Origin of the sequence: Ardenticatena maritima, assembly GCF_001306175.1 — a bacterium.
GTDB lineage: Bacteria > Chloroflexota > Anaerolineae > Ardenticatenales > Ardenticatenaceae > Ardenticatena > Ardenticatena maritima.
Genome location: NZ_LGKN01000006.1, coordinates 57,672 through 115,342 on the forward strand (window position 1 = coordinate 57,672; position 57,671 = coordinate 115,342).

General features: G+C 60.2%; 52 protein-coding genes and 1 tRNA gene (1 of these 53 only partly in view). 24 read left to right on the forward strand and 29 right to left on the reverse strand.

The window, feature by feature from the left end:
* Positions 1–38: 38 nt before the first annotated feature.
* A tRNA-Asn gene (locus SE16_RS11135) sits at positions 39–114 on the forward strand.
* Positions 115–188: 74 nt separating this feature from the next.
* Here SE16_RS11135 and SE16_RS11140 read toward each other — a convergent pair.
* Genes SE16_RS11140 through SE16_RS15830 form a run of 4 tightly spaced genes read right to left on the reverse strand, consistent with a single transcriptional unit; the run spans position 189 to position 3,927 of the window.
* Positions 189–1,259, reverse strand: coding sequence for an AIR synthase family protein (locus SE16_RS11140; protein ID WP_060687607.1), 1,071 nt, complete (start codon positions 1,257–1,259; stop codon positions 189–191).
* 24 nt (positions 1,260–1,283) lie between these two features.
* Complete coding sequence (locus SE16_RS11145) at positions 1,284–1,958, reverse strand: Maf family protein (protein ID WP_082374299.1); 675 nt, start codon at positions 1,956–1,958, stop codon at positions 1,284–1,286.
* Positions 1,955–3,112: a M48 family metallopeptidase gene (locus SE16_RS11150; protein ID WP_054493350.1), complete on the reverse strand. Its 1,158-nt coding sequence runs from the start codon at positions 3,110–3,112 to the stop codon at positions 1,955–1,957. Before SE16_RS11150 ends, SE16_RS11145 begins: the two co-directional genes overlap by 4 nt.
* Positions 3,113–3,129: 17 nt before the next feature.
* The gene (locus SE16_RS15830; RefSeq protein ID WP_054493349.1) at positions 3,130–3,927 is read right to left on the reverse strand and encodes a hypothetical protein; all 798 of its coding nucleotides are present in this window, start codon (positions 3,925–3,927) and stop codon (positions 3,130–3,132) included.
* Positions 3,928–4,098: 171 nt separating this feature from the next.
* On the opposite strand from SE16_RS15830, the gene tdh reads away from it, so the two are divergent.
* Positions 4,099–5,142: an L-threonine 3-dehydrogenase gene (tdh, locus tag SE16_RS11160; RefSeq protein ID WP_054493353.1), complete on the forward strand. Its 1,044-nt coding sequence runs from the start codon at positions 4,099–4,101 to the stop codon at positions 5,140–5,142.
* Between the two features lie 31 nt (positions 5,143–5,173).
* Positions 5,174–6,367, forward strand: a complete 1,194-nt coding sequence (locus SE16_RS11165; RefSeq protein ID WP_060687609.1) for a glycine C-acetyltransferase — start codon at positions 5,174–5,176, stop codon at positions 6,365–6,367.
* 76 nt (positions 6,368–6,443) lie between these two features.
* Here SE16_RS11165 and SE16_RS11170 read toward each other — a convergent pair whose 3' ends face one another.
* From SE16_RS11170 to gatC, 7 genes are all read right to left on the reverse strand, one after another.
* Positions 6,444–7,736, reverse strand: coding sequence for a Glu/Leu/Phe/Val family dehydrogenase (locus SE16_RS11170; RefSeq protein WP_060687681.1), 1,293 nt, complete (start codon positions 7,734–7,736; stop codon positions 6,444–6,446).
* 79 nt (positions 7,737–7,815) lie between these two features.
* Positions 7,816–9,051 (reverse strand): Glu/Leu/Phe/Val family dehydrogenase, encoded by a 1,236-nt coding sequence (locus SE16_RS11175; RefSeq protein ID WP_054493352.1) that lies wholly within the window; start codon positions 9,049–9,051, stop codon positions 7,816–7,818.
* Between the two features lie 95 nt (positions 9,052–9,146).
* Positions 9,147–10,604, reverse strand: coding sequence for an Asp-tRNA(Asn)/Glu-tRNA(Gln) amidotransferase subunit GatB (gene gatB, locus SE16_RS11180; protein WP_054493346.1), 1,458 nt, complete (start codon positions 10,602–10,604; stop codon positions 9,147–9,149).
* A gap of 23 nt (positions 10,605–10,627) precedes the next feature.
* Positions 10,628–11,827 carry a pyridoxal phosphate-dependent aminotransferase gene (locus SE16_RS11185; protein ID WP_054493345.1) on the reverse strand — a complete coding sequence of 400 codons (1,200 nt, stop codon included), beginning with the start codon at positions 11,825–11,827 and terminating at the stop codon, positions 10,628–10,630.
* A gap of 33 nt (positions 11,828–11,860) precedes the next feature.
* Positions 11,861–12,853: a sugar phosphate nucleotidyltransferase gene (locus SE16_RS11190; RefSeq protein WP_054493344.1), complete on the reverse strand. Its 993-nt coding sequence runs from the start codon at positions 12,851–12,853 to the stop codon at positions 11,861–11,863.
* A gap of 17 nt (positions 12,854–12,870) precedes the next feature.
* Positions 12,871–14,340: an Asp-tRNA(Asn)/Glu-tRNA(Gln) amidotransferase subunit GatA gene (gatA, locus tag SE16_RS11195; RefSeq protein WP_054493343.1), complete on the reverse strand. Its 1,470-nt coding sequence runs from the start codon at positions 14,338–14,340 to the stop codon at positions 12,871–12,873.
* 40 nt (positions 14,341–14,380) lie between these two features.
* Positions 14,381–14,677: an Asp-tRNA(Asn)/Glu-tRNA(Gln) amidotransferase subunit GatC gene (gene gatC / locus SE16_RS11200; protein ID WP_054493342.1), complete on the reverse strand. Its 297-nt coding sequence runs from the start codon at positions 14,675–14,677 to the stop codon at positions 14,381–14,383.
* A 533-nt stretch (positions 14,678–15,210) separates the two neighbouring features.
* Between gatC and SE16_RS16035 the strand changes: the two genes are divergently transcribed.
* A complete protein-coding gene (locus SE16_RS16035) occupies positions 15,211–15,429 on the forward strand; it encodes a hypothetical protein (RefSeq protein WP_161804538.1) in 219 nt (72 codons plus the stop codon).
* A gap of 99 nt (positions 15,430–15,528) precedes the next feature.
* On the opposite strand, the gene SE16_RS11210 is transcribed toward SE16_RS16035, so the two are convergent.
* From SE16_RS11210 to SE16_RS11220, 3 genes are all read right to left on the reverse strand, one after another.
* Positions 15,529–16,452 (reverse strand): TolB family protein, encoded by a 924-nt coding sequence (locus SE16_RS11210; RefSeq protein ID WP_152918146.1) that lies wholly within the window; start codon positions 16,450–16,452, stop codon positions 15,529–15,531.
* 22 nt (positions 16,453–16,474) lie between these two features.
* On the reverse strand, positions 16,475–16,987 hold the full coding sequence (locus SE16_RS11215; RefSeq protein ID WP_054493339.1) for a hypothetical protein: 513 nt from the start codon (positions 16,985–16,987) through the stop codon (positions 16,475–16,477).
* Positions 16,988–17,061: 74 nt separating this feature from the next.
* Positions 17,062–17,943: a carbonic anhydrase gene (locus SE16_RS11220; RefSeq protein ID WP_082374201.1), complete on the reverse strand. Its 882-nt coding sequence runs from the start codon at positions 17,941–17,943 to the stop codon at positions 17,062–17,064.
* 430 nt (positions 17,944–18,373) lie between these two features.
* On the opposite strand from SE16_RS11220, the gene SE16_RS11225 reads away from it, so the two are divergent.
* A complete protein-coding gene (locus SE16_RS11225; RefSeq protein WP_054492820.1) occupies positions 18,374–19,477 on the forward strand; it encodes an iron ABC transporter substrate-binding protein in 1,104 nt (367 codons plus the stop codon).
* 68 nt (positions 19,478–19,545) lie between these two features.
* Entirely contained in the window at positions 19,546–21,117 is a 1,572-nt protein-coding gene (locus SE16_RS11230) for an ABC transporter permease (RefSeq protein ID WP_201782270.1), read from the forward strand.
* Positions 21,118–21,176: 59 nt separating this feature from the next.
* Here SE16_RS11230 and SE16_RS11235 read toward each other — a convergent pair whose 3' ends face one another.
* The gene (locus tag SE16_RS11235) at positions 21,177–21,986 is read right to left on the reverse strand and encodes a YceI family protein (protein ID WP_054492819.1); all 810 of its coding nucleotides are present in this window, start codon (positions 21,984–21,986) and stop codon (positions 21,177–21,179) included.
* Positions 21,987–22,063: 77 nt separating this feature from the next.
* Entirely contained in the window at positions 22,064–22,438 is a 375-nt protein-coding gene (locus SE16_RS11240; protein WP_054492818.1) for a hypothetical protein, read from the reverse strand.
* Between the two features lie 145 nt (positions 22,439–22,583).
* On the opposite strand from SE16_RS11240, the gene dnaG reads away from it, so the two are divergent.
* Positions 22,584–24,575, forward strand: a complete 1,992-nt coding sequence (gene dnaG, locus SE16_RS11245) for a DNA primase (RefSeq protein WP_054492817.1) — start codon at positions 22,584–22,586, stop codon at positions 24,573–24,575.
* On the opposite strand, the gene SE16_RS11250 is transcribed toward dnaG, so the two are convergent.
* Positions 24,572–25,192, reverse strand: coding sequence for a LysE family translocator (locus SE16_RS11250; protein ID WP_060687613.1), 621 nt, complete (start codon positions 25,190–25,192; stop codon positions 24,572–24,574). The two genes, dnaG and SE16_RS11250, sit on opposite strands and share 4 nt — an antisense overlap.
* Before the next feature lie 135 nt (positions 25,193–25,327).
* Between SE16_RS11250 and pabB the strand changes: the two genes are divergently transcribed.
* A complete protein-coding gene (gene pabB, locus SE16_RS11255) occupies positions 25,328–27,109 on the forward strand; it encodes an aminodeoxychorismate synthase component I (protein WP_082373704.1) in 1,782 nt (593 codons plus the stop codon).
* Here the strand turns inward: pabB and SE16_RS11260 are convergent.
* Both SE16_RS11260 and guaB read right to left on the reverse strand, forming a co-directional pair.
* The gene (locus SE16_RS11260) at positions 27,061–27,777 is read right to left on the reverse strand and encodes an SDR family NAD(P)-dependent oxidoreductase (protein ID WP_054491547.1); all 717 of its coding nucleotides are present in this window, start codon (positions 27,775–27,777) and stop codon (positions 27,061–27,063) included. The genes pabB and SE16_RS11260 overlap by 49 nt on opposite strands.
* A gap of 95 nt (positions 27,778–27,872) precedes the next feature.
* A complete protein-coding gene (gene guaB / locus SE16_RS11265) occupies positions 27,873–29,369 on the reverse strand; it encodes an IMP dehydrogenase (RefSeq protein ID WP_054491546.1) in 1,497 nt (498 codons plus the stop codon).
* A gap of 211 nt (positions 29,370–29,580) precedes the next feature.
* Between guaB and SE16_RS11270 the strand changes: the two genes are divergently transcribed.
* The 5 genes from SE16_RS11270 to SE16_RS11290 all read left to right on the forward strand — a co-directional run bounded on the left by SE16_RS11270 (position 29,581) and on the right by SE16_RS11290 (position 34,442).
* Complete coding sequence (locus SE16_RS11270) at positions 29,581–30,189, forward strand: TetR/AcrR family transcriptional regulator (RefSeq protein WP_054491545.1); 609 nt, start codon at positions 29,581–29,583, stop codon at positions 30,187–30,189.
* Entirely contained in the window at positions 30,186–30,914 is a 729-nt protein-coding gene (locus SE16_RS11275) for an ABC transporter ATP-binding protein (protein ID WP_235472280.1), read from the forward strand. The genes SE16_RS11270 and SE16_RS11275 overlap by 4 nt, the downstream gene beginning before the upstream one ends.
* A 10-nt stretch (positions 30,915–30,924) precedes the next feature.
* On the forward strand, positions 30,925–33,279 hold the full coding sequence (locus SE16_RS11280) for an ABC transporter permease (protein ID WP_054491544.1): 2,355 nt from the start codon (positions 30,925–30,927) through the stop codon (positions 33,277–33,279).
* Between the two features lie 22 nt (positions 33,280–33,301).
* Positions 33,302–33,949, forward strand: coding sequence for a class I SAM-dependent methyltransferase (locus SE16_RS11285; RefSeq protein WP_054491543.1), 648 nt, complete (start codon positions 33,302–33,304; stop codon positions 33,947–33,949).
* An 85-nt stretch (positions 33,950–34,034) separates the two neighbouring features.
* Positions 34,035–34,442 (forward strand): DUF302 domain-containing protein, encoded by a 408-nt coding sequence (locus SE16_RS11290; RefSeq protein ID WP_082373697.1) that lies wholly within the window; start codon positions 34,035–34,037, stop codon positions 34,440–34,442.
* Between the two features lie 75 nt (positions 34,443–34,517).
* On the opposite strand, the gene SE16_RS11295 is transcribed toward SE16_RS11290, so the two are convergent.
* The 8 genes from SE16_RS11295 to SE16_RS11330 all read right to left on the reverse strand — a co-directional run bounded on the left by SE16_RS11295 (position 34,518) and on the right by SE16_RS11330 (position 43,455).
* Positions 34,518–35,666, reverse strand: a complete 1,149-nt coding sequence (locus SE16_RS11295; protein WP_054491542.1) for an aminotransferase class V-fold PLP-dependent enzyme — start codon at positions 35,664–35,666, stop codon at positions 34,518–34,520.
* Positions 35,667–35,853: 187 nt separating this feature from the next.
* A complete protein-coding gene (locus SE16_RS11300; protein WP_054491541.1) occupies positions 35,854–36,537 on the reverse strand; it encodes a hypothetical protein in 684 nt (227 codons plus the stop codon).
* Positions 36,538–36,910: 373 nt separating this feature from the next.
* On the reverse strand, positions 36,911–37,804 hold the full coding sequence (locus tag SE16_RS11305; RefSeq protein ID WP_054491540.1) for an MBL fold metallo-hydrolase: 894 nt from the start codon (positions 37,802–37,804) through the stop codon (positions 36,911–36,913).
* Between the two features lie 129 nt (positions 37,805–37,933).
* Positions 37,934–39,949 (reverse strand): transketolase, encoded by a 2,016-nt coding sequence (tkt, locus tag SE16_RS11310; protein WP_054491539.1) that lies wholly within the window; start codon positions 39,947–39,949, stop codon positions 37,934–37,936.
* A gap of 32 nt (positions 39,950–39,981) precedes the next feature.
* The gene (locus tag SE16_RS11315; protein ID WP_054491538.1) at positions 39,982–40,935 is read right to left on the reverse strand and encodes a thermonuclease family protein; all 954 of its coding nucleotides are present in this window, start codon (positions 40,933–40,935) and stop codon (positions 39,982–39,984) included.
* A 2-nt stretch (positions 40,936–40,937) separates the two neighbouring features.
* A complete protein-coding gene (locus tag SE16_RS11320; protein ID WP_060687615.1) occupies positions 40,938–41,600 on the reverse strand; it encodes a lysophospholipid acyltransferase family protein in 663 nt (220 codons plus the stop codon).
* Positions 41,597–42,310, reverse strand: coding sequence for a (d)CMP kinase (gene cmk / locus SE16_RS11325; RefSeq protein WP_054491704.1), 714 nt, complete (start codon positions 42,308–42,310; stop codon positions 41,597–41,599). The genes SE16_RS11320 and cmk overlap by 4 nt, the downstream gene beginning before the upstream one ends.
* A 137-nt stretch (positions 42,311–42,447) precedes the next feature.
* On the reverse strand, positions 42,448–43,455 hold the full coding sequence (locus tag SE16_RS11330; protein WP_054491705.1) for a hypothetical protein: 1,008 nt from the start codon (positions 43,453–43,455) through the stop codon (positions 42,448–42,450).
* A 203-nt stretch (positions 43,456–43,658) separates the two neighbouring features.
* On the opposite strand from SE16_RS11330, the gene SE16_RS11335 reads away from it, so the two are divergent.
* The 11 genes from SE16_RS11335 to SE16_RS11385 all read left to right on the forward strand — a co-directional run bounded on the left by SE16_RS11335 (position 43,659) and on the right by SE16_RS11385 (position 54,404).
* Positions 43,659–44,636 (forward strand): ornithine carbamoyltransferase, encoded by a 978-nt coding sequence (locus tag SE16_RS11335; RefSeq protein WP_054491706.1) that lies wholly within the window; start codon positions 43,659–43,661, stop codon positions 44,634–44,636.
* 49 nt (positions 44,637–44,685) lie between these two features.
* Positions 44,686–45,639 (forward strand): carbamate kinase, encoded by a 954-nt coding sequence (arcC, locus tag SE16_RS11340; protein WP_054491707.1) that lies wholly within the window; start codon positions 44,686–44,688, stop codon positions 45,637–45,639.
* Between the two features lie 135 nt (positions 45,640–45,774).
* Positions 45,775–46,734, forward strand: a complete 960-nt coding sequence (locus SE16_RS11345; RefSeq protein WP_054491708.1) for an NAD-dependent epimerase/dehydratase family protein — start codon at positions 45,775–45,777, stop codon at positions 46,732–46,734.
* Entirely contained in the window at positions 46,731–48,005 is a 1,275-nt protein-coding gene (locus tag SE16_RS11350; protein WP_060687617.1) for a glycosyltransferase 87 family protein, read from the forward strand. Before SE16_RS11345 ends, SE16_RS11350 begins: the two co-directional genes overlap by 4 nt.
* Positions 48,002–49,579, forward strand: coding sequence for a hypothetical protein (locus SE16_RS11355; protein WP_054493041.1), 1,578 nt, complete (start codon positions 48,002–48,004; stop codon positions 49,577–49,579). The genes SE16_RS11350 and SE16_RS11355 overlap by 4 nt, the downstream gene beginning before the upstream one ends.
* Positions 49,519–50,229: a hypothetical protein gene (locus tag SE16_RS11360; protein WP_054493042.1), complete on the forward strand. Its 711-nt coding sequence runs from the start codon at positions 49,519–49,521 to the stop codon at positions 50,227–50,229. The genes SE16_RS11355 and SE16_RS11360 overlap by 61 nt, the downstream gene beginning before the upstream one ends.
* Before the next feature lie 33 nt (positions 50,230–50,262).
* Positions 50,263–50,640 carry a nucleotidyltransferase family protein gene (locus SE16_RS11365; protein ID WP_054493043.1) on the forward strand — a complete coding sequence of 126 codons (378 nt, stop codon included), beginning with the start codon at positions 50,263–50,265 and terminating at the stop codon, positions 50,638–50,640.
* A 91-nt stretch (positions 50,641–50,731) separates the two neighbouring features.
* Positions 50,732–51,112, forward strand: a complete 381-nt coding sequence (locus SE16_RS11370) for a nucleotidyltransferase family protein (protein WP_054493044.1) — start codon at positions 50,732–50,734, stop codon at positions 51,110–51,112.
* 49 nt (positions 51,113–51,161) lie between these two features.
* Entirely contained in the window at positions 51,162–52,451 is a 1,290-nt protein-coding gene (locus tag SE16_RS11375; protein ID WP_054493045.1) for a threonine synthase, read from the forward strand.
* A 12-nt stretch (positions 52,452–52,463) separates the two neighbouring features.
* Positions 52,464–52,958: a nucleotidyltransferase domain-containing protein gene (locus SE16_RS11380; protein ID WP_054493046.1), complete on the forward strand. Its 495-nt coding sequence runs from the start codon at positions 52,464–52,466 to the stop codon at positions 52,956–52,958.
* 66 nt (positions 52,959–53,024) lie between these two features.
* Positions 53,025–54,404 (forward strand): PLP-dependent cysteine synthase family protein, encoded by a 1,380-nt coding sequence (locus SE16_RS11385; RefSeq protein WP_054493047.1) that lies wholly within the window; start codon positions 53,025–53,027, stop codon positions 54,402–54,404.
* Between the two features lie 78 nt (positions 54,405–54,482).
* On the opposite strand, the gene SE16_RS11390 is transcribed toward SE16_RS11385, so the two are convergent.
* Together SE16_RS11390 and SE16_RS11395 are read right to left on the reverse strand one after the other, a co-directional pair.
* A complete protein-coding gene (locus SE16_RS11390) occupies positions 54,483–54,944 on the reverse strand; it encodes an RpiB/LacA/LacB family sugar-phosphate isomerase (protein WP_054493048.1) in 462 nt (153 codons plus the stop codon).
* 103 nt (positions 54,945–55,047) lie between these two features.
* On the reverse strand, positions 55,048–57,671 hold the 3' portion of the coding sequence (locus tag SE16_RS11395; protein WP_152918108.1) for a hypothetical protein. Its footprint extends 796 nt past the window's final position; 2,624 of the gene's 3,420 nt are visible here — the last part of the coding sequence; its start codon lies beyond the right edge, outside the window; its stop codon occupies positions 55,048–55,050.

Below are 57,671 nucleotides of genomic sequence, written 5' to 3' on the forward strand. Positions count from 1 at the left end.
GACAACTTTCCACCTTCGACTATACTTGCGCGCGGTAATCCTCGGTAGCTCAATTGGCAGAGCGCCCGGCTGTTAACCGGGTGGTTGCAGGTTCGAGTCCTGCCCGGGGAGCCACGAAAAACGCCCGACTGAGAGTCGGGCGTTTTTGCTTTGTCAGGCGCAACCAAACAAACAGATACCACTCCGCCTCATGTCAACTTCTGTTCAACCGCCCACGCATAAGCGCGCCAATAGGGGTCTTCCCGCGGCGGCGTGAATGGACGCTCCCCGTCTACATCCACAAGCATCAACCCTTCTTCACGCGGGCGCAATTCGCCAACGTCAAAGGCGGCTATGCCTTCATCAGCCAGCGCCTGTTGAACCGCCGCCACGCGGTGCGGGCGTACTGCCAGAATCAACGTGCCTTCGCTCAGCGTGATCAACGGGTCGAGATCGAACGCACGGCAAATACACGCCGCTTCCTCGCTCAGCGGCAAAGCGGCTTTGTCCACCCGCACACCTACCCCCACGCCCAACGCCAACTCAGCAATCCCGCCCAGCACACCCCCTTCGGTCGCGTCGTGCATGGCGCTCACCCCCGCATCGCCCACCCCGACACGCACCGCTGTCAACGCATCGCGCACGGTGCTCAACTGCCAGAGCATGGCTTGCGCACGTTGAAGCAACTCGGCATCGCACATGTGGCGCAGAAAATTGGGAAACAGATGGCTGAAATAGCCCACCGCCGACAACGCAATCCCCTTCGTCACGAGCAGGCGATCGCCCGGCTGCGCCATCTCGGTGGAGACCACCAGCCGGTCGCGTTCCCCCACCGCCAACATCGTCAGACTCCCCACGATGGGCCCCATGACGCCCTCATACCGCCCGGTGTGCCCCGTCACAACGGCAACCCCCAATTCGGCAAAAGCCGCGTGCATAGCGTCCCAATAGCGGCGCATCTGTGCATCGCTCATGTGCGGGGGAAAAGCCAACGTGGGGATAGCGTACATGGGCGGCAACCCACTTGTCGCCAAATCGGACGCGACCAGTTGGACCGACAACCAGGCGGAGGCTTCCATCCCCAGACGTTCAATAGCGGCGATGGGGTCAGTGGTGCTGACAAGCACACGCTGGGCGTCCAGTGCAATCACGCCCGTATCCACACCCACCCGCGGCGGCACCAGCACTTCGGGACGCGGCGCTCCCAAACGGGCGAGAATGGTGCTTTCCAGCAGATTGGGGGGCAGTTTGCCCAGGTGGTCGCTGGATGCGGCACTCACGCGCTGTTGCTCCCTTCCCGTTTTTCAGGTCTGCTGTTCGACATCGGGCATGACGTAGTTGGTGATGGCGCAGTGATAGCCGTAGCGAATATCGCAATGCGTTGGCGGCGTATCGGGCAGGTTGACACCCAAGCGGCGCAGGTTGCGCACTACGTGGCAAACCGGCAAGCCCATCACATTCGCCGGACACCCCACAACCTTTTGCACAGGCGCAAACTCGACGTTTTGCACGGCATAGGCGCCCGCTTTGTCCATGGGGTCGCCGGATGCGATATAGGCTTCGATCTCCTCGTCCGACATGGCGCGCATGAAGACGGTACTTTCGCAGGCTTCGGTAATGGTTTTGCCCGTTGCGACCTCAATCACCGTGATGCCGCTGATGACGCGGTGGCGCTCGCCGCGCAAGCGCTGAAGCATGGCGCGGGCTTCATCAGCATTGGCGGGCTTGCCCAAAATATCGCCACGGTGAATAACGGCGGTATCCGCCCCGATGACAATGCCTGCGGCAAGCGTTTCCGCCACGGCGCGGGCTTTGAGCAGGCTCAGGCGTTTGGGGTATTCCGCCGGCGGTTCGCCGGGCAAGGGGGTTTCATCAACATCGGCGGCGCGCACGTCAAAAGGTACGCCGAGCAACGCCAGCAATTCACGCCGACGCGGCGAAGCGCTTGCCAAGATAATGGGCGGTGGTGTGTTGATCATGTTGGTTCTCCCTGAACAGTTGATTCGGACTGCATGAAACGATGGGCGGCTTCAATCCGCTCGCGGATGGGTGGGTGCGAATAGAGCAACCAGACCACCCAACGCGGCGGGTCGGCTTCCGCCAGATTTTGGTTTGCCAGGCGGGTCATGGCGCGGGCAAAGGCTTCCGGTTTGCCGGTGGTGCGCAGGGCAAACGCATCCGCCAGTCGCTCGCGCCAACGTGAATAGGCATTGCCCAGCGGCATGGTGATGAGCGCGAAAAGGCTCATCGCCAGGACGAAAAGCGGCAAGCCGGCGATATCGGCAACGCCCTTCAGCCCAAACACGCCCACGCCCCACTGCAAAAAGCGGTGCGCCAGGTACAACCCGCCAAATGTGAGCAGGCTCTGCACGAGAATGCCCAATTCAAGGTCGTGGTGGACTTGGTGCCCCAATTCGTGCGCAAGGATGGTTTCGATTTCGTCGGCGTCATACTCGTTGTAGAGGGTGTCGCCCAGGGCGATGCGTTTCGTGCGCCCCAGCCCCATGACCATGGCATTCGCGGCGCGCGTGCGTGAACTGAGGTCGATGGTGTAGACGTCGGCAATGCGTACTCCCACGCGCTGCGCCAGACGTTCAATGCGGCGACGCAATTCTTCGTCATCGAGCGGTGTGAGGGTGTAGAACAAGGGAACGATGAGCACAGGCGCGAGTTGCCCCAGTACGATGGTGAGGAAGAGCAGGAACATACCGCCAAAAATCCACCAGGTGGTGGGGTAGGCGCGCAAAAGCCAGTAAAGCACTTCGGCGATGGGAATGCCCAGAAGCAGCGAGAGCGCAAACGATTTCAGTTGGTCAATCAACCAGCCACGCGGGGTTTGGGTACTCAATTCAAACCGGTGCGGCAGGACATAGCCTTCATACCAATCCAGCGGCAGAAGCGCCAAGGTGTAGGCTGTCATGCCAAGCGCAACATACGCCGCCACCAGCGCCCACGGTGAATGCAGACCATGCGCAACCAGCCAATCACGCAGCCACACGGAGAGCCCGCTGGCTTGCACGAAGACCAACCCGCCAAATGTCAAGCCGATGTTGAGCAGTAACAAGCGGCGGCGTATGCGTGCATATTCGCGCGCCCGTGCCTGTCGTTGTGGGTCAAGCCGCGGTTCGTTCATCGTGCTTTCTCCCTGCGTTATGGCACCGCCGGCACAATCACACGCACGGTGCAGGGCGGCGGGAAGTTGCCGGTGATATCCACCACAGTCAAACGCAGCCAGTAGGTGCCGGCTGGGAACGCCCCCGCCGGCCAAGTCGCGAGCAGGCCGTTTTCCACCGGCTGGCGCACCACATCGCCAATAACAGCCCACGCCGAATCGGCAGGCTGTTCACCAGGCGCGAATTCGACTTTGTAGAACTGAAAGTTGGGAATGTTGGCGGTCCCGATAATGGCGACGCTACCGCTCACGGTCTGGTTCATGCCGGGCGAGAGAATACGCACACCGGGGTTGGGGCAGTTGGGCGGGATGACCTGCGGCGTCGGCGTCGCCTGTGGCGTTGGAGTAGGCGTCGGTGTCGTCGCCGGCGTGGGCGACGCCAGCGGCTGCACGGGCACAAGCGGCGTGGGCGTGTTTTCAATGACAGGCGTGGGGGTGGCTGTTGGGATGGGCGTCAACGTCGGCCCGATGATGGGGGGCGTAGGTGTCGGCGAAGCCGCCAAGCCCAGCACCGGCATTTCATTGGACGGCGCCGCAGGGCGCAACACCACCATGTTGAGGTAGGCAGTCGTCAAGACCAGGGCGGCAAACATGCCCGCAAGAAGAAACGCGCGCTGTGCATCGCGGCGGCGCTCTTCGCGTTCCAGCGAAAAAATGGAGTAGCGCGCTTCTTGCCAGGCAATGCGCCCGATGTTGAGATAGAGGAGCACCCCCAGAAGCCCCACGATGTAAATCAGCCAATCGTATTGTTCGATGTAAGCCAAAATGGTTTCCATACGCTTTGTTCCCTCGCCCCCTCGTCCTCTTCTGAGCGTTCAGATTGTATGGTATGCCGAAGGCGTGTCAAAGCCTTTTGCGTCTGCCGAACAAAGGCGGCATTCGCATTTCATGTTAGCCATGCTATACTGCGCCCGACAAACCCTCGAAGAGGAGGCTTCTCAATGAAGATGAAGGCGCTTGCCAAAACCCGCCCCGCACCGGGGCTTGAACTCATCGAAATTGACGTTCCTACTCCGGGTCCTCATGACGTTCTCATCAAAGTGACTGCAGCCTCGATTTGCGGCACCGATGTTCACATTTACCGCTGGGATGAATGGAGCCAACACCGCATCAAACCCCCGCTCATTCTTGGGCATGAGTTTGCAGGTGAAATTGTCGCGCTGGGTGAAGCCGTCACAGGGCTGGAAGTAGGCATGCCTGTCTCGGCGGAAGGGCACATTGTGGACCACACCTGCGCCGCCTGCCGCGCCGGGCAAGCCCATCTCTGCCGCAACACGCAAGTGATTGGCATTGACCGCCACGGGGCGTTCGCCGAATATGTGCTGGTGCCCGCCGAAAATGTCTGGGTGAACGCGCCCGATACGCCGCCGGAAATCGCCTCGCTGCAAGACCCCTTCGGGAATGCCGTCCACACCGCTTTTGCGTTTGACCTGGCGGGACAGCATGTGCTGGTGAATGGGTGTGGTCCTATCGGGCTGATGGCGATTCCTGTGGCGCGCGCTATTGGCGCGAAAACCATTTTCGCGACCGATGTCAACGAGCAACGACTGGCGCTGGCGCGTCAAATGGGCGCCGACCACACACTCAACCCCCGCCATGATGATGTCGTCGGCGAGATTCTGGCGGCGACCGAGGGCGACGGGGTGGATGTGGTGTTGGAAATGAGCGGCGCCGCGCCAGCGATTCGCACCGCGCTGGAAGCCTTGCGCCCCGGCGGGAAAGTAGCCGCCCTGGGGCTTGTCGGTAATGCGCTGGAACTCGATTGGAGCGACCTGATTGTCATCAAAGGCGCCACCGTGCAAGGCATCTACGGGCGCAAAATCTGGGACACTTGGTACCGTATGCGGGCGCTCTTGCAGACAGGTGCGGTCAATTTGGCACCGCTGATTACGCACCGCATCGCGCTTGACGAGTTCGAGCGCGGGTTTGAGTTGCTGATGAACCCCGGCGACGAAGTAGTCGCCAAGGTGGTGATGTATCCCAACGCGTAGCCCAACAAATGCTGAACAAGGAGGATGGCGCATGAACACACAACATGACCCGTTAGCCTGGATTGACGATGAAATTGCCGCACTGAAAGAAGCCGGGTTGTACACGCATATTCGCGTGATTGATTCACCCCAAGGAGCGTGGCTGACGATTGACGGTCGCCGCGTGCTCAATCTCTGCTCGAACAACTACCTGGGGCTTGCCAACCATCCGCGCCTTGTCCAAGCCGCCAAAGAAGCCATGGACAAGTATGGCGTGGGACCGGCAGCGGTGCGCACCATTGCCGGCACGATGTCGCTCCACGTGGAATTGGAGCGGCGGTTGGCGGCATTCAAAGGCGTGGAAGCCGCCATCACCTTCCAAAGCGGTTTCACGGCGAACCTGGGCACGATTCCCGCCATTGTGGGGCGTGAGGATGTGATTTTCAGCGACCAACTCAACCACGCCAGCATCATTGACGGTTGCCGTCTGAGCCGCGCGAAAATCATCGCCTATCCGCACAATGATGTGGACGCGCTGGAAGACCTCATCAAGGAACACCGCGGCAACTACCGCCGCGCGCTCGTTGTCACCGATGGCGTATTCAGCATGGACGGCGATATCGCCCCCTTGCCGCAACTGGCGGAAGTCGCCAAGCGGCACAACTGCATTTTGATGGTGGATGACGCGCACGGCGAAGGCGTGTTGGGGCGTGGCGGCCGCGGGATTGTGGACCACTTCGGTTTGCACGGCATTGTGGATATTGAAGTAGGGACGCTGTCGAAAGCGTTTGGTGTGGTGGGCGGCGTCGTGGCGGGCAGCAAGCGGCTGGTGGAATGGCTCCGCCAGCGCGGGCGGCCGTTCCTCTTCTCCAGCGCGATGACCGTGCCCGATGTAGCGGCGTGCCTGGCGGCGCTTGATTTGCTGGAAGAAAGCACCGAACTGGTTGACCGCTTGTGGGAAAATGCGCGCTACTTCAAAGCCGAAATGCAGGCGCTGGGCTTCGACACGGGGCAAAGCGAAACGCCGATTACACCGGTGATGTTGGGTGAAGCGCCGCTGGCGCAAACCTTCAGCCGCCGCCTGTTTGAAGAAGGCGTCTTCGCCACCGCCATTGGCTACCCCACCGTCCCGCGCGGCGCGGCGCGTATTCGCGTCATGCCGAGTGCGGCGCACACCAAGGAAGACCTGGACTTTGCGCTGCAAGCCTTTGCCAAAGTGGGGCGCGAATTGGGCGTGATTGGCTGAGCGCACACCTTGCCGACAACAAAACGCGGGGCGCACATGTGCCCCGCGTTTTTCGTGCTCGCTGCCCAATGCGTGTTCAGGGCCAAATGCCCCGGTCGAGCGTGGCTTGCGCCACACGTTCAATCGCGCAGACGTAAGCCGCCGTGCGCAGGGGAACGTCCAGCCGCTCGGCCGTCGCCCAGGTTTTATCCAACGCCCGCAACATGACTTTGCGCAACTGCTTTTCAATTTCCTCTTGCGACCAGAAGAAACTTTGCAAATCCTGCACCCACTCGAAATAACTGACCACCAACCCGCCGGACGCCGCCAAAATGTCGGGAATGAGCACCACGTCGGGCTTTTCAGCCGCCAAAATGCGGTCGGCGCGGGGCGTGACCACGCCAGGCCCCCCTTCGACGATGACGCGGGCTTGCACCAGGTGGGCGTTGTCAGCGCGAATCTGGTTGCCCAGCGCCGCCAGCACCAGGATGTCAACCGGCATCGTGAGCAAATCTTCGTCGCCAATGGCTTCGGCGCGCGGGAACCCCGCCACCGAGCCATGCTCGCGGGCGTACCGCTGGACTTCTTCCACATCGAACCCGGTGGGGGCGTAAATGCCGCCGCCCATGTCGGTAATCGCGACAACACGCGCCCCCCGCGACCACAAGTAGCGGGCGGCGTGTGAACCCACACGCCCAAAGCCCTGGACGGCAACGGTGGCGCCTTCCAGGGGCATGTTCAGGCGCGCCAAAATCTCTTCGGTCACATACGTCAAGCCCAACCCAATCGAGCCACGCCACCCCACTGTACCGCCCAACGGTTCCGGCTTGCCGGTCGCAATCGCCGCCACGGAGTAGCCCTTTGCCATGGAAACCGTGTCCATAACCCATGCCATAATCTGCTCGTCCGTATTGAAGTCGGGCGAGAGGATATCTTCCTCAGGACCGATGTTGGGCAAAATATCCATGACATAGCGGCGGGTCAGTCGTTCCAATTCCTTCTCGCTCAGTTCAAAGGGATTGACGGCAACGCCGCCCGCCGCACCGCCAAAGGGAACGTCAACCAGCGCCGCCTTCCACGTGTTCCACATGGCAAACGCCGTCACTTCCGAAAGGGTCAAACCGGCATGGTAGCGGATACCACCATGCGACGGACCAAGCGTCACGTCGTGCTGAACGCGGAAGCCGTCAAAGACGCGCACACTGCCGTCATCCATGATGACGGGAAAATTGACAATCACCGCGCGGTCGGCATGGCGCAAAAATTCAATCAACCCGGCTTTGAGTTTGAGGTACGGCAAAGCACTTTCAAACTGCTCAATGGCGATATCGAAGGGATTGGGACCGCTGGCAAACGCCCCGGTTCGGTGGCGCAATCGGCGCAACGGCATATCGGCTTCTGTTGAAGAAATGCGATAGGTCATATATGCCTCCTTGCATATTGACAAGTAGCGAGATGAAAGGGAATGCTCATGGATAAAAACCGCGCAGTTTGTATGCGGTCGCCACACGGCTCAGCGCCAGCATGTACGCCGCGACACGCAACGGTACATTGTGTTCCTGCGCCAAGGTATAGACCTGGTCGAACGCGCGCACCAGAATTTTGCGCAACTGCTGGGTGACCTGTTCATCCGTCCAGAAGAAACTTTGCAGGTCTTGCACCCATTCAAAGTAGGAAACAATCACACCGCCGCTGTTGGCGAGAATGTCGGGAATGACGTGGACACCTTTTTCGCGCAAGATGGCGTCGGCGGCAGGCGTGATGGGGGCATTGGCGGCTTCCACAATCACACGGGCGCGGATAGTTTCCACATTGTCAGCCGTGATAATGTTTTCGACAGAGGCGGGAACAAGCACGTCACACTCCAGAGCGAGCATGTCAGCGTGCGAAATAGGCTCACCATGCGGATACCCGACGACTGTTCCCGTTTCTTCCTTGTAGTTGTACAAATCACGGATATCGAACCCATTGGGGTTGTAAATCGCGCCGCTCCGGTCGCACACGGCAATCACGGTTGAACCGAGGACGTGTTCAAGCATGTACGCTGCTGTGACGCCCACCTTGCCAAAACCATGCACCACCACGCGCGCCCCCCGCAAATCCAGCCCAATGCGGTCGGCAAATTCACGCAGAACGAACACCACACCACGCCCCGGCGCACGTCGCCGCCCCGCCGAGCCGCCAATGACCGGGGGCTTCCCTGTGACGACCGCCGGCACCGAATAGCCCTTGACCATCGAGTACGTGTCCATAATCCACGCCATGACCTGCTCATCTGTGCCGAGGTCAGGGGCGGGGATATCGCGTTCGGGACCAATCAGCAAAATAATTTCAGTGGTGAAGCGGCGGGTGAGGCGTTCCAGTTCGCCTTTGGAAAGCGTTTTGGGGTCGCACAACACACCACCTTTAGCGCCGCCAAACGGCAAATTGACGACGGCGGTCTTCCACGTCATCAGCATGGCCAGCCCGCTGGCTTGTTCGAGGGTCAAGTTGGGGTAGTAGCGCAAGCCCCCTTTGGCGGGACCTCGCACCGTGTTGTGGTGGACGCGGAAGCCGGAGAACATCTTGACGCTTCCATCGTCCATCTTGACGGGGAAATGCACATCGAGAATGCGCTGCGGGACATAGAGTTGGTCGCGCACGCCCTGGTCAATCTTCATCAATTCGGCGGCTTCTTCGTAAAAATGGGTCGCGACTTCTTGCATGGTTGGGCTATCGTTGCCGTTCACAAGCCTCCTCCTTGAGGTCTTTTCGCTTTTGCACACGACGGGGCGGGCGTTATCACCCGCCCCGTTTGGCTCTACTGGGTTCGTCGTGCTTCCAGTTCCTGCGTCAACAAATCCAGCACCACTGTGGGGTTGGCTTTGCCGCGTGTCGCGCGCATCACTTGCCCCATCAGCCACTTGGCAACCTGTTCACGCCCGCCAAGGTAGGCGGCGACTTCGTCGGGGTGTTCGTCAAGCACCTGGCGCACGACGCTCAGCAAGGCATCGGTATCGCTCACCTGCTTCAAGCCTTTGGCTTCGACAATCGCGGCGGGCGACTGCCCCGTTTCCAGCACTTCAACGAGCACCTGTTTGGCGACGTTGTTGTTGATGTCGCCCTTTTCGACCAGGGCCAGCAATTCCACCAGGTGCGCCTGCGTCAGCGGCATGGTCTCGAAGGACATTTCGCGTTCACCCAGGCGGCGGAACAATTCGCTGGTAATCCAGTTGGCAATGGTCTGGGCGTTCACGACCGGTTGGCTTTGCGCCCCCAAGCGCACCGCTTCTTCAAACCACTCGGCGGTGGCACGGTCGGCTACGAGCAAGCCGGCGGCGTATTCGCTCAGCCCATATTCGGCAATGAAGCGGGCGGCTTTCTGGTCGGGCATTTCGGGCAACTGGGCGCGGATGGCGTCCACCCATTCGCGGCTCACGGTCAGCGGCGGCAAATCGGGTTCGGGGAAATAGCGGTAATCGTGGGCTTCTTCCTTGGAGCGCTGCGAGACCGTGCGGTTCTCGCTTTCCACCCAACCGCGCGTTTCACGCACCACCGCGCCGCCGCTTTCCAGCACCTCAATCTGGCGCTGGATTTCGTATTCGAGCGCGAGTTTGACACTGCGAAACGAGTTCATGTTCTTGACTTCGACCTGTGTGCCGAAGCGGTCGCTGCCTTTGGGGCGCACGCTCACATTTGCGTCCACACGCAACGCACCGGCTTCCATGTCGCCGCTGGAAACGCCGAGATAGCGCAAGATGGTGCGCAATTTCTGCAAGAACAGGCGCGCTTCTTCCGGCGAGCGGATATCGGGCTCGGTGACGATTTCCATGAGCGGCACGCCGCTACGGTTGTAATCCACGAGCGCCTTGCCGCCCATGTGGTAGAGCCGCCCGGTATCCTCTTCAAGGTGAATGCGGCGAATACCGACGCGACGGGTCTCGCCTTCCACCTCAAATTCAAGGTAGCCGTTGCGAGTCAGCGGCAAATCGTACTGCGAAATCTGATAGGCTTTGGGCAAGTCCGGGTAATGGTAGTTCTTGCGGTCCCACTTGGTAAATTCGGGAATCTCGCAATTGAACGCCAGCCCGGTGAGGATGGTGTATTCAACCGCACGTTTGTTGATGACAGGCAACGAACCGGGCAAGCCCAAACAGACCGGACACACATGGGTGTTGGGCGGAGCATCCTGGTAAGCGGCATCACAGCCGCAAAACATTTTCGATTGTGTCAGCAACTGGGCATGGACTTCCAATCCAATGATGGCTTCGTATTCCATAGAGATTCCTCACACGTTCCTTTTTACTTCGCCACCCGCACGCGCTGTTCACGCTTGACGCGCGCCACAAAGCGGTCCATGCGGTTCAATGCTTCTTCGATTTGCTCATACGCGGTGGCGTAGGCGCACCGCACAAAGCCTTCCCCGCTGGCGCCAAAGGCGTTGCCGGGGATCACCGCGACATGCTCTTCCTGCAACAAACGCATGGAAAACGTTTCGCTATCCAAGCCCGTAGGACGTATATCCGGGAAAGCGTAAAAAGCGCCGCGCGGCTCAAACGTTGGCAACCCAATGGCGTTCAATCCGTCCACAATCAAGCGGCGGCGGCGGTCGTAGGATTGGCGCATCCGCTCTACTTCGGCTTCGGCGTCCGGCGATGTGAGCGCCGTAATAGCCGCGTACTGGGCGATTGTGGGGGCACTCATAATCAGGTATTGGTGCATTTTGCGCATGGCGGCAATCAGCGGCGCGGGACCACACGCATATCCCAAGCGCCAACCGGTCATCGCGTAGTCTTTGGAAAAACCGCCCAGGTGGATGGTGCGTTCACGCATGCCGGGCAAGGCGGCAAAACAGATATGCTCGACGCCGTACACCAGGCGGTCGTAAATTTCATCGCTGAACACGAGCAGGTCGTGGCGTTGGGCAACGTCGGCAATTTCAAGCAGGCGCTCACGTGTCATCACCGCGCCGGTGGGATTGTTGGGGTAGCCAATCAGAATGGCTTTGGTGCGTGGTGTGACGGCTTGCTCGATCGTCTCGCCCGTGACCTGGAAGTCATGCTCAACGTAGGTGGGCACATACACCGGCACGCCTTCGGCCATGGCAACATTGGGACCATAACTCACAAAGCAAGGCTCAGGGATGATGACCTCTTCACCGCTTTCGACGAAACTCGCGGCGGCGAGGAAAAGCGCCTCACTGACGCCCACCGTCACGAGCACTTCTGTATCGGGGTCATAGTGCACGCCGTAACGTGTTGCCAGCATCTCAGCGATTGCGCGCCGAAGTTCCGGCAAGCCGCTGTTGCCGGTGTAGGCGGTTTTACCGGCTTGCAAGGCGGCGATACCGGCTTCGATAATGGGACGTGGCGTGACAAAATCCGGCTCACCAATCCCTAGCGAGATGACATCGGGCATGTCGTTGAGGATGTCGAAGAACCGCCGGATACCGCTCGGCGGCACCTTCCGAATACGGTTGGCAAGAAAGCGTTCGTACTCCACGGCGTGCTCCTTCCTCTCCCCCTGCACGTTGCTTCATCGGCTAAAATCAACCGATGATGAATCCCCCACGTTGAGGCGACGATACCGCCCGCGCACGGTCGCCCCTTTTCCTACGAGCGATTGGTCAAGCATGGTGGCTTCGATATGGGCATCCGCATCAATAATGCTATCACGCACAATGGACTCAACAATGGTGCACCCTTCCGCCAACGTCACGTAGGGGCCCACAATTGAGTCGCGAATGACCACATTTTCGCCAATGTACACAGGCTGCACAATGGTACTGTTTTCCAGCACGGCGCTTTCGGGCACTTCCAGATGGTTCTTTTCCAGCAAATAGCGGTTGGTGTGCAAAATAGCGTCGGGTGTGCCGCAATCTTCCCACACCGAAACAGGCCAGGCTTCCAGTTTGGCGCCCCGCTCAATCATCAGTTGCAGGGCGTCCGCCAGGAAGTATTCGCCCTTTGTCATGATGTTGCGGGCGATAAGTTCATCAATGGCTTCAAACAAACCCTGATAATCTTTGATGTAGTACACACCAATGACGGCAAGGTTGGAAATCGGTTCGCTCGGTTTTTCGACAAAACGGGTGATATAGCCTTCGTCATTGAGCGTCACCACGCCAAAACGGCGCGGGTCTTCAACTTCTTTGACAAAAATCACCCCATCGGAGGAGATGTTGCGCAAACCGGCCAAATCGGCTTCAAAAATGGTATCTACAAAGATGATGAGCACAGGCTCATGCACGAATTCGCGCGCCATGGCGATGGCATGCGCCTGCCCTTTGAGTTCGGTCTGCTCTGCGTAGTGCGTGCGAAAATCGTAGTTGGCTTCGACGTATTCCCGAATCTGGTCGCCAAGATACCCCACGATGAAGGTGATTTCTTCGACGCCAATCTCTTTGAGCATGTCCAAAATATGCCCTAGCACCGTGTTGCCCGCCACTTGCATGAGCGGCTTGGGCTTGGTGTAGGTATGCGGGCGCAAACGGCTTCCAAATCCCGCAACGGGAATGATGACATGCATGAGCGACTCCTTTGTCTTTATGCGTTTGTCAGGGACGGCACGGAAGTATGCCAGTCGGTGGCTTGTTCGTACACGTGCGCCATTTGTAAGAGCGTGGTTTCATCCCATGCACGCCCAATCAACTGCAACCCAACGGGCAAGCCGTCGGCAAAGCCGCATGGAATGCTGATGCCCGGCAAACCAGCCAGGTTGACGGTGAGCGTGAAAATGTCAGCAAGATACATTTGAATGGGGTCGTCGGTGCGTTCACCAAGTTTGAACGCCGGCACAGGTGATGTCGGCCCCACCACCACATCAACCTGCTGGAACGCCTCTTCAAAATCGCGGCGGATGAGCGTGCGCACTTTCTGCGCTTTCTTGTAGTACTGGTCGTAGTAGCCCGCCGACAAGGCATATGTACCCAACATAATGCGCCGCTTGACTTCGGGACCAAAACCTTCGCCGCGCGATTTGGCGAAGAGGTCCCAAATATCTTCGGTGTGTGCCGCGCGATGGCCATAGAGTACGCCATCATAGCGCGCCAGGTTCGACGAGGCTTCCGCCGGCGCAATCAAGTAGTACACGGGCAAACCGTACTCGCTATGGGGCAACGTAATGTCCACGAGCGTTGCGCCAAGCGATTCATAGGTTGCCAGCGCAGTTTGCACGGCGTCGCGCACACCGGGATGCAAGCCGGCGTTGTCGAGCCATTCGCGCACAACCCCCAAGCGTTTGCCCTTCACGTCCGCTTTGCTCAACGCCGCCAGGTAATCAGGCACAGGGTGCTGCCCCGAAGTCGAGTCCAGCGGGTCGTGCCCGGCAATGACCGACAGGAGCAAGGCAGTGTCGGCGACGGTGCGTGTCAGCGGGCCAATCTGGTCGAGCGAGGAGGCGTAGGCAATGAGGCCGTAGCGGCTTACACGCCCATAAGTGGGCTTCAAGCCGACAACGCCACACAGTGCGGCGGGTTGGCGCACGCTTCCCCCTGTATCAGTGCCAAGCGCGGCGGGGGCTTCGGCGGCCGCCACGGCGGCGGCGCTTCCCCCGCTGGAACCGCCCGGCACGCGGGAGGTATCCCAGGGGTTGCGTGTCGCGCCAAAGGCGGAGTTTTCGGTCGAAGAGCCCATGGCAAATTCATCGGTGTTGGTTTTGCCCAGAAAAACCGCGCCGGCCTCGCGAAGTCGTTGCACCACAGTGGCATCGAAAGGCGGGACATAGGTTTCAAGCATGCGCGAGCCGCATGTTGTGCGAATACCCGCCGTCGAAATCACATCTTTGATAGCGAGCGGAACCCCCAAAAGCGGTGCGTTTTCCCCTTGCGCACGGCGTTCATCCGCCTGGCGGGCTTGTTCACGCGCCACATCGGGGGTCACGGTGAGGAAAGCGCGGATATGCGGCTCAAGCGTTTCGATACGCGCCAGATAGGCGTCGGTCAACTCCTGCGCGGTCGTTTCGCCTTCGTCGAGCAGTCGTTTGATCTCAACAAGGGTCAAGCGTTCGATATCCATCGTTCAGCAACCTTCTTGAATCGTGTTTGTCGTGGAACCGTTATGCGTGTTCTTCCAGCACCGTTGGCACAATGACAAAGCCATCTTGCGCCTGCGGTGCATTTGCCAACGCCGCATCGCGTGGTAACGAGGGGCGCACAACATCGTCGCGCATGACACCTTGCACATCAACAGCGTGGGCAGTGGGAGGAATGGCGTCGGTATCCAATTCTTGCAATCGCTCGGCGTAGGAAAGAATGGCCGACAATTGCGAACGGAACATCTCTTTTTCGTCTTCACTCAGCGCAAGGCGTGCCAACTGGGCAATGTGTTCGACCTCTTCACGTGTCAAAGCCATATGAACACCCCATTCATTTGTTCTCGAAGCGGCGCTATTATACTCGCGAATGATGAGATGGCGAATGCCATTCAAAGCCTGGGAAGAAGTTTCACGCCGCACCATGCAGATTCCCAAGCCTTCCCAAACGTGCGCATTGACAGGCGCATACCGGCAAAAAATCAACAAAAGTTTATTTGTCTTGTCAACTTCTTGCTAAAAATTTGACAGAAATTCCTATTCTCTTATAATGTAGCGTGTTCGAGGAAAGGGTTGAGCAGATGACACGAGTGAGTGAACTTAGCAACCAGCGCCGTACATACGAAAGGGCGTGAGCACGATGGGCTCTCACGCCCTTTTTTCTTTGGTCAAAGCCCATCATGAAGAAAGAAAGGATGCGGCAGCCTATGTTTGGATCAAAAACCCCCTTCTTATTTCCGCATGAAAGCGTTCCGCACCTTCGTGATTGTCGTTCCGACAAGGCCTGGGTTGAACTTGTTGACCACGTTGCCACCCTTCCCGAAACACATGAAGACAGCCTGGCGTTTCAGCTGATGGTGATTCACATGGCTGGATGCCTGCGCTGCACCAACTACAAAGCCAATTTGGGATGCACGGTCTGCTCACAACGCGCTGTCCGCAACACCAAAGCCCCCATGAGCACCATCATGCGCTGGTTCAAACGCGCCCAAAATGAGGTGCGCGAGTTTCTGGCAACATTCACTGAAGAAAATAAAGCCGTCGCCGGCGGCGATGACAGACGCGCCGCTTAAAGAAAGTCCAGACAAATTGAACCCCGCCTGCGAAGAGGCGGGGTTTATTTGTTGCGGTGGTTTTTATTCGGAACGCATGAGGCCTTCGCGCCAGGCTGATTACTCGTCCGGCTCCATCGCGCCGGTTGTCAGCGAATATGTCCACGTGGTTCCCTGATCATCCACCAACTGGATATGCTCACTTGCCTGCCAGATGACATCGAGGAAGGTCTGTTCGTCTGTTGCCAGCACCCGCTGAGCCTCCTGACTACTTGCATCGAAAAGGAAAAGCCGCGATGGGCCAGCAGGTGGGCAGAGGGTCTGCACAAACAAAAGCGCCACCCGTTCGCCGTCGGGCGACCAGGCAACGCCGGCTAGCACCCCCTCTTGCGGAAACGACCAGCGCGCGATTTCGCCGCCGTCCACATCCCAGAGCGCCAGCGCCGACGGCTCAATAACCGCCAGGCGTTGCCGGTCGGGCGAGAAGATGGCGGACCACATCACTTCGCGCCGGCGTGTCTGGACATCAAACCGCGCGACAGCCCCCGCCCAAAATCCGCACCCGTCCGGGACGCCTTCACGCGTAGGTGTGTAGTAGAGATAGCGGCTATCCGGCGACCAGAGAAGCAGGTCAAACCCTGCCGCGCCAAGGCCGCCACAGGCTATCGTCTGCTCATCAACCTGCACAATCGCCCCATCGGTCGCCCGCAGAAGCAGCACTTCATAGGCATATTCGGGTCCTTCGCTCCCAAACGCCACGCAATCGTAAACAAGTACCTCTGCTTCCCACATCCCATCCGGCGAAGAGAGCGTCTTGTAGACTCGCGGCGTTTGCTGTGCCGCCACGGTTGCCGCCAGGTTTGGTGTTGCCACGGGGGGCGGTGTTGGTGAAGGCGACGCTGACGCAGTTGGCGTCGCGCGCGTTGCTGTTGGCGAAGGCGTCATCGTGGGCAAGGGGGCGGACGCCTCACGAGCAGACACACACCCACTTATCAACAACACACATGCGACCAACCATACGCCATACGCAGAAGATTTCAGCATGCTTATAAGCACATCCTTTTGTCTATAGGTTGCCTTTCCACACATTCCACACATTCAACATGCGTGCAGCCAACGCAGCAGCCACCTCGGCACGCTGCTCCCCGCCTTCCCACACCATCCCCACAGCCTCATCTGCCACCTCTTCCCACACCGCTTCCACAAAGAGACGCCCTTTCGGGAGTTGATAGGCCGCGCCGGCCATTTCACCATGCGGCGGCCATTCACTTTCAACATCCCAAAAGATGCCCATCTGCTCTATTGCCTTCGTCGGCACGCCGGCCGCCAACAAGTGTTGGGCGATCATCATGCGCAAAGGCTCCTCCCACGCTTCCTGTACATACGCCACACACATTCGTTGCAACGTCTCAGCCTCTTCGCGCACCCATTCGATCAAGTCTTCTTCAAGAGGATGCTGCCAATGGGCTTCCAGCGTTCCCCAGCGAAAAGCAATCTCACCGTCTGTTTCTTCAATGTGCCATGGCGCCGGTTCATCTATGTACCCTGTCACTTCACGAACCAACATATCGAGATGCATACGCTCCCCTCCTGAGATGGCGCATGAGACAAAGAAGGGGGGCTGCTTGCCCCCCTCTGCACTGTTCTCCTTGCTCAGACCAGCGAGCGCCGCCGTATGACCAGCCCCACGCCCGCCAGCGCGACACCCGCCCCCATCAACCACCATCCCACGGGTACCGACGCACGCCCCGTTTCCGGCAGCATTTGCGGTGCCCCGCCAACGTAGAACAAGCGTTCATTGAGCGGCTGAACAGGGCGGTTGTTGTGGTCGTAGATCGCCGTGAAAGCCGCAATCTGTTCCGCCGACATCTCCACCGGCGTGGCCATAACCACCCACTTGACGCCCTCCGTGCATGGCGGCGTCGTAAAAGAACCGTCATAGCGATAGTAGGACAAATCCGCCGGCAACAAATCCATGGCGTTGACACTGACTCCCTCGATCGTTTGCGGCTCGCCAACATCTGCCGGCAGGTGCGCCCATACCGGTTGATAGGCGGCGTTTTCAGCCCCCTCACGAATAAAAACCCCGACTACAGCATACTCGCCATCCTCGCTTTGGTGCACAAAATGGGCTTCAATGGGGAAGAACTGCCCCTGCATGGTGTGCTCACTGGGGGCATGGAAATGGAATTGAAGCAGATTGTACTGCTTGCCTTCGAGCGTCATGAAACTGCCCTGGTCGTATTCCACCTTGATCGTGTGCCCATTGTTGACAATCGTCAGATTTGTGGGGTCATACACAAATTGAATGTCAGGTTGATTGAGCGGCGCCCATTCGGGGATATCAATCGGCGATTGTTCGCGCCCCTGTGAGCACGTCGCATACTCTGGGCTCAATTCTCCCCAATGCTCAGGCCCATGTTCGCCCTCATAGCCCCATTCCGCGCCTCCTTCTGCGGCGACACCTCCGGCAAAGAGCAGAACGCCCACCCACACCAACAAGACCGACAACAAATTTCGCGCAGACTTACGCATTGCGTTCCTCCTTTTTGCAAAATTGACAAGGTTGGGCACAACTGCGGGGGTACAACCATCTCTGTCGCTACGGAGCACCTCCTTTCTATGAAGCTTCTGACGTCAAACCTTCGCTGATAAAGAAGTAAAAAATCATCATGGAAATACACCGACACACACCACAACGTTGAGATACAACTACGAGGAGACGAAGAAAGCACCATTGAAGAAATCAAACAACAAGCACATCCTATCAAGGCACACAGGCAATGTCAACCCAAAATCTTTATGTATTCAACCTGCTTTGCGCCTCGCCCGCCAACAACATGACATATCTCATCCCCAAAACATGACATATTGTTGAGTAAATCACTTGACATTATCGTGAACCCATATATCTTACAAGCCCGCTTTGAGAGATAAACTATTCGTCACAGGAGGCACACCACCTATGTCACGCGCAAAAATCAGCCTTTTGTTCACAGTTCTGTTGGTGGCGATCTTCGTCATCGCTTGCGGGAACAGCGGCGGCGAAGCGACGCCTGAACCGAGCGTCAGCCCGGAAGCCAGCGCCAGCCCCGAAGCGAGCGCAGAACCGGGACACAGCGATACCGACCTGGAAAGCGGTGGGCTGGTCATCTATTCGGGCCGCTCCGAAAGCCTGGTGGGTCCCATCATCGAGCAGTTTGAAGAAGAAACCGGCATTGACGTGAAAGTGCGCTACGGCGGCACCGCCGAAATGGCCGCCACCATTCTGGAAGAAGGCGAACGCTCGCCCGCTGACATCTTTTATGCACAAGACCCCAGTGGTTTAGGGGCGGTTGCCGTGCAAGGGCTGTTCCAAACATTGCCCAACGATATCCTCGAAACCGTTGACCCGCGCTTCCGCGCCGACGACGGCTCGTGGGTAGGCATTACCGGCCGCGTCCGCGTGGTTGTGTACAACACCGAACGTCTCTCCGAAGACGACCTGCCCACCGACATGTGGGGCTTTACCGACCCGCAGTGGAAAGGGCGCATCGGCTGGGCACCCACCAACGGCTCGTTCCAGGCAATGGTGACAGCCATGCGCGCCATTTGGGGCGAGGAACGCACGCGCGAATGGCTGGAAGGCATTCTCGCCAACGAACCGACGGTCTATGAAAACAACACATCCATCGTTGCGGGCGTTGGCGCAGGCGAAGTTGACGTCGGCTTTGTAAACCATTACTATCTCTACCGTTTCCTGGCTGAACAAGGCGAGTCCTTCCCGGCGCGTAATTACTTCTTGCCGGGTGGCGGTCCTGGTTCGATTGTCCTGGTCTCGGGTGTGGGCATTCTGAAGAACGCCGAACACCAGGAAGCCGCCGAGCAGTTCGTGCGCTTCCTACTCTCAGAAGAAGCCCAATCGTACTTTGCTGAAAAGACCTACGAATACCCGATGAACCCGGCCGTCAAGCCTTATGGCGACCTGCCGCCGCTGGACTCGCTCAACGTGCCGGACGTTGACCTGTCGAACTTGACCGACTTGCAAGGCACGATCGAACTCTTGCGTGAGGTTGGAGCACTGCCGTAATGGCACACACGTCGAATCCTCGCTTACAGCGCCGAACACGAGGGGGACGATTTCATCGTCCCCCTCCTTTGCGTGTCAGCACAGCCCTCATGCTCTGGGTGCCCTCGCTGACCGCTTCCCTGTTGGTCCTGCTCCCCATGAGTTACCTGGCACTGCGCGTGCTTGGCGGGGGGCTTTCCGCCTGGCGACTGGTCTTTCGGCCAAGCACCCTTGAAGTGATTTGGAATTCAGGCGTGCTGGCGGCCGCCGTCACAGCCTGTTCCGCCCTCATTGCCGTCCCCCTCGCCTGGCTGACCGTGCGCACCGATCTGCCTGGTCGCCGAACCTGGACGGTGCTCATCTCGCTGCCGCTGGTCATTCCCAGTTATGTGGCCGCCTATCTCTTCATCGCGGCGCTTGGACCGCGCGGCATGCTGCAACAGTGGCTCGAAGGCGTGTTTGGCATCACCCGCCTGCCCACCATCTACGGCTTTCCGGGCGCGTTGATTGTCCTCACGCTGATGACCTACCCCTACATGTACCTGAGTGTCCGCGCCGCCCTGCAAGGGCTTGACCCCAGCCTGGAAGAAGCCGCGCGCAGCCTGGGGCATACGGGATGGGAAACTTTTCGCCGCATCACACTTCCGCAACTGCAACCCGCGCTGGCCGCCGGCGGCTTGCTTGTTGCGCTGTACACCTTGCGCGACTTCGGCGCCGTCTCACTCATGCGCTACAACACCTTCACCCGCGTGATTTATGTCCAGTACAAATCCTCCTTCGACCGCACATCCGCCGCCGCCCTGGCGTTGGTGCTGGTTGTCCTGACGCTGGTCCTGCTCGTCATCGAGTCGCGCATTCGTGGGCAAGCCCGCTACCACCGGGCGGCTGTGGGGGCGGCGCGTCGCGCCAAAACCATCAAACTGGGGCGCTGGCGCTGGCCAGCCCTGGCATTTTGCGCGAGTGTGGTTGCGCTGGCGCTGGTTCTGCCGGCGACGGTGTTGTTCTACTGGCTGATACGCGGCTGGCTCGCCGGAGAAGAATTCGTTTCGCTTTGGGCGCCGCTCCGCAATTCGCTCAGCGTCTCGGCGATTGCCGCCATTGTGACAACGGCGTTTGCCCTGCCCATCGCCTTTGTCGAAATCCGCTGGCCGAGCCGTCTCAGCCGCTTTGTGGAACGTACAACCTACATCGGCTACGCACTGCCGGGCATCGTTATCGCGCTGGCGTTCGTCTTCTTTGGCGTGCGTTTTGCCCGCCCCATCTACCAGACCATCTGGCTGCTCATTCTCGCGTATGTCGTGCTCTTCCTGCCGCAAGCCGTGGGGGCAATACGCGCATCCCTCTTGCAAGTCAACCCCTCGGTGGAAGAAGCCGCGCGCAGCCTGGGACGCAAACCGTGGGAAGTCCTTGTGTACATCACACTGCCGCTCGTGCGCCCTGGGCTGGTGGCTGCTTTCGGGCTGGTTTTTCTCACCACGATGAAGGAACTCCCCGCTACCCTCATCCTGGGACCGTTCGACTTCAAGACGCTGGCAACCGTCGTCTGGGGGGCGGTATCCGAGGCCTTTTTTGCACGCGCCGCCGCGCCCGCCCTGCTCATCATTCTGGCCTCTTCGGTGCCCATGGCCTTCTTCGTCGTGCGTGAAGAAGCCGGCGAATAGCCGCGCAGAAAAACAAAAACGCCCCCGTCTGGGGGCGTTGGCGTACATGCACGTGCGCGTTATTGGGCTTCCGCCGCAAAGTTGAGAATCAGCGTCACCTCATCGGCGACGCCCGTCACCGCCGGCACTTCGGGAATGGAAACACCCCAATCAGCGTATTGAACAACCGCGCGCGCCGTCCCTTCCACGCGGTTCTCGCTCACCACCGTTGCCTCCACATCAAACACAACTTCGCGCGTCGTGTCGAGAATCGTCAAATCCCCCACCACCTGGAACGTGTAGGTCTGCCCCACTTCGACACGCTCCGGCGCACCCACAACGCTTTTCGGTTCAAACGTGATGAACTCGTACTGGTCGGTCAGCAGAATGCGATTCTTGATAGCGCGGTCGCGGCGTTCATCGTCGGTGGCAAAGGTGCGTGCATTGATGAGAATGGGCGAGAACGATATCTCGGCGGAGTTGGCAAAGTCAACCGTGAACGTGCCGGCGACATCGATCGTCGAGCCAACAACGGTTTTGGGCGAACCGCGCAACACTTCATCAATGATGAATTGCGCTTCGGTCTCCCCATCCACAAAGGCAAATGTGCGCGCCGTACTCGTTTCGCTTGCCGCGGTCGGTTCGGCTGTGGCTTCCGGCGGCGTGGTTGGTTCCGCCGTCGGTTCAACAGCCTGCGTAGGCGTCGGTTCGGCCGTGGGCGCTTCCGGTTGCTCTGTTGGCGGTTGCTCCGCCTGGACGGTCGCCAGGGCTTCTTCCGCGCTCAGGCTGGCTTCTTCGGGGGTGCGCAAGAACGAATACGCCACCGCCGCGACGCCAAGCACACCAATCACAACCACAGCAAGAACAGCCATGGAAAGATTGCGTTTCATAGTTGCAAGATCTCCGTATTGATTGTTTTCATCTTTGACTATACGCCGCACATGTGGAGAAACGATGAAGAAACCCGCTAGAAACGTCGCAAATGCCGCCGTATGCGCCCCAGCCAGCCGTCAGTTTGCCGCTCGGCGGCTTTGAGTTTGCGGTAAAGCCGCACAAAACGCTCGTTCGCCTCCGGACGCCCGACCACGTAGCCGCGCAAACGCAACGCCCGGTCGGCGTAGTGCAGCCAAAGCCAGACCGCGCGGCGCGACCACTCGACACGCTGGGGCGCACCTTTTTCGACAAGTGCGGCGACTTCCTCGGCTTGCGCTTGTAGCCACTCGCGTTCCACACCATGCACCGAAAGCGCGCCCGTCTTCAATTCGCTTTGCAAGACATCCAGCGCGCCCTTCAACGCCAGCACATCATCGGCGTCAAACTGCACGCGCACCTGCTCATCCATGCTGTTCCTCCTCCGCCCTCACATGGTGCCAGATTGTAGCCAGGCGTTGCACAAGACGAAATGCGCCAACTTGCCAGATAGGTGAGCGGCGTATACTCACACATACCCAAACCGAACGGAACCACAGAAAGCACGCGCACGCCCGATGAGCCATCAAGCCGTAATCGAAGAAATCAAACAGCGCCTTGATTTGGTGGACGTGGTAAGCCGCTACGTGCAACTCAAACGTTCGGGAAGCACGTACAAAGCGCTCTGCCCCTTCCACCAGGAAAAGACGCCCAGTTTTGTGGTGTTTCCTCACACGCAAACGTGGCGGTGTTTTGGCGCGTGCGGCGAAGGCGGCGACATTTTCTCGTTCGTTATGAAAATCGAGGGGCTTTCCTTCCCCGAAGCCCTGCGCCAACTGGCGCGCGAAGCCGGCGTGGAACTGGAAGCCCCCGACGCCCGCACCAGCGCGCTCCAGCAACAGCGCGAACGCCTGCGCACAGTGTGCGAAACCGCCATGCGCCTCTTCACCGAGTGGCTTCGCGCCCCGGAAGGCGAGACCTGCCGCGCCTATCTCGAACGCCGCCGCGTCAGCCCCGACATGGTGCTGGCGTTTGGCTTGGGCTACGCGCCCGAGGGGTGGGATACGCTCTTGAACGCCATGCTGGCGAAAGGCTACACCCAGCAAGACCTGCTGGACGCGGGGTTGGTCATCGCCAACGAGCGCGGTAGCGTGTACGACCGCTTTCGCCATCGCCTCATCTTCCCCATTCGCGACGTGCGCGGGCGCGTGGTGGGGTTTGGCGGGCGCGCGCTGGACGACGAGCAGCAACCCAAATACCTCAACTCGCCGCAAACCCTGCTCTTCGACAAGGGGCGCTTGCTCTACGGGCTTGACCTGGCTAAAGACGCCATCCGCCGTGAAGACCGCGTGGTGCTGGTGGAAGGCTACATGGACGTCATCGCCGCCCATCAGGCGGGCTACCGCAACGTGGTGGCTAGCCTGGGCACCGCCCTTACCCCCGACCAACTGCGGCTCATCAACCGCTTCACCAAAAACATTGTGCTGGCACTCGACGCCGATACCGCCGGCACGGAAGCCGCCAAGCGTGGCATTCACGCCGCCCGTGAAGCCCTGGCGCGCCACTTTGTCCCCAGTGTTGAAGGGGGGCGCTTGCGCCCCGTGGTGGAAATGGCGGGCGATTTGCGCGTGGTGCGCCTGCCCGCCGGCTACGACCCCGACGACCTGCTCAAAGAAGACCCCGCGCAATGGGGTGAATTGGTGGCGAACGCCTTGCCGGTGGTGGAATTTTTCATCCAGGAAGCCATCGCCGGGCGCGACTTGAACGACGCCGCCCAAAAGCGGGCGGTCGCCGAGGGAATTTTGCCCATCATTGCCGAGATACCCAACACCATCGAGCGCGCGCACTACCTGCAACGCCTTGCCTTCTACCTGCACGTCCCCGAGGACGACCTCGCACGCGAAATGACCCTGCTGGTCCGCCAGCAACGCACACAACGCCGCCGCACGCCGCCGCCGCCACCGCCCACATTCGACGCACCGTTCGACGACGTTCCGCCGCCCCCCGACGAGGAAGAGAGCGCCGACATCGGCGTCGAACAGCCCACCACGCCACGCCTGCGCGTCCGCTTCGACGACTACGAAGCCTATCTGCTCTACCTGCTCTCGCAACGCCCCGACCTGCTCGCCGAAGTGGAGCAGGAAATCACGCCGCAAGATTGGCATTCACCCGAATGGCGGCAACTCTACGAGACACTGCTGTTTGATATGCCCATGAGCGGCGCAGAAGTGGAAGCCCTGTTTGAAGAATTGCCCGACATCTTGCAGAGGCTCGCCACCGACTTGCTCAACTACTACCACGACAGACCACTGCCCGATGAAAACGAACTGATTGGCGAAGTGCGGCGCACCGCGTTGCGCATCAAACGCGCCGCGATTGAGCGCACATTGAAAGAAATTGCGTTCCTGGTACGCGACGCAGTGGAAGAAAACGACAAAGCCCGCCTGCAATCGCTGGTTGCCACGCGCAAAGCCCTGCAACGCCAGCAGAAAGAGATTGACCAGCGCATCCGCACCCCCGACGCCACAGCCGCCCCCATTCCCCAGGAAGAAGAAGACGACTTCTTCTAGGCGTTCCCCCACGCCTGCCACGCCATCCAAAATTGCCAGCCCGCCATCAACACAAGCAAGCCCACCGAGACAAGCGCCAGCCGCCGCCGCAACGTCGCGTCGAAACGCCCCGTCAACCCGAAGAGGAGCACCAGCGCCGCCATTCCCCCGATGAGCAACGTGTACATGCCCAGCAAAAAACTCACCGCGTGCCAAGGGGAAATCGCCCAGCCCCGCCGAATAATGGGACCGCCGACAAAACTCCAAAAAATGTAGGGGTTGGGATTGAGCAGGTTGGTGATGGTGGCTTTGGTCAGCACATCACGCAACGAACCGCCACTTTCGATATGGGCTTCCGCCTCGGCTTGCAGGGCGTGGTAGGCCGAGCGCGCCAGATAGAGCAAGAAGAGCCCCCCCGCCACGTGCAAGCCCGCTGTGAACTGCGGCGGCACACTGCTAATCAGCAAGAGGGCGACCGCGATGATAAACCCATCGCTGAGCAACGGGGCGAACGCCGCCCAAATGGTGCGCCGCCACCCATAAATGGACGTGTACGAGAACAGAAAGGCTTTGAATGGACCAGGCAACCACGCCGCCGAGAGCCCCAGCGCCATGCCTTGCAGCAAAAATGTCAGCATTGTTCCCCCCTTGTTTGTGCACTCAGCCGACAAGTATCCTCACATCAGGCAGAGCGCAAAATACCAAACAACCATTTGATTTGTCTTGTCAGTTGGCGGGCTTTTCATACAATACGCGCGCCAAGGGGGAAAGCCGTGGAAGCAATCATCCATGATGAACGCCGCCGCAAATGGTGGCGTTTTACACATCCAATTCGCTACATCCAGGCAACCAGATACGACGAGGTACTGCCTGCGCTGGCGGAAATCGAAGCCGCCGCAGAGCGCGGCGCACACGCCGTCGGCTTCATCACCTATGAAGCCGCTCCCGCCTTCGACCCGGCGTTGCAGACGCAACGCCCCGATGGCGTTCCCTTGCTCTTGTTCGGCATCTTCAACGCCCCCGAACCCGTCGAACTTCCCCACCATGTGGACGCCACCTACGAGGTGGACGCATGGGAACCCGATATGTCCCGCGACGCTTATCAGCGCGCCATCGCCGCCATCAAAGACGCCATCGCGCGTGGCGACACCTACCAGGTGAACTTCACCATGCGGCTGCGCGCCCCGTTTCGCGGCAACCCGTGGGCGCTCTTCGTGGATTTGTACCAGACGCAGGAAGCCCCGCTTGCCGCCTACCTTGACCTGGGTGAAACAGTCGTCTGCTCGGTTTCGCCCGAACTTTTCTTCGCTGTACAGGGTGAACGCATCTGGTCGCGCCCGATGAAGGGCACTGCGGCGCGCGCCCCCCTGCCGCGAGAAGACCGCCTGCGCGCCAACTGGTTGCGGCATTCCGAAAAGAACCGCGCCGAAAACGTGATGATTGTGGACATGATTCGCAACGACCTGGCGCGTATCGCCGAAGTGGGAAGCGTGGACGTTCCGCACCTGTTCACCATCGAGCGCTACCCGACCGTCTGGCAAATGACATCTACCGTAGAAGCGCGCACGACCGCTGATTTGCCCAGCATCATGCAGGCGCTCTTCCCGTGCGCCTCGATTACGGGCGCGCCCAAAGCCAGCACCATGCGCATCATCGCTTCACTGGAAACCAGCCCGCGCCACATCTACACCGGCACCATCGGGTGGGTCGCCCCTGGGCGGCAAATGCAATTCAACGTCGCCATCCGCACCGTGGTCATCAACCGCCAAACCGAAACGGCCGAATATGGCGTGGGGGGCGGCATTGTGTGGGATTCCAACGCCGAGGATGAATACGCCGAATGCCAGGCAAAAGCGCGCGTGCTGACCGAACGCCGCCCCGTGTTCGACCTGCTTGAAACCATGCTCTGGACGCCGCGCGCGGGGTTTTTCTTGTGGGACCGCCACCTTGAACGGCTCCGCCTCTCAGCGGACTATTTTGGCTTCTCGCTGGACATGCGCCGTCTGTACGAAGAAGCCGAAACACTTGCCGAAACACTTGCCCCCGTGCCCCAGCGTGTGCGGCTCACCCTCTCGCGCGACGGCACGACGCAGTGGACGCATACCCCCCTCGCCAACGCCCCCTACCCCGACCGCGTGCGCCTGGCGCTTGCGCCCGCGCCCATCTCCACAAAGAACGTCTTTCTCTACCACAAAACCACACACCGCGACGTGTACGAACAAGCCCGCGCCGCCTGCCCCACCGCCGACGACGTGCTTCTGTGGAACGAACACGGGCACATCACTGAAACCACCACCGCCAACATCGTCGCCTGGCTGGACGGCCACCTTGTGACGCCACCCGTGCACGATGGCTTGCTCAACGGTACGTTGCGCAGTTGGCTGGTGCAACACGGCATTGTGGAAGAGGCGTCCATCCCCATCGAAGCCTTGCACACCTGCCAAAAACTCTACGTCATCAACTCCGTGCGTGGCTGGCGTCCCGCCCTGCTCATCAACGAGCACGCTCACGCCCACAAGCCGCCGTGGACATCCACCACAGCCCCGCTGACGTAAGTCGCCTCATCGGAACAGAGCCACGCCACCGCCGCCGCGACATCATCCGGCGTGCCCAACCGCTGCAAGGGAATGTGGCGCACAACCTCTTCGCCCACTCCCGCCGGGTCAATCATGCCGGGGTTCACCACATTGGCACGAATGCCATGGCGTCCCTCACTCCGCGCCACCGAGCGCGTCAGCACAACCAACGCTGTTTTGAGCGCGTTATACACCGCGGTGTTGGGCGCGCCCCGCGCCACGCCCGCATTCAACGAACCGAGATTGACGATGACGCCCCCGCCCTGTTCCCGCATGACGGGAATGACCAGGCGCATGGTGTAGAACGCGCTCCCCAGATTGCCGTCCACCAGCAAACGCCACTCGCCCAGGTCGGTTTCGGCGAGCGGCTTGGGCACGAATGGACCGACACAGTTCACCAGCACATCCACACGCCCAAAATGCGCCAGCGTCTCGCGCACCAGGTGCTCCGCCCCCTCAGGCGTGCTCACATCCGCGCGAAAAGCGACCGCCTCGGTCAGCGCCGCCAACGCGGCGACGGTTTCTTGCGCGGCGCGTTCGTTGTGGCGGTAGTTCAACGCCAGCGCGTAGCCCTCGCGTGCCAGCCGTGCGGCAATGGCGCGCCCAATGCGGCGCGTGCTTCCCGTGATCAACGCTACACGCTTCATCGCTCTCCCCCTGTCGCATCATAGACAAAACGCCCAACATCGGCGGGAGCCGACATTGGGCGTTCCTTCTCCATCAGTGCAGGCACGCCGTGCGGCTAACGGCGCTCCTGATAGTTTGGCGCTTCTTTCGTAATGAAAACACCGTGTGGGTGGCTTTCAATCAATCCGGCGTTGGTAATGCGGCGGAAACGCGCCTTTGCCCACAAATCGGGGAGCGAGCGTGCCCCAACGTAGCCCATACCACTGCGAATACCGCCCGCCAGTTGGAAGACGTAATCGCGCAGGCGACCTTTGTAGGGAATGTAGCCTTCCACGCCTTCGGGCACCAACTTGCCCTCAGCGCCCTGGGCGTAGCGGTCGCGCCCAGGACCTTGCATAGCGCCCAGACTGCCCATGCCGCGATACGATTTGAAGCGTTCGCCCTGGTAGAGGATGATTTCGCCCGGTGCTTCATCCAACCCTGCCAGCAACGAGCCCAGCATGACCGCCGAAGCGCCCGCAGCCAGCGCCTTCACAATATCGCCGCTGTACTTGATACCGCCGTCGGCGATGATGGGCACGCCATAGGGGCGCGCGGCGCGCACACATTCCCACACGGCCGAAATTTGCGGCACGCCCACGCCGCTAATCACACGCGTGGTACAAATCGAGCCCGCGCCAATTCCCACCTTGACAGCGTGCGCGCCCGCTTCGATGAGCGCAATCGTCCCCTCAGGCGTCGCAACGTTGCCGGCGATGACGGGTGTTTTGGGGAAGTATTCGCGCAACTTGCGGACTGTTTCAATCACATTCTTGGAATGCCCGTGCGCCGTGTCCACCACGAGCACGTCCACGTTGGCTTTCACCAGCGCTTCGGCGCGTTCCAGCGCCGAGGGACCAGCCCCCACAGCCGCGCCGACAAGCAAGCGGTTCAGGCTATCGGTGGCGGCATTGGGGTAATCACGCCGCTTTTGAATGTCCTTCACGGTAATCAGGCCTTTGAGGTAGCCGTTTTCATCCACGAGGGGCAATTTTTCGATACGGTGCTCTTGCAAAATTTCGATGGCTTCTTCCAGCGTCGTGCCAAAGGGCGCGGTGATGAGGTTCTTGCTGGTCATGTACTCGCTGACGGGGCGGCTCATGTCGGTCACAAAGCGAATGTCGCGGTTAGTGAGAATACCGATGAGTTTGCCGTCGGGCTCGGTAATGGGGACGCCTGAAATGCGATAGGTGCTCATCAAGCGTTCGGCGTCCGCAATCGTAGCGTCAGGCGGCAGGGTGATGGGGTCTACAATCATGCCTGCTTCCGAACGCTTGACCTTGTCCACCTCAGCCGCCTGCTCTTCGATCGTCAGGTTGCGGTGAATGACGCCCAACCCGCCTTCACGCGCCAGCGCAATCGCCAGGCGCGCTTCCGTGACGGTGTCCATGGCGGCGGAGAGGATGGGCAGGTTGAGGCGAATACCAGGGGCGATTTCAGTACTCAGGTCAATTTGAGAGGGCAGCACATCGCTGTATCCGGGGAGCAGAAGCACATCGTCGAACGTCAGTGCCTCAGGCGCGGTAAACGTCTCCTCGACTAAGGCATAGGTCTCGTGCGCTGTTTCAGCCATATCCTCACTCCTTGTGTTGATTGCTTACAAAAAACGGCCGCCGAAGCGGCCGTCGTCGTTGGCGAATGCAAGGAGCAGTATAGCCGCGAGGCGCAAGGCGTCAAAACAGTGTCATGTCAGCCTGCTCTCTTCCCAACGCCGGTTGACAGGTTGGCTTTTTGCAGAAAAATGACTGACCAGTCAGTCATAATATTGCGTAGGAGCGTCAACAATGCCTCCCACAGCGCCTGAGGAACGCCGAGCGAAGATTCTGCAAGCGGCTGCACGCGTCTTCGCGCAACAGGGCTTTCAGGCAGCCCGCATGGAAGACATCGCCGCCGAAGCAGGGGTGGCCAAAGGCACACTCTATCTTTACTTCAAAAACAAAGATGATTTGGTGCTGGGGCTGTTAGAGCAGTTCTTCACTGTTGAATTTTCATCTTTGCATGCCCTGCTCGATGCGCCCGGCAGTGTGCGCGAGCGACTCGAACAACTCTCTTTGCACCTCGCGCAAGAAACCCTTGCCATGCAAGACCTGCTTGCCATTGGGTACGAGTTTTATGCTGTGGCTGCGCGCCGCCCCGACGTGCGAGAGGTCTTGCGCGCCTACTTCCAGCAATGGCACGAGGCCCTTGCCACACTTTTGCAACAAGGGGTCGAACGGGGCGAACTCCGCGCGGTGGATGTAGATGCCGCCGCGACCACGCTCATCGCGCTGTTTGAAGGGACGGTATTGCTTTGGTTCACAGACCCCCAGAGCGTGCGCCTGACATACCACCTGCAACAAGGAATTGCGCTTTTCTTTGATGGCATGACCAAGCAACCAGGAGGAACACCATGATGAACACAACACCACTTGCCGCCTTGCACAACGTTTCCAAAGTGTACCAACTTGGCGATGTTCCCGTGCATGCTCTCGATAACGTCTCCTTGGAGATCGCCGAGGGGGAACTGGTCGTCGTACTCGGTCCATCTGGTTCGGGGAAAACCACCACACTCAACCTGCTGGGCGGGCTGGACCGCCCTACCGAAGGGCGCATTCTCGTCGCCGGTGAAGAGATTTCAGCCTACGATGATGACGCCCTGACCGATTATCGCCGCCGCATGGTCGGGTTTGTCTTCCAATTCTTCAACCTGATGCCCACGCTCACCGCGCGCGAAAACGTGGAGTTTGCATTGGAACTGGTCGAATCAGACCGCCGCCGTATCACCCAGCGTGCCGAGGAGATTCTGGCGCAGGTAGGCCTGGCAGAGATAGCCGACCGCTTTCCTTATCAAATGTCAGGTGGTCAACAACAGCGCGTCGCCGTGGCGCGTGCGGTCGCCAAACAGCCGCGGCTTCTGCTGTGCGATGAACCCACCGGCAACCTCGATACCGAAGCGGGGCGCAATGTCCTTGAAACCATTCAATCGCTCAATCGCGAATACGGCACCACAGTTGTGCTTGTGACGCACAACACCGCTATCGCTGAAATGGCCGACCGTGTCATCCGCATGCATGACGGCCGTATCGCCGAGGAACACCGCAACCCGGCCCCCAAACCCGCTTCGGCGATTACGTGGTAAGGAGGCGACCATGACTCGCACACTCTGGCGTAAACTCTGGCGTGATATTCGTGCGAACCGCGGGCAAACTGCGGCGTTGGTCTTGTTGATTGCATTGGGTATCGCCAGTTTTATGGCGATGATTGGCGCCTACCGCGATCTCTCGCTTTCGTATGAACACACCTACGAGCAGCTCAAATTTGCCGACTTGACCATAAAAGTGCTGGGCGCGCCGCAAACCGTGGTTGACGAAATCGCCCAGGTAGAGGGCGTACAAGCCGCGATGGGGCGCTATGTCGTGGATACCGGCTATGACGCCGGCGAAACCACACTCCGCGCACGCTTGATTGGTATCCCTGACGAACACCGCCCCACCGTCAACGACCTGCTTTTGCTCGAAGGGCGCTACTTTGAGCCTGGCGAAACAGGTGTGGCACTCCTCGAAAAACATTTTGCCGAAGCCCACAACATCCACCCCAACGATACCATAACGCCCATCCTGAACGGGCAATCTGTGCCGCTGAAAGTGGTTGGCATTGTCGCCAGCCCGGAGTATCTGATTGTCAGCCCCAGCCGCTACGAGCTCATCCCGGCCAATCGCACCTTCGCCGTCATCTTTACCCCCTTGAACGACCTGCAACGCCGCCTGGAAGTCGGTCAGACCATCAATGAAATCACCGTGCGTATTGACGACAACGCCGACCTCGCCGCAGTTGAACAACGTTTGCGCGAACATCTTGCGCCTTACGGCCTCGTCGAAAGTATCACACGCGATGAACAACCTTCCCATGCCGCCCTGCAACTCGACATTGACGGCTTCCGCCAAATGGCATACGCCATTCCGGCGCTCATGCTCTTTGTGGCGCTGATGGCGCTTTCGATGCTGGTGGGGCGGCTGGTCCACACACAACGCCCCCTCATCGGCGTTATGCTTGCCTTTGGGCATACGCGGCAAACCGTATTGCGATTCTTCTTGCTCCTAGCACTCACCATTGGCCTCTTGGGGGCTGCGGCTGGCATTGCCCTGGGAGTGCCGCTCGGCACTGCCCTGACAAGCGCCTACGCTCACGAGCTGGGCATTCCCCTCGTCAAAACACGCCCGCACCCCGACGCCATGTTCCTCGCCGTCGCGCTGAGCTTGCTCACAGCAACCCTTGCGGCGCTTTCACCTGCTCGCCACGCGACACAGGTCGAACCAGCGACCGCCATGCGGCAAGACCCCGCGCTGAGCGTCGTGGCTGTGCGCCCCCTCCGGCTCGAACGGGTCTGGCGCTTGCCTTTGACAGCACGCCTGGCACTCCGCAACCTCTCACGCAACCGCCGCCGCACATTTGGCACATGGCTGGCACTCGTCCTGACGCTGGTGCTGTTGTTGGTTTCCCTGGCGTTGGTAGATTCCATGAACACACTGCTGCAAACACACTTTGAAGAGATTGAGCGGTGGGATATTCTTGTTGTGTTTCAGCAACCCCAACCTATGGAGCGCGTGCAAGACCTGCAAGCGATTGAAGGCGTCACAGCGGTTGAACCGCTTTTGCAACTGCCCGCCCAGTTGCACGCCAACAACAAGGAGGAAGAAATCTTGCTCAACGCCTTGCCCGCTTCAACCACCATGCACACGTGGAACCTTCCGCGCCGTCTCACGGTCGAAGAAGCGTTTGCCCCTGGGCATGTCATCATCACTCGCGCGATGGCCGATGCGCTTGGGGTTGCACGCAACGACACCGTGGACATCGAGACACCCTATGGGCGGCGCACGTTCCGCATTGGCGGCGTTTCAGACGAAATGGTCGGGCCGGTGGCGTACATTCGTTTGGATGACGCACAAGCACTGATTGGAGCGGCGCTCTGGAATAGCGCCTATGTCAAAACCAAAGCCGACCGCGAAACCGTGCAAAATGCGTTCTACCATCTCTCCGGTGTCGCGCTTGTACAAAACAAGCACGATATGAAGCGCGAATGGCAAACGCTGATGGGGCTGTTTTATGCTTTCGTGAGCGTGATGCTTTTGTTCGCCATTCTCATGGGCGGCGCTGTGCTCTTCAACACCATGAGTATGAACGTGCTCGAACGCCGCCGCGAACTGGCGACAATGCGCGCCATGGGAACACCATACCAGCGCCTGCGCCGCCTCATCGCAATCGAAGTCGCCCTCATCTGGGCGTTGGCGTTGCTGCCCGGCATGGTCGCCGGCTATTGGGTCGCGCTTCAGTTTGGGCGTCTCTTCAACAGCGAGCTGATGACGTTCCGCGTCACCATTGCGCCCATTTCCTACATCGGTGCGGCGCTCGCCGTATTGGTCACTGCATGGGGAGCAACATGGCCCCCTCTGCGCGGTATCAAACGGCTCAATCTGGCCGAAGCCATCCGTGAACGCATCGCATGAACAGACTTTCGAGGCAAAGAGGATGAGAACACCACCTTCACCCGCTGCCATTCAGCATTTTTATGAATGGCTGGGGCGGAAACACGATTGGGCGGAAGTGTACGAAAGCCGCGCCAAAAAACGTGCGCTGGCACTGCTGGATATCCAGCCGGGAATGCGGGTGCTCAACGTAGGCGTTGGCACAGGGAAAGACCACCGCCGCCTGGTGCAAGCGGTCGCACCAGGTGGCATCGCCGTCGGTGTGGACATTGCCGCCACCATGCTGCGGCTCACGCAACGCCGCACAGGCGCCCCCGTTGTACAGGCGGACGCCCGCGCCTTGCCCTTCCCCGACAACACATTCGACCGCCTTTTTTGCGCCTACATGTTCGACCTTCTCCCGCTTCCCGACCTGCGCCCCACCTTGCTTGAATGCGTGCGTGTCGTGCGCCCTGGGGGGCGGCTCGTCCTCGTCTCGCTTGGGGAAGGCGTCACTCGCACCAGCCAATTTGTGATGCGGCTCTGGAAGGGGCTTTACCAACTCGCGCCGCTGGCATGCGGCGGCTGCCGCCCCATTCCACTGGCGCACATTGCCACGACCCTGCCGGCTGTCCGCGTGCAACATGAAACGATTGTCCAGTGGGGCGTGCCAAACGAAATGGTTGTGATTGATATTGAAAGCGATGAGTAGCCCTTTCCACTCGCACTTGACACGCCAGACCAAAGCCGATATACTCCCCCCGTGTACAGCGATTGCGGAAGAAGGAGGTGCCAACATGAGCACACAAGTCACCTACGGCATGACCAAAAGCCTGAATGTCCCCTTTGAAACGGCCGTCGAACGTGTCACCGAAGCGCTCAAAGAGCAAGGCTTCGGCATTCTCACCGAAATTGACGTGAAAGCCACCTTGAAGAAAAAACTCGACGTTGATTTTCGGCGCTATGTGATTTTGGGGGCGTGCAATCCACCGCTGGCGCACCGTGCGCTTTCGACCGACATTCACATTGGCTTGATGCTCCCGTGCAATGTCGTTGTGTACGAAGACGAGAGCGGGACGGGAAGCGTGGTTGAAATCGCCGACCCCATCGCTATGCTGGGCATTGCCAATTCGCCCGACCTGATGCCCATTGCGCAGGAAGCCCGCGAACGCCTGCAAAAAGCACTCGACGCCCTGGATCAATAGACAAACCAGAGGGTTGCGAGCCCACACAAAAACGGGACGCCGCGCGGCGTCCCGTTTGACGTTGTTGCCTAGGGGTCAAACGCCTATCTCATCCAGCACCGCCAGCAAGCGCTCGATATCCGCCCACGTGTTGTAGAAATGCGGCGAGACGCGAATCCCGGGACCACGCACGGAGACATGCACATCCGCGGCTTTCAGGCGCTCCCACACCTGCTCGGCGGGGACGCGCGGATGCTGGAAGGTCACAATCCCCGCGCGCTCCTCATCACGGGCGTGCGGCGTGACGACCTGCATACCACGTTCCAGCAAGGCTTCGATGAGCCGCCCCGTCAACGCCAGCACATATTCGGCAATCTGTGCCACTCCCACCTCGCTCAGCAAGGCAATGCTCTCCATCAAGCCGACCAAGCTGGGCCACGCCAGCGTCCCATGCTCGTAGCGGCTTGCGGTGGGGCTGAGCGGCATATCGTAGTCAAAGAAGTTCATGGGGTTGACCGTTCCCAGCCAGCCATAAGCGCGCGGGTCGAGCAGGTCGAGCAACTCACGCCGCACGTAGAAAATGCCCGCGCCCAACGGTCCCATCAACCACTTCGGTCCCCCAGCCGCCATGAAGTCAATCCCCATGGCTTGCACATCAATCGGCAACACACCCGCTGCCTGAATCACATCCACACAGACCAACACATCGCGACGATGCGCCTCTTCCGCCAACTCGGCGATTGGGTTGCGATACCCCGTAAAAAACTCCACATAACTGAGCGCGAGTAAGCGCGTGCGCTCGTCCATCGCCGCGACAATCTCGCGCGGGTCAATACGCCCATCACGCGCGGGGACACGCCGAATTTCCACGCCCGCCGCTTCCAGATTGCGCCACGGGTACACATTGGCGGTAAACTCCGTCTCGGCGGTCACCAGGTTGTCGCCCTCGCGCCAAGGCAAACCACGCGCCACCAGCAACAACCCTTCCGACGTGTTGCGCGTGAAGGCAATTTCATCGGGGTGGGCGTGAAAAAAAGCCGCCACACGTTGGCGAAACGAAGGCAACAAGTCGGGGTTTGCGAACGCCGGTGGGTGTCCATGTTGCATACGCGCATCAATCCAATCTTGCACGGCTTGCGCAGTGCGGACGTTCAACGGCGAGACAGCGGCATGGTCAAGGTACGCAGCATGCTGAGTAATGGGGAACAACGCCCGTGCGGCGTCACTGCCGGGTACGAGTGCCATGTTCGACTCCTTGATGCTTCTTCAAAGTTGGTTCTTTTGGGAACAAAGGAGCACCATGAAGCGAACAGGTGAGAAAAACATGGCGCTCCCAAGGGGACAGTATAAGCCGAAATGCAGCGGAACGCACACTGTGTAGAGGGTGAATCACAAACCTGGAAGAAACAAGCGGATGAAAAATTGACGCCCTTTAGGGGTGCAAAATACCCAGAAGAGCCTTCGCCTTCTGCCAAAGAAAGAAGATTCTCCCGCCTGGTCCTTTTGGTTGAGGAAATTCCAAAAGCGGCGGTTTGTCATAGAGTGCATCTTCCGCCAAGGTCAATTGAAGATCCTCCAACGAACGAGAAGGTTCTTCAAAAGAAAGTTGGTATAAAAGTCTTGCACATCCCCAAAGCTTTTCTTTTTCTTCCTGCTGGGGGCAAATAATTTCATAAAGCCTTCCATCAGCGGCCACATACACATAGGCGCTGGGATCCATACCGGGTACACTATCAACCATAACGCCCCGGTAACCATCCACCAACACTTGTTCAACACCAAACTGCCAGCCCGGGAACTCTCGAATCAATTTTAGAACACGCAATTCTATCTGGTTTGGTGCATCGCGGTGACGCCACGCCACCCGCAATACCATACGCCCATCTGAATCCACAAGCGTAAAGCCAAAATCGTCGGCAAGATACTGATCTTCAACAACACGTGTTCCTGAGGGGAGCGCCCGTAGCGAGACCCCTAGAACGTCATTACGATAGATGGGAGTGCTTTTTTCTCCAACAATGGGAGATGTCCCCTGCACCATTACCCAGTTGTTTCCTGAACCAAGCAGAGAAAGCAGAACACATATGAAAACAGATAGCAGTTTGGCCTTGCGCATATTTGTCTCCTTTCTTTTTCAGTTCACTTCCTGATAAGACAACCATCAATCTGCGCAGATTGACGCCAAACACTTTATCCAAAAAAGTTATCTTTTACAATCCCCTTTTCCGAGGATTTTTCTCATCTCCCCCTGAGTATTAGGGGTACAATCGAACCCAAAACCCACAAAACGCGCTGACCTCAACCAAGAACGCTGAACAAGCAAAAGTGCACGCACGGAGATGTGAAGCCCTGAGAGGAAAGCCTGCGGGTACGCATTGCCAACAAAAGGGGCATGCAGAAACGCGCCCACCACCTCGCGAAGTGCGCGGCGGTGGACGCGCATTGTTCACTGCCTGATTGCGTCGCGTTGACAACTCCGACGCTATGCGTTATTGCGCGCGGTATTTGTGCCAGTAGCGGTACATGCCATCCGCAGACATCCAGGGGGGCGAGACGACCTCGTACATGTGCCACCACGCTTCATCTAACCCCTGCGCCTCGGCTTGCGCCCGAATCCAGTCGGTAAACCGCTTGCGCAGCGTCTCGCGATCGGGATTGTCGCGCATGGTCTCCACCAGCCACGCCTCGGCGGCGTCCAATGCTTCACGCGCCGCCGCCAGATGAAACGCGACATCGTCGTAGATGCCAAAATGCGTCGGCGCAATACGTGCCACGTCGAGCTGTTGCAAACGGTCAAGGCTGGCGCGCCATCGCTCAATGTGAAACTCCGGCGGCGGCATGGGCAAGCTGACAAAACGGTTGCCGAACCGCATTCCCCCCACGTCTCCCGTGAAGAGCACATCGCCCAACCGGTAGCTCACGTGGTGGTTGGCATGCCCCACGGTTTCCAGCACCTCAATCGTCAACTCTTCGATGTGCAGCGTCATATTGTCAGCCAGTTCGTGCACCTGCTCAGCCGGCACCGGCAAAAATTCCCCCCACAAGCGGTCCATGTCGTCGCCGTAGATGCGCCCTGCGCTTGCCAGCAACTTTTCGGGATTGATGAGGTGCGGCGCACCGCGCGGGTGAACATGCACGCGCGCCCCATGCCGTGCCACCCATCCAACCGCGCCGGCGTGGTCCAGGTGAATGTGCGTCAACAAGACGTCGGTGATGTCCTCCATGGTGAAGCCATGCGCCCGTACACCGGCTTCAAGCGCGGCGGTGGTTGTGCCCGGACCGGTTTCAATGAGCACCGCCCCCCGCGCATGTGGAATCAGATACGCAGCAATAGTGCCGGGAAAGCCCTGAAAATTCAGGTCGAGTGTGTGTATCGTGGTCATGGTTCTGCCTCGCGTTGTTTTGGATTATGCGCCTCTGTGTCTTCTCTGTTATAAACTCGCTTGCGCAAAGCGACAAAGAGGCCGCAAGGGCCTCTTTGTCATCCTCATCGTCTGCGGTCACCGACAGGCTCAGCCCGCCACCCGTTCGAGCAAGGCTTTGGCACGCGCCACCACGTTTTCCACCGTGAAGCCAAATTGCTCTTGCAGTACCTTGTACGGGGCGGATGCGCCAAACCGGTCAATGGCGATGATATCGCCGTCCAGCCCCACCCAGCGCTCCCAGCCCAACGAAGCGCCGGCTTCAATCGCCAGGCGGGCTTTCACCGCGCTGGGCAACACGCTCTCGCGGTATTCCGGCGATTGCTCGGCGAAGAGTTCCCACGACGGCATGCTGACCAGGCGCACGCGCACCCCTTCAGCCGCCAACTGCTCGTAAGCGGCAGCCGCCAATTCCACCTCAGAACCGGTCGCGATGAGAATCAGGTCGGGGGTGGCGGCGTTTTCAGCGAGCACATACGCGCCATAGCGCAGGTTGGCGGCGTCGGCGTAGCGTGTGCGGTCAAGCGTGGTGATGCTCTGGCGAGAGAGCGCCAACGCCACCGGGCGCGACGTTTCCGCCAGCGCCACCCGCCACGCTTCCACGGTTTCGTTGGCGTCGGCGGGGCGAATGACAACCAGGTTCGGCATGGCACGCAACGACGCCAAATGCTCGATGGGCTGGTGGGTCGGGCCGTCTTCCCCCAGCCAAACGCTGTCATGCGTATAGACGAAAATCACCGGCAGATGCGACAACGCCGCCAGGCGCACAGCCGGGCGCATATAGTCGCTAAACACCAGGAAGGTGCCGCCGTAGGGGCGCACGCCGCCATGCAACGCCATGCCGTTCATCGCCGCGCCCATGGCATGCTCGCGAATGCCCCAGTGCACGTAGCGCCCATCGTAGGCGTCGCGTGCGAAGATGTGCGCCCCCTTGAATTTGGTGTTGTTGGAAGGCGTCAAGTCGGCGGAGCCACCGATGAGGTAGCCCAACTTGGGCATGATGGCGTCGAGCACTTTGCCGCTGGCTTTGCGTGTGGCGAGTTTTTCACCCGCGGCAAAAGTGGGCATATCAGCGTCCCAGCCTTCGGGCAAGGCATACGACCAATAGTGCCGCCAGGCTTCGGCTTCGGCGGGATACTCGGCGGCGTACCGCTCGAAGAGCGCCTGCCATTCGTGTTCCCACGCTTCGCCCCGCTCGACGGCTTGCCGCATGTGTGCATACACCTCATCCGGCACGTAGAACCATTTATCCTCAGGCCAGCCAAGGTTGCGTTTTGCCAGGCGCAGTTCTTCTTCACCCAAAGGCGAACCGTGCACGCCTGCTGTGCCCTGCTTGTTGGGCGCGCCGTAGCCGATGGTCGTGCGCACCATAATCAGCGATGGGCGGCTCAGGTCGGCGCGGGCTTCGGCAATGGCTTGTTCGATGGCGTCCAAATCATGGTCGCCATCCTCAACCTCCAACACTTGCCAGCCATACGCCTGGAAGCGCATGGCAACGTCTTCGGTGAACGCCAGCGATGTATCGCCGTCAATGGTGATGTGGTTGTTGTCATAGAGATAAATCAGGCGCCCCAGCCCCAAATGCCCGGCAAGCGAGGCGGCTTCACTGCTGATGCCTTCCATCAAATCGCCGTCGGAGACAATCGCGTAGGTGAAGTGGTCCATGATGTCATAGCCAGGGCGGTTGAAGACAGCCGCCAGGTGGCGCTCCGCCATTGCCATGCCCACGCCATTGGCAAATCCTTGCCCCAGCGGGCCGGTGGTTGTTTCCACGCCGGGCGTCAAACCATATTCGGGGTGGCCGGGGGTGATACTCCCCCACTGGCGGAAGTTCTGAATGTCTTCCATGCTGACGTCGTAGCCTGTGAGATGCAGCAATGAGTAGAGCAGCATGGAACCGTGCCCGGCGGACAGAATAAAGCGGTCGCGGTTGGGCCATTTGGGATTGCGGGGGTTGTGTTTCAAGAAGCGCGTCCAGAGCACATACGCCATCGGCGCAGCCCCCATGGGCAAGCCGGGGTGTCCGCTGTTGGCTTTCTGGACGGCGTCGGCTGAGAGAAAACGAATGGTGTTGATTGCCAATCGGTCAAGGTCGGTGTATGGCATAGGTCGCTCCCTTTGTGTGTCCACGTTTCGATTTATTCACCATCAAGCAACGCCAGTTGCACAACGTCGCGCAAGACAATTTGCGGCGTCCCTTTGTAGAGTTGAACCCGCCCCTGAATGGCAATGCACCGGTTGAGCAGGTAGGTTTCGGGGGGGTCGGGAAAATCTTGCCAGCGGTCTGGGAAAATGACCACGTAGAAGTGCCCTTGGTAGGGGTCGTGCGAATTCAAGAAGACCGCCTTGCCGCTGTTGTGCGTGGAGACGACGCGAAAGACAATCGTTGCGGTTTGGTCAATCACGTTCCGCGCCTCTTCGGGACCAATGGCGCCGGGCACGAGCGAGGGGTCGCACGCCTCGGCGTTGGCGGGAGCGGGCGCAGCGGCGGCTTCCTCGGTCGCCGGTGTTGGGGCAACCGCGCCGCTGCCCCCTGCAATCGGCTTGAATTCCGACCAGACGCCGCGCCGCTTTTCGCGCGCCACAAATTCGAGGTCGCGCAGCAGGTCGGCGTAGCGGTCATCCGGCGGGACAATGTTCACAAAAGCGTAGCCCAGGCGCACCATTTCGGCTTCCACAAGCGTGCCGTCTTCGAGGAAAATCCAGCGTAGCAAGCGCCCAAAATGGTCACGGTCGGTTTGGTCGGGTTCAAGATAGACGATTTTGCCTTCCACCAACTGGCGGTTGAACTCGGTCGCTTCGGGTCCGTAAAATTCCGCACTGCTCAGGTTGGGGTTGACGTCCGATTCAGGCGTGTCAATGCCCAGGTAGCGGACATGCTCGCCGTTCTCGATTTCGATGGTATCGCCGTCAATGACCCGCACCACGCGCGCCGGCTGTCGGTTGTTGGGCAAGGCGGGCACGGTGGGCGTTGGCGCTACCGCCGCAGAGGGTTCGGCGCGATTTTGCAAAACCAACACCGCCAGCGCGATGTTGGTCACCGCCAGAAAGACGACTGCAAGCGCCAGAAGTTTCCATGCGTTTTTGGACATGTTCATTCACCTTCGGAGACACAATTGGCATACACCCCGCGATAGGCGGGGGGCAACAGGCGCGCAATTTCGCACATGATGCGCTGTGTGGCTTCGGCGCGTTGTTCACGCCGACGAGCGGGGTCGAGGGGGGGCAAGCGGAACGGTTCGCCAATGTGGATGACGATATGCCCGCGGCGACCATGCCGCCAATCGTCGAAAAGACGCTCGGTGCCCCACATGGCGACGGGCAAAATGGGCACGCCCGCTTTGAGCGCCAGATAGCCCACCCCTTCGCGGGCTTCGCGCAGTTGGGCGTCGTCGCTGATACCGCCTTCGGGGAAAATGGCGACGCGCTCGCCCCGTTCCAACGCTTCCAGCACCTGGCGGATGGTGTCAAGCGTCAATCCGCCGTCGCGGCGCACACGAATAGGCGCATAGAACGAGAGCAAAGGCGGGAGCAAGGGACGCTCCCACAGGTCCGCCGCAGCCACGTACTCGATAGGTTCGGGCATGGCGTGGAGCAGTGCCGGCGGGTCGGCGTCGCCGATGTGGTTGCATGCAATCAACAAAGGACCGGGGGGAATGTCGCGCCGACCGCGAATTTCCACCTTGACAAACAACCGCGCCACCAGGCCAACCGCCCACTTGGCAAGCCAACGCCGCAGACGCAAAAAACGCCTCATGAGGATGAAACCTCCTCGCGTGCTCCCAGCAGGTCGAGCAAACGTTCGACCACCTCATCGCGCGAAAGCCCGGTGGTGTCCACATAGATGGCGTCGGGCGCGCGGCGCAGCGGCGCCACGGCGCGCGTGCTGTCCAACCGGTCGCGTTCGCGCAAATCCGCCAGAATGGCGTCGTAATCGGCTTCTTGCCCACGCGCCACCAATTCATCGTAGCGGCGGCGGGCGCGTTCTTCGGGTGAAGCGTCGAGATAGAACTTGATATCCGCATCGGGCATGACCACGGTGCCAATATCACGCCCTACCATGACGACCCGCCCACGTTGCCCAATGCGGCGCTGTTGGGCGGTGAGCGCCAAGCGCACGCGGGGGTGCGCCGCCACATACGAGACACTGGCATCCACCTGAGGCGTGCGGAGCGCCCAGGTGATGTCGCGCGCGCCGACGAGGACGGTGTAGTAGCGCCCGTCATCGTGCCCGGCGGGTGGTTGAACGTCAATGATCGTTGTTTCCGCCAGCACGCCTAACGCCTCTTCATCATCCAAGGGAACCCCCTGCTCCAACGCCAACAAGGTGATCGCACGGTACATGACACCCGTATCGAAGAAAAGGTATCCCAAGTGCTGCGCCAACGCCAGCCCAACACTGCTTTTTCCAGCCGCAGCCGGTCCATCAATCGCTATGGTCTTGGCTTTTCGATGTTCAGGTTTCACAACAACAATGCTCCTCGCTCTCAAAGTATGGGTGATGTTGTTATACCGCAGGCAAGCAGAAGAGCAAGCAGGGGGTGGTTTGCCAACACATCCAACACAAACGGGGCGGCGCGTCTCCCGCGTCGCCCCGCTCGGCTTCACTGCGCCCCCAGTGCCTCCCAGACCGGCGCCAGCACAACCTCCCACACGTCATCCACCGACTGCGTGGCCTCTTCCCACCCATCGGGCACGTCGGGGAAGGTGAGCGTCTGCCCCGTGAGCGTCTCCAAACGCGCGAACCCATCCACACTGTTCGCAAACGTCGGCGGGGGCGGTGCGCCGTCGTTCACAACCTGAAACACCCAGACCCCCGTGCCGTGCGTTTCGCCGTCTTCTTGCAACATGCGCACCCACTGCGCATGCGTGGGCGCGGTTTCGGGCAATTCGCGCGCCACAGCAAAAGCGCGCCCCTGCTCGGTGATGAACCAATGCTCGTAGTACATGCTTTCCGCCTCGGCGTACACATCCACGCCCAGGTGCTCGTTGTACTGTTTGATGAAGGGTTGCCCATCCGCGGCTTGCCGCAAAACAGCGGTCGTGCAGACCACCGCAACGCGCTCTTCCCGCAGGGGCGGCGTCAGCCCTTCATCCGGCTGGTAGCAGGCGTGCGGCGCAACCGAGACGGTAATGGGCGACCATGAACGCAAGGGAAGATGCCCAGCGATAAAACCGCGATTGTAAGCGACGGGCTTGGGGCGTGCGCGCCCATCCGGGGCTTCCACAGGCACAAATGCCGGCCATTCTTCATACGGCGGGTAGCGCCCAGCCAAAATCTCATCGTAGGTGACCACCGACGAAGACCACAGCCCCGTGATGGCGTAAATTTCCGGCGCGCTCAAACCGGTGTGGTAGAGCATATCGGTGGCGGTTGCCAGAAAAATGGCGTCGTATGCGCACGGCGGCGATAGGCGATACATCATCACGGCTTCCACGCCGGTGGTGTTGGTCAACGTCCACTCGGCGGGCGCAGGACATCCCGAAGCGGTAGCCGCCGCGGACGACGTCGGTGTCGGCGCAGGCGTCGGCGTCGCCGTTGCGAGCGGACGGCACGCCCCCACCACCAGCACAGCACACACCCACCACGCCATTGTGAAGACACGTCGCATAGAACGCCCTCCTTCATGCGGACTTCACGGCGCCAGACTATAAACAGGCTCGCCGCGGAGACAAGTCCCGCTGTTCAGCCAGTGCGCTTTGCCCAAGCAACGCCCTCGGTGATAGAATGGCGCTCCATTTGGTGCGCAGATGCGCCCGCCCAGCAGTCTGGTTGCGAAAATGCCCACACCTGAAACGCAAAACGGAGGACCCTATGCAAACGTACTTACGCGGTCGTGACCTCATCACCACGCAAGAATGGCGCAAAGAAGAGATTGAAACCCTGCTCGACGTCGCCTTTGACCTGAAGCGCAAACGCGCGCTTGGGCAACCGCACGCCTACTTGCGCGATAAAGTGCTGGCGATGCTCTTTTTCTTCACCAGCACCCGCACCCGCGCCAGTTTTGAAGCCGGCATGGCACAGTTGGGCGGGCACGCCGCTTTCATCGAATCGCGCACCACGCAAATCTCGCACGGCGACACCGCCAAGGAAATCGGCGAAATCCTGGGGCGCTACTTCGACGGCATTGCTATCCGCCAGTGCGATTGGGGCGTCGGCAACCGCTACATCCGCGAGGTGGCCGACGCCAGCCGCGTGCCGGTGCTCAACATGCAATGCGACATCTACCACCCCTTCCAAATCCTCGCCGACCTGATGACCATCATCGAAAAGAAAGGCGACCCGCGCGGCAAAACCATCACCGTCTCGTGGGCGTATGCGTCCAGTTATCAGAAGCCGCTTAGCGTGCCGCAGTCGCTCATCCTGTTGATGACCCGCTTTGGCATGAACGTGCGCCTCGTCCATCCCCCCGAATACAAACTCATGCCCGACATTGTGGAACAAGCCGCCGAAAACGCCCGCAAGCATGGCGGTTCGCTGGAACTCATGGACGATTTCGATGCCGGCTTCAAAGACGCCGACGTGGTCTATCCCAAATCGTGGGGATGCTGGCTCACCACCGAAGACCCCGAAGAAAGCGCCCGCATTGGGCAAAAGTACACCGACTGGATTGCCGATGAACGCCGCATGGCGCTCGCCAAACCCGACGCCATTTACATGCACTGCCTGCCCGCGGACCGCAACATTGAAGTGACCGACGGCGTTATTGATGGTCCGCAAAGCGTGGTGTACGATGAAGCCGAAAACCGCTTGCACGTGCAAAAAGCCGCTATGGCGCTCACCATGGCATAATCCCAAAAAACAACCTGCATTTTGATGCAACAAGGAGGTTGCAAAGCCTATGAACGATCGTCAAAAACCCGTTGCCGTCGTCGCGATTGGCGGAAACTCGCTCATCAAGGACAAAGAGCACACCGCTGTTCGCTACCAGTGGGAGGCGGTGCGCGAAACCGCCACCCACATCGCCGAAATGATTGCCCAGGGGTGGACCGTCATCGTCACGCACGGAAACGGTCCGCAAGTTGGGTTTATTTTGCGCCGTAATGAACTCGCCGCCCACGAAGTCCACACCACCCCGCTCGACCTCATCGTTGCCGATACGCAAGGCTCTATCGGCTACATGCTCCAACAGGCGCTCGACAACGAATTTGCGCGGCGCGGGCTCTATCGGCGCGCCTTCACCATCGTCACCCAGGTGCTGGTAGACCGCGACGACCCCGCCTTCCAGAACCCCACCAAGCCCATCGGGGGTTTCCTCACCAAAGAAGAAGCCGAACGCTTTGCCGCCGAAGGCTGGCCGGTGGTCGAAGACGCCGGGCGCGGCTGGCGGCGCGTGGTTGCTTCGCCGCAACCCAAAGCCATTCTTGAAGAAAACGCCATCCGCGCCGCCGCCGAAGAAGGGTGGATTGTGATTGCGGTGGGCGGCGGCGGTATTCCCGTCGTGCGCAACGAGAAGGGGGAACTGCGCGGCGTGCCCGCCGTGATTGACAAAGACCGCGCGTCAAGCCTGCTGGCGCGCTCCATCAAAGCCGACCTCTTCCTGATTTCGACCGGCGTGGAAAAGGTGGCGCTGCACTTCAACACCCCTCAACAGCGCGACCTCGACCGCGTGACGGTCTCCGAATTGCGCCGCTACATGGCCGAAGGGCATTTCGCCCCCGGCTCGATGCTCCCCAAAATCGAAGCCGTCATCGAATACATGGAAGCCGGCGGCAAACACGCCATCATCACTAATCCGCCCAACATTGTGCGCGCGCTGAACGGTGAAACAGGCACGCACATTGTGCACGGCTAACCACGCCACCCAACGGCAGCGGGGCGAGCGCGACTCGCCCCGTTCTGTTTTGAAAAACGTCAGGGCTCTTGCTTCCACCTTCATCTGCGGTATAGTCTTGCCCATCACAAGGCAATGCAAGGAGGCTGATGGCTCATGCGCATTTTGGTGACCGGCGCCGCGGGATTTATCGGGAGTCGGCTCAGCCGCGCCCTGCTGGAACGCGGCGATACCGTTGTCGGGCTGGACAATTTCAACCCGTATTACCCCGTCGAACACAAACGGCGCAACGTCGCCGACCTGACGCCGCACACGCGCTTCACACTCATCGAAGGCGACTTCCGCAACGCCGCCCTGGTTCATGACCTGTTCGCCCGCCACCACTTTGACGCCGTCGCACACCTGGGCGCAATGGCCGGCGTGCGCTATTCACGCACCCGCCCCCATCTCTACACCGAGGTCAATCTGGTGGGCACCATCAACATCTTTGAAGCCGCCCGCGAACACCAAACCCCCAACGTGGTCTATGCCTCAACTTCCTCGGTGTACGGCAACACGGCGCGCATTCCCTTCCAGGAAGACGACGCCGCCGACCATCCGCTGGCACCCTATCCCGCCAGCAAACGCGCCTGCGAACTCTATGCGTACAGTTATCACAACCTCTGGGGCATGAACCTGACCGGGCTGCGCTTTTTCAGCGTGTACGGTCCACATGGTCGCCCCGACATGATGCCCTGGCGCTGGACGGAACAAATTTTGCGGGGCGAACCGCTCACCCTCTACAACGGCGGCCGCCTCAGCCGCGATTGGACCTACATTGACGACATCGTGCAGGGCGTCATCGCCGCCCTCGACCGCCCGCTGGGCTACGAAATCATCAACCTCGGCGCGGGGCACCCGATCGAAAACCTGCGCTTTGTCGCCCGTCTGGAAGAACTGTTGGGGCGGCAAGCCATCATCCAGGACGTTCCCGTGCCCCCCACCGAAGCCCTGCACACCTACGCCGACATCTCCAAAGCGCGCCGCCTGCTCGATTACAACCCAACCGTGCCCGTGGAAGAAGGCTTGGCGCGTTTTGTCGAATGGTATCAACGCAACGTCTTGGGGAAGGCATGAGCACGCAGGTGCAAAGCCGCATTCGTCTGCAACGACCACCCTGGACGCTCCTGGTGCTGGTGGTGCTTTTTCGGCTGGGGACGCTCCTCTTGCTGCGCCCCGGCGGCTTTGTGTACGACTTCTCCGATTACGGGTGGTATCGCCAAATGGCGCAGTATTCCAACGAAGGGTTTTACCCCTTCATCCACTACTGGATGGAATACCCGCCGCCGTTTCCCTGGCTGAATGTGCTTGTCTATCGGCTCAGTCTCTGGCTGCCCCCCGCGCTGGACGCCCGCCTTTGGCACCACTGGCTGTTAGGGCTGGCGCTTCTGCCTTTCGACATCGGCATTCTGGCGCTTTTGCACACCCTGGCGCGCGCATTGCACGGGCGCGGCTTTGCGCTTTGGGTGGCAAGCGTGTACGCCCTGCTCTTCATTCCGCTTTACACATGGGCGGGCTGGTTCGACAGCATGGCGGTTTTCATGCTGCTCCTCGCCGTCTGGCTGATTCTGGCTGAGCGCCCGGCGTGGGCTGGTTTTGCGTTGGGCGTGGGGTTTTTGGTCAAAGTCTCGCCCATTTTGCCCATCGTGGTCGCTGTGCAACGCTTTCGCCAGCCTGAACAGGGCTGGCGGGGCTGGGTAAGCCGCGCCAATGTGCGCCTGGTGCTCGCCCTTGCCGCCAGCCTCGCCGCGTTGAGCCTGCCCTGGCTCTGGCTGAACGCGGACATGTTCCTGGCAACCTTTCGCTCACTTACCGGGCGCTCATCGTGGGAGACCATCTGGGCGTTGCTGTCGGGCTACTTTGGCTACGGCGTCGTCAGCCCCGAACGGTTTATCCCCGCCCCGCCCCAAGCCATTCACCCCGAACGGGTGCCCGGCGTGCTCATCCTGTTCATCACCGCGCTTTTTGGGTTCTGGCTCTGGACGCGCCCCCTCGACTGGAAACAGCCGCGTGTGCAAATTGGCTTTCATGCGCTGACGCTTTCCATGTTCTTGCTGGCAAGCCCCGGCTGGAGCCCGCAATTTCTCACGTGGGTGTTGCCCTGGGTGTTGCTCGTCATGCCCCTGGCGCCTTCACCACACCAACGGCTGACGCCCGCCTGGCACGCTGTTGGGCTGGCGCTGCTGCTTTCGGTGGTCAACACGCTGGAATGGCTCTATTTTCCTCTGTGGTCGGCGTATCCGCTCGTGCTGGCGCTCATCGTCATCATCCGCACGGCGGGGCTGGCGTGGCTTGCATGGCACGCCTGGCGGCTCTGCCGGGAAACAACAAGGAGCAGTGTCGCATGAAGAACCGTGCCACAACCGACGGCCGTATCGCGCTCCATCTTGCGTTCCTTGTGCTGGCGGCCACCATGTTCTTGTGGAGCGGTCGCCTGCATTCGAGCGATGGCTTTGCCATGTACGCCGTCAACGACAGCCTGGTGCGCTATGGGCGCTACGACATCGAACAACTGCACTGGATGGACATCCAGCAAGGCACTTATGGCCGCGGCGGCTGGCTCTATTCGCGCAAGGGGCTGGGCACCAGCATGGCGGGCTTTCCGCTGACCGTGCTGGGCTTCGTCCTGCCCGGTCTTGGGCCTGTGCAAACATCCCTGCTTCTCGCTCCCCTGCTGACGGCGCTCAGCGCAGCCTTGCTCTACCTGGCGGCGCGGCGCGCCTTCCCCCATACACCACGCGCCGCCGCCTGGCTTGCCACTGTGGCATGGGCGCTTGGGAGCGTCGCCTGGCCCTACACGAAAACGTTTTTCAGCGAACCGCTGGTTGCGCTGGCAACCATTGGCGCTTTTGAGCGCCTGCTGGCGCTGCGCGACCACCCACAGAGTCGCCGCGCTGCGTTCGGCATTGGCGCATGGGTCGGTCTGGGCATTGTGACGCGCTCCGCCCACGCCATTGTTGCGCCCTTTTTTGCCCTGACGGCGCTCTTCATCACCTGGCCGCGCGACCTTCCCCCTCGCGACATCGTGCGCCGCTGGCGCGCGCTGCCGTGGGGCGTCTGGTTGAGTGCGGCATGGCCGCTGATGGTGGCGCTGGGGCTTGTGCTGGGCTACAACTGGGCGCGCTTCGGCAACCCCTTTGAGAGTGGCTACCTTGATTTTGAAACGTTCAGCGCCAACTGGCTGATTGGCATCAGTGGGCAACTCATTTCGCCGGGGCGCGGGTTGCTCTGGTATGTGCCGTGGCTGGTGCTTCTGCCGCTGGGTGTGCGTGCGGCATGGCGGCGCGCGCCTGAGGGAACAGGTGTGGCGCTTGGCGTGTTCGCGGCGTATGTCCTGCTCTACGGCAAATGGTACATGTGGAGCGGCGGCTCGGCGTGGGGTCCGCGTTTTCTCGTGCCCACTGTGCCCTTGCTGGCGTGGCTGTCCACCCCCATCGCCGCGCGCCGCCCCCGGTTGTTGGGGCTGTTTGTCTTGCTGGGTATCGGCGTGAATGCGGTGGCATGCTGTGGGATTTCGACATCCACGAAGCATGGCTCGCCAATCTGGGCTTTGAACCGTACGCGCTGCCAACGTTTTTTGAAGCGCAGTACGCCCAAATCCCCAACATGGTGCGCCTGGGGCTGCACGCCCCGCTCGACGTTGCCTGGGTGCCGACGACGACCATCCACCCGCCCACCTTGCTCGCGGCAAGTGTGGTCAGCCTGCTGGCGTTCGCCACAGCCGTCGCCAGCCTGGAACGCCCCCGACGGCAAACCGTCGCACTCATCGGGCTGGTCATCGCCGCCACATGGGGGCTGCTCTGGCAAGCCCACGAAGCCCAATCGCCGCATTACGCCGCGGTGGCGGCAACTATCGAACGCATGCCGTCCGCGCGCCTGCGCATCTGGCAAGATGGCCCACCCGGCACCGAACTCTTTTTGAACCACTACCGCGGGCGTGCGCCCATTCTGGGCGCCAATGTCGCCGGGAGCGACCTGCCCGCGCTGGAAGCCACGCGCGTGTTCGATCAAGTGGAAGAGCCGCGCGCCCTCTGGATTGTGAGCGATGGTCCCTCACGGGCGGCCAATGCGCTCGACAAAGTGGCATCCACGCGCAAAGCGTTTGTTGATGAAATCACCTTCGAGGACGTGCGCGCCACCTTCTACTTCGACAGCGCCACCTGGCACGCAACCGACATCAACACGCCCCTGGCGTTGGACGGCCAACCGACCTTGCACCTGCAAACCGTCGCCTTCACCCCCTCTCCCGACCTCGGCATCATCGGCGCGCGTCTGACATGGCGCGTGCTAGCATCTCCAGGCGAACCTGTGCAAACCTTTGTGCACCTGTTCAACGAACAGGGTGAAAAAGTCGCCCAACATGACGGCGCGGCGCAAAACGGCTGGCGGTCGGCCGAAACGTGGCAAGTGGGCGACGTGCTGACCGACACGCATGCCATTCGTGTGGCGACACTGCCGCCCGGCACATACACCGTGGTGGTGGGCTTCTACCGTCTGCGCGACATCGCGCCCTTGACAACGCCCGACGGCGCGGGTAGCCTCACAGTAGGCACCATCACCATCGCACCCTGACGCCCGATTTGATTGCTCAGCCAAGGGGCGCTTATGACGCACCCGCTCACACCCGAACAACTGGCGCGCTACCGCGAAACGTACCGCAAGCGGCGCGAAGCGCGCGCCCGCGCGCTGGCGGCGCGGCGCGAGCAGGCGTGGGCTGAGGCGCGGAAGGCGGCGCGCCTGCTCAAAGAAGAATTTGGCGCGCAACGAGTCGTGCTCTTCGGCTCGCTGGTACGTGAGGGTGGCCGCTTCTTCGATGAACGCTCCGACATTGACCTAGCGGTGTGGGGTCTTGCGCCGGAGCACTTTTTTGACGCTTGGGCGGCGGTTGAGCGGGCGACAAGCCAGCCTTTCGATTTGGTGGACGGGGCTCACGCTTCCGCCAGTCTGCTTGAAGTGATTGAAGCCGAAGGGGTGGCATTGTGACCTACGTAGCCTTGGCGGCACGCCTGCAACGTGAACTGGCCGATTTGGCCCGTGTGGTAGAACGGGTGCAGATACACTTCGGCGAAACACCATGAGCCACCACATCTCTCCCGAACAACTGGCGCGCTACCGCGAAACGCACCGCAAGCGGCGCGAAGCGCGCGCCCGCGCGCTGGCGGCACGGCGCGAGCAGGCGTGGGCTGAGGCGCGGAAGGCGGCGCGCCTGCTCAAAGAAGAATTTGGCGCGCAACGAGTCGTGCTCTTCGGCTCGCTGGTACGTGAGGGTGGCCGCTTCTTCGATGAGCGCTCCGACATTGACCTGGCGGTGTGGGGCATGGGCTGGCGTGATCTGCTCCGCGCATGGAGCCGCCTCAACGCGTCCCCCTTCACCTTTGCTTTTGATGTCATGCTCATTGAAGACGCGCGTCCCTCGTTGCGCGAGCGTATCGAACACGAGGGGGTGAACCTATGACCGGGACGCTGCTTTTCAACATTGACCGCTCTCGACGAGGAGAACGCGCATGACGCATAAGCCCCTACCAGCGCCGACCGCTTACGACGCCATCACCGCCCTGCGCTGCCTCATCTGCGGCGCGGAATACGCCCCCGGCGAGGTGCGCTATGTCTGCCCGCACCACGGCACCGAAGGCATCCTCGATGTGGTGTACGACTACGCCGCCATCGCCGCCCACACCGACCGCGACGCTCTGACGGCAAACCACCGCCGCGACATGTGGCGCTATCTGCCACTGCTTCCCATTGCCGAGCCGCGTTTCATCCCCCCGCTTGACGTGGGATGGACGCCGCTCTACCACGCCCCACGCCTGGGCGCCCTGCTCGGCCTCCCCAACCTTTGGGTGAAGGACGATGGGCGCAATCCCACCGCCTCGTTCAAAGACCGCGCCAGCGCGCTGGCGGTTGTCAAAGCCCAGGAAGCCAACGCGCGCACCATCACCACCGCCAGCAGCGGGAACGCCGCCGCCGCCTTGGCGGGCATGGCCGCCGGGGTTGGGCTGGAAAGCGTGATTTTTGTGCCGGCCAGCGCCCCGCAAGCCAAAATTGCGCAACTGCTCATCTACGGCGCGACGGTTGTGCTCGTTGAAGGCACCTACGACCAGGCGTTCGACCTCTGCATTGCAGCCGCCAACCAGCAGGGGTGGTACTGCCGCAACACCGCCTACAACCCTTACATGACCGAAGGCAAGAAAACCGCCGCCTACGAAATCGCCGAGCAGATGGGCTGGGAAGCGCCCGACCGTGTGTTCGTGGCGGTTGGCGATGGCTGTATCATCGGGGGGCTGCACAAAGGCTTTGCCGATTTGCACGCGCTCGGCTGGATTGAGCGCATGCCCCGCCTGATGGGTGTGCAGGCGGAAGGTAGCGCCGTGCTCTACGAGGCGTGGCGGCGCGGCGTGAACGAGATTCGCCCGATTGTGCCCCACACGATTGCCGACAGCATCAGCGTGGGCGTCCCGCGCGACCGCCTGAAAGCCCTGCGCGCTGTGCGCCAGACGGACGGCGCGTTTGTCGTCGTCTCCGATGAGGAGATTTTGGCCGCCATGCGCGACCTCGCCCGCCTGACGGGTGTTTTCGCCGAGCCGGCGGCGGCCGCGGCGGTTGCAGGGGTGCGCCGCGCTCTGGCTGACGGGCAGGTGGGGCGCGATGAGCGCGTGGTGGTTGTCATCACCGGCAACGGGCTGAAAGACATCCCCGCCGCCATGCGTGCGGTTGAAGGCGAGGGCAAAGCGGTGCGCCTGCCACCGACGGTGGACGCGCTGATGGCGTGGTTGCATGTTCAAGAGAAAGACTAACACGCGAAACGTATGCACTCACCGAAAGGCGAGCCACCTTCGGGCACAAACCAATCTCACTATGACGACCAACTCGCAGCGCTAGCGGCCCGCTACGACCTTATCGCCATCTACGCGTTCGGCAGCCGCGCCAAAGAAGCCGCTGCGGTGGTGCGCGGCGAACAGGCGCGCCTTTCCCGCGACACACCGTCCGACCTGGATATTGGCGTTGTGCCGCGTATGGGGCGGCGGCTCTCGCTGGACGAAAAAGTCAAACTGGCGCTGGCACTGGAAGACCTGTTCGACGTGCCGCGCGTGGACCTCGTCGTTGCGCCCGACGTCTCCATCTGGCTGGCGGTGGACATTGTGCACGGCGAGTTGCTCTACACGCCCGACCCGGTCGCCGAAGCCGAATACCAGCTCTATGTGCTGGCGCGTGCGAACGACCTCTATCCGTGGTCTCGCGAAGCCATTGAAGCGTTCAAACGAGAAGGCATTTTTGGGAAGAAAAACGATGACGCCCGGTAAGATTCAGGCCAAAATTGTGCGCGAACGCTTGCTGTGGATTGCCGACATGTAAAACAAGGAGCGCCTATGTCCACCCAACCGTCCATCATCCCCGGCCCAACCTACGCCGAAATGTTACACCCGCTCAAACTGCCGCGCGACCTGCGCGAGCGTGTAGCCGCCGTCCAGGATGAGTTCGACCCGCTCAACCTCTTCCGCATCACCTGGAAGCCCGACGGGCTGAGCGTGCACCACGTGGTGCTCCCACCCCAATTGACGGGCGTGGCCTGCAACATCATCGTCATGTTGGGCGACCACTTTCCCAGCGGCAGCCACAAAGTCGGGCCGGCGTATGCCACGCTGGCCGAAGCCGAGGCCTTTGAAGGGTTGCGCCCCGGCCAGAAAACTATTGTGGGACCGAGCACGGGCAACTTCGGCATCGGCACGGCGTATGTGGCGCGGCTGAAAGGCTACCGCGCGCTGGTCGTCATGCCCGACGACATGAGCGACGAACGCTATGAGCGCATTCGGCGCTACGGGGGCGACCTCGACCTGACGCCCGGCACCGAAAGCGACGTCATCCTCACGCTGGAACGCACACACACGCACTACATGCGCAATCCTGAGTACAAAGTGCTGGCGCAATTCGAGTTGCTGCCCAACTACCGCTTTCATCGCTACGTCACGGGCAATTCGGCGCTGGAAGTGGCGCGGCAATACGGCAATGGGCGCGTGGCGGCGTTCGTCAGCGCACCGGGCAGCGCCGGCACGATCGCCGCCGGCGATGAAATCAAGCACACCTTCCCCGATGCGGTGGTGGTGGCGCTCGAACCGCGCGAATGCCCGACGCTCTTCAACGGCGGGCAGGGCGTGCACCGCATCGAAGGCATTGGCGACAAAATGGTGACGCTCATCCACAACGTGCTCACCACCGACTACGTGATGCTCATCCACGATGAGGATACCATCCGCGGCACCAAAGTGCTGCAAGACGGCACCGATGTACTCGTGGAGCAGTTGGGTGTGCCGCGCGAAGCCGCCGAAGCCCTGCGCGGGCACTTTGGCCCGAGCGGGGTCTGCAATGTGATTGGCGCGATCAAAACCGCCAAACTGTTGGGGCTGGGGCCAGGCGAGAATGTGGTCACCATCGCCACCGACGGCTTCGACCGCTACCCCAGCGTCATGCGCGATTTGGAAGCGCGTTGGGGGCGTCCCATCACAACCGACGACCTGGAACTGTGGGCAAAAGCCGTCTTCCTGGGGGCGACGACGCAAGAGGTGCTGGACGTGCGCGGAACGCGCCAAAAGCAGCGCCTACACGAGATGAAGAAAGCCCTCTGGAAACACTTCGGATACGATGAGGAATATCTGGACCGCATGCTGACACCGGATTTTTGGGAAGCCGAGTATGCGCGCATTGCCGAGATAGACGCCGCGATTGCAGCGGGGCGTAGCCAGGCTGTCTGATACCCCCAACACCATCATGCAAAAACGCGCCGCGGGAAGAGCTCCGCGGCGCGTTTTGTGTGCCTCTTCACTCGCCTCTTATTCGCCACTGCTGAACTCAGCCTCCAGCGCGCGAATACGCGCCATCTGTTGCAGATTCCACTCATCCTCTGAAAAGGGCGTCTCGAACCAGGCATCCAAAATTTCCTTGGCAATGGGGATTGACGTCGCACGCAAACTGAGCGCCAAAACGTTGGCATGATTCCAAATACGCGCACCACGCGCCGTTTCGGCATCATGGCAGAGCGCAGCACGAATACCGCGCACCTTATTCGCGGCAATGCTTGCGCCCGTCCCCGTCCAACAACAGACAATGGCCTCGTCCGCTTCACCATTGACAACAGCGCGCGCTGCGCGACTGCTCGCCAGGGGCCAATCTACGTCGGGGTCGTTTTCGGCAATGGCGCCGAAGAGGAGCACCTCATGGCCGCGTTCACGCAATTCGCGAATGAGAAAATCGGTCAATTCCGTGCGTTCGTCACTGCTCAAGGCAATGCGCATCGTCCACCTCCCTCGCTCATCGCTTGTAGAAGCCTCCCCAACTGTAGCACAAACGGGGCGACCATCAAGGCCGCCCCGTATCGCGCGAAGTCAGCGCCAATGTTTAGCGGATAACCAGCGGGAGATAGATGGCATACGTTGTTGGCTGCAAGAACACCCCCTTGCGCGTGCTAGCCGTCACATTGCCCGCTTGGTCAACCGCTTGCACGAAGAACGAAACCGATGATTGATCAACAGGCAACGTCCCAACCCACAACCTCGAAGCGTCATCATAACTGAGTGGCAGCGAGCGCCAGGCGCCGTCGGTATCCAAATACGTCACATACACACGATACAGTGGTGCCGTTTCATTGTCGGGATCATAGGCATTCACCGCAAAAGTCACCGTGTTCTGGAACTGTACCGCTTCGACTTGCCAGATGGCGGGGGGCGTCCAGTCATCACTGGTCGAATAGAAGATTTGCGTTTGAGCGTAGGTGTACAGCCGCTCGGAGTCTGTTTCAGCGTTGTATTGCCCCGCCACGAATGTGAGATAATCGCGGTCGCCAAAGCGGTTGACGTAGAACGGTTTATCGGGATACCACCCCGGCACATCGAACGCCGGCTCAGGCAAGGTCACATCAGTAACAGGGCGCGTGATATAGGGGTCGAAATTTTTGAACGTGGTGTATTCGGCTTCGATAAGCACAATGCCATGCGGTTCCCCCGCTGCCTGCGCCAGCGGTGTGGCAATTAAGGGTTGAACCGGCAACCCGGGGCTGCTTTGCACCACGCCATCGGCGCTGAAATAGGTGCCCAGCGAGGTCGTTCCGCTGAAGGCTTCATGTGCTTGCAAGGTGGGCGTAATCGTTGCCGTGAGCACCTGCAAGCCCGTCGTGCTTTGCGGCACTCTGGTTGCTGGTGCAAACGAGACGGGCGAAGAAGCCGCCTCAACGTCTGCCATCGTTGCTTTTGTGTTGAAGACAAGGCGCGTCATGGGCAAACCGTAAAGCGTGGCCTCGGCTAACGATTTTTCATCATAGAGACCAAACCCACCACTGGGGAGCGTGCCGACATAGCGTTGCTTGGCAAGTCGCCAGGCATCACCAACCGTTGTCACGGTAGGATCTGTAAGCACGTCTGCAAAAGTTGCCATCAAGCGCTCTGAGAAGGCGATAGAGTCATCCATGCCGTAGCCATACCCCGTATTGGCAAACCAAAGCGATTGGCGCTGCGCCATCGCCTGCGGGAAATCTGGGCTGGTGGCGCCGGCACTCGGCTGTACATCGCGGTCAACCACGTTGAAGCCGCTATGGCAGCCCATCGAAAACGCCAGTATGTTGACAAAGGTCGCGTTGACGACATCCGTATTCAAGAAGGGGGGCGAGGTCGTCAACGCCGGGTAGGCTTCAAAGTGTGCAAAGTGCGCGTTAATCGAAGCCAGGTCAGGTTGGGGGGTCTTCTGCGTCCAGACGTTCCGCAAATCGGCATTATTCCATGTCTCCCCAACGAGCGGCGTGATTGGAAGCCCCAACGAAGCCAGCGTATTGCTGATATGTTCAGCACTATCGGTCAGGAAATCGTAGCCTGTCACGGTCGCATTCGTCACCGTGATGACCCCACCCGTGGCGATGAAGTTTTGCACAACGCCCTCTATTTCGCCGGGCGTCTCAATCAAGCGCCCCACGGCGACATCGGGCAGGGCAAATGCACGATTGCGCCAATAGAGAGGGTCGCGGTCGCCATAGATGTCGTCCGAGAGGATGAAGCCCCCCGCCAACGCTGCACGCAACGCGCTCAGGTTAAGGCGCGCTTCTCCTTCGTAGGTGCGCTCATTGGCGATAGTTGTTTCGTCGAGAATACGGCGGAATGGCACAATCTCATCATTCCCCACAATCACAACAGACTTGATAGATGGGTAGGCTTCCAGGTAGGGCACAATAATCGTCTGCCAGATTGCCTCAACAGGCAGGTTGGCGCTTGCCGGATTGCAATAGTCGCTATTCCATGTTTCGTAAGCGCCAACCACCGCCGGCTCGGTTTCAACCGGATAGACCACTCCCTTCACTTGGGACTGGTCAGCCAACAGGTTGAGAGTGGTCCATAGGTTCAGTGTTTGGGTATACCCATACACGGCAGCCAGACGTTCAAAATTGCTGACAATGAGCGTCTCAGGCGGCGTGGCTTGTGTACCCGTGTAGACCGGGAACTGTGCTGTTATGGGTGGGTTGGGTGCCGTCCACGCACACATTTGGAGACTCAGCGGCGTGACCTGGATATCAAGCGCATAGGGTGATGTGCGGTTGTAGACGCCATTATCGCCTAAAATCAGGATGTAGTAGGTGCCAGGGGTGAGGGCGAGCGTGGATGCTTGCTCATCGAGTGTACCTGGATTGGCGGAGATGGCACTTATCCTTCCTATTGCGCTAATACGACCTATCGCGCTTATCCTTCCTATTGCACTAATTCGGCCTATCGCACTAATACGTCCTATCGCGCTAATACGCCCGGCTGCATCAACCTGCGAATTATCTCCCAACTCACCTAACACTTGTGTATCGCTTATCGCTGGCTCAGACAAATCACCAAAAAGAAACAAATCGTAATCTTCCGCCAAATTACTCAGAGTCACCGTGATCAATGAGGCGGTTTGGACATCCAGACGATACCAGTCTATGTCTTCTTCAGAACTGATGTAGGCGTTGTACAGCGCATTCGGCAACAAGGGGTAGGCGTCCTCCCATGTAT

Coding starts and splice junctions, on each gene's coding strand:
- SE16_RS11210 (WP_152918146.1), bottom strand. CDS start 16,452: ATGCTGAAATCTTCTGCGTATGGCGTATGGTTGGTCGCATGTGTGTTG.
- SE16_RS11350 (WP_060687617.1), top strand. CDS start 46,731: ATGAGCACGCAGGTGCAAAGCCGCATTCGTCTGCAACGACCACCCTGG.
- SE16_RS11380 (WP_054493046.1), top strand. CDS start 52,464: ATGCACTCACCGAAAGGCGAGCCACCTTCGGGCACAAACCAATCTCAC.
- SE16_RS16035 (WP_161804538.1), top strand. CDS start 15,211: ATGGTGATTCACATGGCTGGATGCCTGCGCTGCACCAACTACAAAGCC.
- SE16_RS11290 (WP_082373697.1), top strand. CDS start 34,035: ATGAGCACACAAGTCACCTACGGCATGACCAAAAGCCTGAATGTCCCC.
- SE16_RS11330 (WP_054491705.1), bottom strand. CDS start 43,455: ATGCGACGTGTCTTCACAATGGCGTGGTGGGTGTGTGCTGTGCTGGTG.
- SE16_RS11145 (WP_082374299.1), bottom strand. CDS start 1,958: ATGATCAACACACCACCGCCCATTATCTTGGCAAGCGCTTCGCCGCGT.
- SE16_RS11365 (WP_054493043.1), top strand. CDS start 50,263: ATGACGCACCCGCTCACACCCGAACAACTGGCGCGCTACCGCGAAACG.
- SE16_RS11170 (WP_060687681.1), bottom strand. CDS start 7,736: ATGCCGTTGCGCCGATTGCGCCACCGAACCGGGGCGTTTGCCAGCGGT.
- SE16_RS11285 (WP_054491543.1), top strand. CDS start 33,302: ATGAGAACACCACCTTCACCCGCTGCCATTCAGCATTTTTATGAATGG.
- SE16_RS11370 (WP_054493044.1), top strand. CDS start 50,732: ATGAGCCACCACATCTCTCCCGAACAACTGGCGCGCTACCGCGAAACG.
- SE16_RS11190 (WP_054493344.1), bottom strand. CDS start 12,853: ATGCATGTCATCATTCCCGTTGCGGGATTTGGAAGCCGTTTGCGCCCG.
- SE16_RS11235 (WP_054492819.1), bottom strand. CDS start 21,986: ATGAAACGCAATCTTTCCATGGCTGTTCTTGCTGTGGTTGTGATTGGT.
- SE16_RS11315 (WP_054491538.1), bottom strand. CDS start 40,935: ATGTCCAAAAACGCATGGAAACTTCTGGCGCTTGCAGTCGTCTTTCTG.
- SE16_RS11280 (WP_054491544.1), top strand. CDS start 30,925: ATGACTCGCACACTCTGGCGTAAACTCTGGCGTGATATTCGTGCGAAC.
- SE16_RS11355 (WP_054493041.1), top strand. CDS start 48,002: ATGAAGAACCGTGCCACAACCGACGGCCGTATCGCGCTCCATCTTGCG.
- SE16_RS11335 (WP_054491706.1), top strand. CDS start 43,659: ATGCAAACGTACTTACGCGGTCGTGACCTCATCACCACGCAAGAATGG.
- gatB (WP_054493346.1), bottom strand. CDS start 10,604: ATGGAATACGAAGCCATCATTGGATTGGAAGTCCATGCCCAGTTGCTG.
- SE16_RS11250 (WP_060687613.1), bottom strand. CDS start 25,192: ATGCTGACATTTTTGCTGCAAGGCATGGCGCTGGGGCTCTCGGCGGCG.
- guaB (WP_054491546.1), bottom strand. CDS start 29,369: ATGGCTGAAACAGCGCACGAGACCTATGCCTTAGTCGAGGAGACGTTT.
- SE16_RS11225 (WP_054492820.1), top strand. CDS start 18,374: ATGTCACGCGCAAAAATCAGCCTTTTGTTCACAGTTCTGTTGGTGGCG.
- SE16_RS11385 (WP_054493047.1), top strand. CDS start 53,025: ATGTCCACCCAACCGTCCATCATCCCCGGCCCAACCTACGCCGAAATG.
- SE16_RS11220 (WP_082374201.1), bottom strand. CDS start 17,943: ATGCGTAAGTCTGCGCGAAATTTGTTGTCGGTCTTGTTGGTGTGGGTG.
- SE16_RS11295 (WP_054491542.1), bottom strand. CDS start 35,666: ATGGCACTCGTACCCGGCAGTGACGCCGCACGGGCGTTGTTCCCCATT.
- SE16_RS11390 (WP_054493048.1), bottom strand. CDS start 54,944: ATGCGCATTGCCTTGAGCAGTGACGAACGCACGGAATTGACCGATTTT.
- tdh (WP_054493353.1), top strand. CDS start 4,099: ATGAAGGCGCTTGCCAAAACCCGCCCCGCACCGGGGCTTGAACTCATC.
- SE16_RS11175 (WP_054493352.1), bottom strand. CDS start 9,051: ATGCAAGAAGTCGCGACCCATTTTTACGAAGAAGCCGCCGAATTGATG.
- arcC (WP_054491707.1), top strand. CDS start 44,686: ATGAACGATCGTCAAAAACCCGTTGCCGTCGTCGCGATTGGCGGAAAC.
- SE16_RS11375 (WP_054493045.1), top strand. CDS start 51,162: ATGACGCATAAGCCCCTACCAGCGCCGACCGCTTACGACGCCATCACC.
- SE16_RS11345 (WP_054491708.1), top strand. CDS start 45,775: ATGCGCATTTTGGTGACCGGCGCCGCGGGATTTATCGGGAGTCGGCTC.
- SE16_RS11305 (WP_054491540.1), bottom strand. CDS start 37,804: ATGACCACGATACACACACTCGACCTGAATTTTCAGGGCTTTCCCGGC.
- tkt (WP_054491539.1), bottom strand. CDS start 39,949: ATGCCATACACCGACCTTGACCGATTGGCAATCAACACCATTCGTTTT.
- SE16_RS11275 (WP_235472280.1), top strand. CDS start 30,186: ATGATGAACACAACACCACTTGCCGCCTTGCACAACGTTTCCAAAGTG.
- SE16_RS15830 (WP_054493349.1), bottom strand. CDS start 3,927: ATGGAAACCATTTTGGCTTACATCGAACAATACGATTGGCTGATTTAC.
- gatA (WP_054493343.1), bottom strand. CDS start 14,340: ATGGATATCGAACGCTTGACCCTTGTTGAGATCAAACGACTGCTCGAC.
- SE16_RS11360 (WP_054493042.1), top strand. CDS start 49,519: ATGCCGTCCGCGCGCCTGCGCATCTGGCAAGATGGCCCACCCGGCACC.
- SE16_RS11150 (WP_054493350.1), bottom strand. CDS start 3,112: ATGAACGAACCGCGGCTTGACCCACAACGACAGGCACGGGCGCGCGAA.
- SE16_RS11260 (WP_054491547.1), bottom strand. CDS start 27,777: ATGAAGCGTGTAGCGTTGATCACGGGAAGCACGCGCCGCATTGGGCGC.
- SE16_RS11320 (WP_060687615.1), bottom strand. CDS start 41,600: ATGAGGCGTTTTTTGCGTCTGCGGCGTTGGCTTGCCAAGTGGGCGGTT.
- SE16_RS11215 (WP_054493339.1), bottom strand. CDS start 16,987: ATGCATCTCGATATGTTGGTTCGTGAAGTGACAGGGTACATAGATGAA.
- SE16_RS11300 (WP_054491541.1), bottom strand. CDS start 36,537: ATGCGCAAGGCCAAACTGCTATCTGTTTTCATATGTGTTCTGCTTTCT.
- dnaG (WP_054492817.1), top strand. CDS start 22,584: ATGAGCCATCAAGCCGTAATCGAAGAAATCAAACAGCGCCTTGATTTG.
- SE16_RS11240 (WP_054492818.1), bottom strand. CDS start 22,438: ATGGATGAGCAGGTGCGCGTGCAGTTTGACGCCGATGATGTGCTGGCG.
- SE16_RS11165 (WP_060687609.1), top strand. CDS start 5,174: ATGAACACACAACATGACCCGTTAGCCTGGATTGACGATGAAATTGCC.
- SE16_RS11270 (WP_054491545.1), top strand. CDS start 29,581: ATGCCTCCCACAGCGCCTGAGGAACGCCGAGCGAAGATTCTGCAAGCG.
- gatC (WP_054493342.1), bottom strand. CDS start 14,677: ATGGCTTTGACACGTGAAGAGGTCGAACACATTGCCCAGTTGGCACGC.